A 40,513-nucleotide genomic window follows, 5' to 3' on the forward strand; every position below is an offset into this window, starting at 1 on the left:
GGGTCGCCAGTACCTCCTGTGCATAGGGCAGGTACAGCGCGCCTTCGCCAGTCAGGCGCAGGCTGCGGGTGGTGCGCACGAACAGGCGCAGGTCCAGCTCGCGCTCCAGCCGTGCCACCGCCGCGGCGACCTGGCCGGGCAGCAGATCGGCTTCGCGGGCGGCCTGGGAGAAGCTGCCCAGCGCGGCGGTGCGGACGAACAGCTGCAGGTCGTCGAAGCGGATCATCTTCATTGCCAGAGTGAAAGTGCTGCCCGATTCTGCGCCTTTCTGCGGGGGCGCGCGCGGCGCAACCTGTCGCCTCCTTTTCCACTGGACCGCTGCCATGCGCGCCATTGCCTACACCCACGCCGGCCTGCCGATCGATGATGCCCGGGCCCTGATCGACATCGACCTGGCACTGCCGCAGCCCGGCCCGCGCGACCTGCGGGTGGCGGTACGCGCGGTGGCGGTGAACCCGGTCGACACCAAGGTCCGCCGCAACATGGCCACCGACGGCCCGCGCGTGCTGGGCTGGGATGCGGTCGGCATCGTCGACGCGGTAGGCAGCGAGGTGACCCTGTTCCAGCCCGGCGACGCGGTCTACTACGCCGGCGTCATCGATCGCCCGGGCAGCAACGCCGAGTACCAGCTGGTGGACGAGCGCAGCGTCGGCCGCAAGCCGGCCAGCCTCGATGATGCGGCCGCCGCCGCGTTGCCACTGACCGCGATCACGGCGTGGGAGCTGCTGTTCGATCGCCTGCGCATCCCGGAGGGCGGTGGCGAGGGCCAGACCCTGCTGGTGATCGGTGCTGCCGGTGGCGTTGGTTCGATCCTGGTGCAGCTGGCGCGGAAGCTGACGAAACTGACGGTGATCGGCACCGCCTCGCGTCCGGATACCCAGGACTGGGTCTACGCGATGGGCGCGCATCACGTGATCGACCACAGCCTGCCGCTGGCCGAGGGCCTGGCGCGGCTGGGCATCAGCGAGGTGCAGCACGTGGCCAGCCTGACCCACTCCGACCAGCACTACGCGCAGATCGTGGAACTGCTGGCGCCGCAGGGCCAGCTGGGGCTGATCGATGATCCCGGCCAGGTGGACGTGATGGCGCTCAAGCGCAAGGCGTTGTCCCTGCACTGGGAGTCGATGTTCACCCGGCCGCTGTACCGCACCGCCGACATGCAGCGCCAGCACGACCTGTTGAACCGGGTGGCCGAGCTGATCGATGCCGGTGTGCTGCAGACCACTCTGGGCGAGCACTTCGGACGCATCGACGCGGCCAACCTGCGGCGTGCCCATGCGCTGCTGGAGAGCCATCGCGCCAAGGGCAAGATCGTGCTGGAAGGCTGGTAAGGCCCGATCTTTGCTGTAGAGCCGAGCCTGCGCTCGGCTCTACAGCGCTTCATCCACGCATGGCGTGGATCTACTGTGTCGACACAGAGCGAGCATGGGGGCTTCCGCGGCAGACCGACCCAGCCTGGCGCAGCGGGGCTAAACTGATCGCATGAATATCGAAGTCCTCATGATCCTGGCAGTGGTCCTGCTGCTGGCGACCCTGGTCGCACTGTTGCTGCTGTGGCGTCGCACCCCTGGTAACGCAGCGTCCGACGATCTGCAGCGGCAGCTGGACAGCGAACGCGAACAGCATCGCCTTGCCCTGGTCGATGCCGGCCAGCTGCGCGGCCGCCTCGATGCGCTGGGCGCGGAACTGGAAAACGAACGTGGCCGCAGCCAGCAGCACGCACAGGCGGTCACCACGCTGACCGCCCGGGTGGAGCGCGAAGCGGCGCTGTCGGCCAGTCGCGAAGCACAGCTGGCCGAACGTGAAGCGGCCCTCGCGCAGGCGCGCGCTGCCGTTGCCGATACCAGCAGCGAACTGCAGCAGGCGCAGCAGCGCTACCAGCAGCTGCACGGTGAACACGCCCGCGCGGTGGCCAATCTGCAGCACTCCGAACGGGCCAGTGCCGAGCTGCGCGGCTATCTCGATACGGCCAAGGAAAAGCTGTCCGGCGCCTTCGCCGAACTGGCCGGCAAGGTGTTCGACGAACGGGGACAGCAGTTCGAGAAGAATGTGCGGCAGGCGACGGTGCAGTCGCGCGCGGATATCGAGGGACTGCTCAAGCCGTTCGCCGACAAGCTGGGCGATTTCCGCACCCGGGTCGACACCCTGTATGGCGAGGAAGCGCGGCAGCGCGCCAGCCTGCTGGGTGCGGTGGGCGAACTGAAGACGCTCAACCAGGACATGGCCGCGCAGGCATCGGCGCTGACCAATGCGCTGAAGGGCAATGCCAAGGTCCGCGGCGACTGGGGCGAGCTGATGCTCGACAACGTACTGCGCGGATCGGGGCTGGAAGAGGGCGTGCACTACCAGCGGCAGAAGCATGCCGTGGATGACGAAGGTGCGCGCCTGCGACCGGACGTGGTGGTGCAGTTCCCCGACGAACGCAGCGTGGTGATCGACAGCAAGGTGAACCTGATCGCCTGGCAGGAAGCCATGAATGCCACTACCCCGGAGCAGTCCGAAGACGCGTTGCGCCGGCACGCGGTTGCGCTGCGTCAGCACGTGAAGGACCTGGGCGAGAAGAACTATCCGAAGGCGTTGGGCAGCGAGACGCTGGACATCACCATCGCCTTCGTTCCCATCGAAGGTGCGTTGTCGGCCGCACTGGGCGCCGACGGCAGCCTGCAGGCGTTCGCCTTCGACAACCGCGTGGTGTTCGCCTCGCCCAACACCCTGATGGCGCTGCTGCGCGTGGCCGAGCGCCTGTGGACGCGCGACAAGGTGCAGAAGCAGGCGCTGAAGATCAGCGAAGCCGGTGGCCTGGTGCTGGACGCGCTGACCGGGTTCCTGCAGGACTTCACCGCCATGGGCAAGAAGCTGGACGATGCCGGCAAGGCCTACGCCGATGCGCGCAATCGCCTGATCGATTCGCCGCAGTCGGCCATCAGCCGCGCCCGTCGGCTTGCCGAACTGGGCAGCAAGGCCAAGCGCGCGCTGCCGCCGGAGCTGACCCCGGACCCGATGCAGCAGCTGGGCGCGCCAGAGGACGAGGAGGACGGCAATGCGGGCTGACACGTCCAGTGCACCTGCGCCTGGCTATGCTGGGCACCCTGGGTCCGTGGCGGGTATCGACATGCGCTTTCGCTCCTGTGCCGTTCTTGTCCTCGCTGCGTTGCTGGCTGCGTGCAGCAGCACGCCCCCGGTTGCCGACGCCACTACGGCCGCTCCCACGCCGGAAGCCACCGAGGCCTACCGCGAAGCACGTGACGTCGACTGCCAGGCCGCCGGCGGCACCCTGCAGCGGCTCGGCCGCCTGCAGCGCGAGCAGTGCGTGATTCCCTATGCCGACGCCGGCAAGGCCTGCAGCCGCAAGAGTGACTGCACCGGTCAGTGCCTGGCTGGACCCGAGGTGGCCGCCGGCAGTGCCGCCACCGGTACCTGCCAGCGCGATGTGCGCCAGAACTTCGGGTGCCGCCAGCGCATCGACGATGGCAAGGCGCAGGGCACGATCTGCGTGGATTGATCGTAGTGCCGGCCGCTGGCCGGCAACCGCATGAACCCCCGGGAACGATCGCAGCATTGCCGGCCAGCGGCCGGCACTACCGGCATCGCGCGGCGCTATGCTGGTGGGCCATTCCCCGACGTAGCCGGAGCCCCCGCGTGAGCACCCCGATCCAGGACATTTCCCTCACCACCATCGACGGCCAGCCGTCCTCGCTTGCCGACTACCAGGGCAAGGTGCTGCTGCTGGTGAACGTCGCTTCCAAGTGCGGCCTGACCCCGCAGTACGAAGGCCTGCAGGCGCTGTATGCGGAAAAGCACGGGCAGGGCCTGGAAGTGCTGGGCTTCCCCGCCAACAACTTCCTTGGCCAGGAGCCGGGCAGCGAGGCCGAGATCCAGCAGTTCTGCCAGCTCACCTACGACGTCAGTTTCCCGATGTTCTCCAAGATCAGCGTGGCCGGCGAGGACACCCACCCGCTGTACCAGCAGCTGACCGCTGCGCAGCCGCAGTCGATCGGTGAAGGCCCGCTGCGCGAGCGCCTGGCCAGCAAGGAGATTCCGATCCATCCGGCACCGGCGGTGCTGTGGAACTTCGAGAAGTTCCTGGTCGGCCGCGATGGCAAGGTCGTCGCCCGCTTTGCGCCGGATGTGGCCGCCGATGATGCGCGCCTGCGCGAGGCCATCGAGGCGGCACTGGCGGCCTGATCGGCCGGGGTCGGATCCCTTTCCACGGGAAAGGGCTCCGACCCCACCCGCAGCGCCAAAGAAAAACCCCGCCGAGGCGGGGTTTTTCATGCGCTGCAGACCGGACTCAGTGCGTCCACTGCGGCATCGGCATCGCGTCGACCGGGATCGGCGAATTGGCATCGTCGTGGCCGCGGTCGCGCTTGCTGCGCAGATCGTTCTCGATCTGGTAGTTGCGGCGCTGCATCCAGGCATCGCGGACCAGGGCGTATTCGTCCACTGCGGTGTCGCGCAGATCGTCGATCGCCAGCAGCTGTGCGCGGGTATCGACCAGCTGCAGGCCCTGCAGGCCGATGCGGATCTTGTCTTCCTCGATGCGGCGCATCGGCGACAACGGGATGTCACCGGCCAGGCCGAACACATCGCGCACGGTACGCGGGCCGAAGAACGGCAGTTCCACGTAGCGCGAACGACGCCAGCCCCAGGCACCCAGGGTCTGGCCGAAGTCTTCATTGCGACGCGGCACCATCGCCTTGCTGGCCGGATCGAACAGGCCACCGATGCCCAGCGTGCTGTTCATGAGGAAGCGGCCGAGGCTGTCCCACGCGTCGGCACCACGGCCCTGCAGCAGCTGGTTGGTGATGGTCACCGGCGCACGCAGGTTGCTGAAGAAGTTGCTGACGCCGGTACGCGCGAAGCGCGGCACCACATGGGTATAGGCGGTGGCCAGGGGGCGGGCCACGCCGCGGTCGACCGCGTTGTTGAACTTGTGGACCTTGCGGTTGAACGGTTCCCACGGATCGTAGGCCGCCGCACTGCCGGTGTTGCCGGTGCCGCCATACAGGGCGTCGAAATCATCGTCGCCAGCGGCGGCGGTGGACGCTGCGGTCTTCGGCGCGCCGGCCTCCGCGCCCTGCGGTGCAGCCGTCGGCGACGACGCGGCGGGCGCCGCAGGATTGGCCACGGGGGCGACCGGAGCAGCGTCGACCACGCCGGTATCGGCTGTTGCGGCCGCCGCTTCGGCAGCAGGGCTGGGCGCAACCACGGTGCTGGCGACCGGTGCATCGCTGCGCGCGGGCTTGCCGGCACAGGCGGTGAGGGCGGTGGCCAAGACGATCAGGGGGAAAGTGCGTACGACGTTCATGTCAGCTCGCAGCAGAAGTAGCGTTGAAATCCAGGTCGGGCGACAGCCGGTAGGCTGCGCTCAGCTCGTTGTAGCCGGCCGGCGCGCCGGAAATGGCCAGCGCATGGCCGGCCTTGCGCGCACGGGCCGCCAGTTCGGCCAGCAGGGCCAGGCCGGCGCTGTCCACGCGCTCGACCTCGCTCAGCTCCAGCCGCGCCAGCTTGGCCGGCAGGGCCTGCAGCTGCGGCCACAGCGCGATCACTGCGGCACGGTCGAGCACCCCGCGCAGGCGCAGGGTGTCGCCTTCCAGCAGCGCCAGCGCGTTACTTGCCATTGCCCGCGGGCCCGGCCTGCATGCTGCCGCTGTGCAGCTCGCTGGCCACCTGCTTGATGCCCTTCTGGCGCAGCGGGGTGTCGAACTGGTTGCGGAAGGTCTGCACGTAGGAGATGCCTTCGATGTTGACGTCGAAGATCTTCCACTGGCCGTTCACGTTGCGCATCCAGTATTCGACCGGGGTCGGTTCGCTGCCGGCGCGCACCAGTTCGGTGCTCACGCGCACGCCGCGGTTGCCCGGCAGCGGGCTCTCACCCTTCAGGCGGAAGCTCGGCTTGCCCTGGATGTTGAGCAGGGTCGAACCGTAGCGCTGCATCAGGCTGTCGGCCATGGCATCGGCGAACAGCTTGATGTCGGCATCCGAGGCGCCGCGGGCGTGCGGGCCCAGCACCAGGCGCGCGGCGTAGTCGCGATCGAAGGTGCGGTTCAATTCGCTGTCGATGTAGCTGCGCAGGCTGGCCGGGTTGCTGCTGAACTCGCTCCGGCGCTGCTGCAGGGTGGTGAGGATGCGCGTGCTGGCATCGATCACCACCTTGCCGGCCTGGCCCTGCGTCGCGGCTGCGGCGGGGGCGGCGGCCTGGGCCTGGGCGAGGAACGGCGTGGCCAGCAGCAGCGTCGAGGCGAGCAGGGCCGGGATCAGTTTCATCTTCATGGTTGCGGTTCCGTTGCAGGCGCCTGCGCGCCATCGTTGGGCTTCTGGCCTGCGCCACCACCGGCGCCGCCACTGAACATGTACTTGCCGACCAGCTGGATCAGGTCAACCGCCGGCTGGGTGAAGACGATCTCGTCACCGGCCTTGAGCACGTCCGGGTCACCGCCCGGCTGCAGACCGATATAGCTCTCGCCGAGCAAACCACTGGTGAAGATGCCGGCCGAGGTGTCCGCCGGCAGGTCCTTGACCTTGCTGTCCATGCGCAGGGTCACGATGGACTCGAACTTCACCGGATCCAGGTCGATCGAGGCGACCTGGCCGACGGTGACGCCGCCGATCTTCACCGGCGCCTGCTTGCGCAGCTGGCCGACCTGGGAGAAGCGCGCTTTCAGCTCGTAGCCCTGGCTGCCCCAGCTCCAGCGCTGGTTGGTCGAGGCCACGGCCAGCACCATCAGCGAGGCCAGGGCCAGCAGCAGGAATGCGCCGACAGAGAATTCGAGTCTGGGACCGCGGATGGCCATGTGGATTACCTGATCGAGTCGTGGTGGCCGCGCGCGCCTGCGCACCGCCGGTGGAGGGGTTAGGTGAACAACATTGCCGACAGCACGAAGTTGAACATCAGCACCAGCAGCGAGGCGTTGACCACCGCACGGGTGGTCGCCACCGAGGTGCCCTCGATGGTCGGCTCGGCGTGGAAACCAACGTAGGCGGCGACCAGCGCGGCGGTGCCGCCGAAGATCGCCGACTTCAGCATCGCCACGCCGAAGTCATCCCAGAAATCGACGCTGTTGCGCAGCGCCGACCAGAACACGCCATTGTCCAGGCCCAGCACGTGCACCGCTTCGAAGTAGCTGGCACTGATCGCCAGCGAACAGAAGATGCCGGTCAGCAGCGGCACGGTCAGCACCGCCGCCCAGAAGCGCGGCGCCACGGCCTTGGCCACCGGGTCGATCGCCATCAGCTCCAGCGCCTTGATCTGGTCGGTGGCGCGCATCAGGCCCAGTTCGGCGGCGATCGAACTGCCGGCGCGGCCGATGAACAGCAGCGCGGTCAGCACCGGCGCCAGCTCGCGGTACAGCGACAGGCCGAGCAGGGTCGACAGCGCGTCGGCCGCACCGAAGGTGGTCAGCGTGCGGTAGCCCTGCAGGGTCAGTACCAGGCCGACGAAGGCACCACCGACAGCGATGATCGGCAGCGAGCGCGCGCCGATCTTGTAGATCTCGCGGGTCAGCTCGGCCAGGAAGTCACGGGTCGGCAGCGAACCACGCAGCACGGTCAGCGAGAACAGGCCGGCGCGGCCCAGCGAGCGGGTGGCTTGGACGAACGGCATCAGGCCACCCTCGCGCGCGGCGCGGCATCGAACGGAATGGGGCCATCGGGCTGGCCGTGCAGGAACTGCCGCAGCAGCGGGTCCTGACTGGACTGCAGCGCCTCGGGCGTGCCCTGGAACACGATGCCGCCATTGGCAATGGCAATCACCTGGTCGCAGATCGGCAGGGTCTCGTGCACGTGGTGGCTGACGATGATGCTGGTCAGGCCCAGGCTGTGGTTGAGGCGCTGGATCAGGCTCATGATCACCCCCGAGGCGATCGGGTCCAGCCCGGTCAGCGGCTCGTCGTAGATCATCAGCGGCGGGTCCAGCGCCAGCGCGCGGGCCAGCGCGACGCGGCGCGCCATGCCGCCGGACAGTTCGCGCGGCCAGGCATCGGCCGCGGCCAGCAGGCCCACCGCATGCAGCTTCATCTCCACCAGCCGGCGCAGCACGGCGGTCGGCAGGCGGGTATGCGTACGCAGCGGCAGCGCGACGTTTTCGGCCACAGTGAGGTCGGTCAGCAGGCCATTGCCCTGCAGCAGCACACCCACGCTCTTGCGCATTTCCAGCAGCGCGCCGCTGTCATGCGGAATCGGCTTGCCGAACAGGGTGACTTCGCCGGCGACCGGACGCAGTTCGCCGGTCAGTGCCGCCAGCAGGGTCGACTTGCCGCTGCCGGACGGACCCAGTACCGCGGTGATGCTGCCCTTGGGCACCTGCAGCGACACGTCGCGCAGGATCGTGCGCCCGCTCCGGTCGATGCGGACGTTGGATAACTGCACCAGACTGGAGGTGGAAGCCGACATGGGCACCATTAACGTTTTTTAGACATCGAAGGATCGGGCCCGTCGGCTGAACATAAGCAGACTGGACGGTCCAGTATTGTGGCACGGCAAGACTCTTGCCTGGCCGGGACAATCGGCCGGCAGCCCGGAACAATCCGTACCGGCGATGGGCTGACCATTGAATACTGCCTGCCGTGCTGCACACTGTGCATGATGAGTGACCCGGGCAGCGATTTCCGCCTCTACCATTCCAACTCCCTGGACGTGCTGGCCGCGCTGCTGGCGCGCAACGTGCGTGCGCCGGTTCCGGGCCAGCCGTTGCTCGCGCCGGAGGTGGTGCTGATCCCGCAGGTGGCGATGCGGCGTTGGCTGCAAGCGACACTCGCTGCCGAATATGGCGTGGCCGCCAACCTTGAGTTCCTGACCCCGGGCGAGTTCGTTGCCCGGGCGCTCAACGCCAATGTGCCGGGTGAACGCGACGACCTGGACGCGGCAGGCCTGCACTGGAAGCTGTATCAGGCACTGCGCGACCCGGCGCTGCTGGCACAGCCACCGATGCGTGCGCTGCAGTCCTATCTTGCCGGCCGCGATGCGCTGAAGCCGTGGGCACTGGCCGGTGAACTGGCATCTGTGTTCGAGAAGTACCAGGCCTGGCGCCGCGACTGGCTGCTGCGCTGGGAGGCCGGCGCCGACCCGGCCGACCCGCAGGCGATCCTGTGGCGCACCATCGCCGGTGGCCATGACTACCGCGCCCGCCGCATCCAGGCCTACCTGGATCGCTTCGAGGGCGCTGGCCAGCCGTTGCCACAGGGCCTGCCGCCGCGCATCTCGGCGTTCGCGACGCTCAACATCTCACCCGACGTGCTGCGGGTGATGGCCACCCAGGCGCGGGTGGGCGAGCTGCACTTCTATATGCCGACCCCCGTGCAGTCGTACTGGGGCGACCTGCAGACCCTGGCCGAGCGCCTGCGCAGCGGTGCACCGGATCCCTTCGGTGAAGCCGCGGGCGAGAATCGGTTGCTGGAAGCCTGGGGCGCCGCGGGGCGCGATTTCATGGCGGTGCTGGGCAGCTACGAGGTGGTGCATCCGGCCGGCGAGATCGCGGCCTATTCCGATCCGGAGGACGACACCCGGCCGACCCTGGCCGAAGGGGGGCTGTCCGACAGCCTGCTGCATCGCCTGCAGCGCGATCTGTTCCACCGCCGCGCACTGCCCTCGGGCGAGCTGCGCGACGGGCTGCGCAGCGACGACCCCAGCCTGCAGGTGCATGCCTGCCATACCCGGCTGCGCGAGCTGCAGGTGCTGCACGATCAGCTGCGCAGCCTGCTGCAGGACCCGCGCTTTGACCCGCCGTTGCAGGCACGCGAGATTGCGGTGCTGGCGCCGGACATCGATCCCTATGTGCCGTACCTGGAAGCGGTGTTTGGCGGCCGCGGGGGCGAGGACGAGCACATTCCCTATGCGCTGGCCGACAGCAGTCCACTGGCGGGCGAGCCGTTGGCCGATGTGTTCGTACACCTGCTGGGCCTGCCGGTCTCGCGTTTCGGCCTGAACGAAGTGCTGGACCTGCTGGCCAGCGCGCCACTGGCCGAGGCGGCCGGTCTGGAAGCGGTGGACTTCGACCGCCTGCATGGCTGGTTGCAGCAGGCCGGTGCACGCTGGGGCCTGGATGCGAAGCACCGCAACCAGCACCAGGCACCGGCCGACGACGCCTACACCTGGCAGTTCGCGCTGGATCGCCTGGTGCTCGGTCACGCGACCGGCAGCGAGGCCGACCTGGCCGGTGTTGCACCGTGGATCGAGCTGGAGGGCGGCGCATTGGAAGTGCTCGACCGGCTGCTGCGCCTGTTGCGCGTGTTGGCGATCTACCAGCGTCGCCTCGGCGAGCTGCTGACGCCGGCGCAGTGGCGGCAGCGCCTGCTGTCGCTGCTGGACGCGCTGCTGCCGACCGCGCCCAGCTCGCCCAACAGCCAGCGCGCGCTGGAGCGCCTGCGCAAGCTGCTCAACCAGTTCGCCGACGATGCCGCCAAGGCCGGTTTCGCGGACGGGGTGCCGCCGGAGGTGGTGCGTTCGCACTTCGCTGGTGCGCTGGGCGAGGCCGATACGCGCGCGCCGCTGCTGACCGGTGGCATCAGCTTCGGCCGCATGGTGCCGATGCGCCTGCTGCCGTTCCGGGTGATCTGCGTGCTCGGTCTCAATGATGGCGACTTCCCGCGCCGTGACCCGGCGGCCGGTCTCAACCAGCTCACTGCCGAGCTGGACACGCCGCGCCGCCGACCGGGCGACCGCTCCACCCGCGAAGACGACCGTTTCCTGTTCCTGCAGCTGTTCGCCGCCGCGCAGGAAGTGTTCTACCTCAGCTACCTCGGTGCCGATCCGCGCGATGGCAGCGTGCGCGAGCCGTCGGTGCTGGTCAGTGAATTGATCGATGCCGCGGCCGCGTATCACCTCGATCCGCCTGCGGCGGTCCGCGACTTCACCGTGCGCCACGCACTGCAGCCGTTCTCGCCGGCTGCGTTCGGTGATGGCGATCCACGCCGCTTCAGCTATCGCCGCCAGTGGCATCCGGCTGCCGGTCGCCTTACCGGCGAGCGTGGGGGCCTGCAGCCGTGGTTCGATGCAGCGTTGCCGCCGCCGCTCGACGATGCGGTGGAAGACGAAGTCGCACTCGACACCCTGCGCCGCTTCCTGTGCGACCCGGCCGGGCAGTTCCTGGTGCAGTCGCTGGGCCTGCGCCTGGCCGACGACGTCGAGGAGGTCGATGACCTGGAACCGCTGGTGCTGTCCTCGCGCGGCCCGGAGAAGCGCAGCGTGCAGGCGGCGGTGGTGCGCGCCACGCTCAGTGGCGATACCGAGCCGTTGTACCCGCGCCTGCGCGCACGCGGCCTGCTGCCCTCCGGCCCATTGGGCGAGCGCCAGTTCGAGGTGGAGCAGTTGAAGACGCGCCCGTATGCCAGCGCCTTGCTGGGCTGGATGCAGGGCGAACCGCTGGGAAGCCGCCGCTATGAAGTGGAGATCGATGGCGTGCGCCTGCATGGCCGGGTGGCCGATCGACACCCCGACGGGCTGGTGCGCCTGCGCGCCGGTACCCTCAATGGCAATGCGGTGATCCGCCAGGGCCTGGACTGGCTGCTGGCCAACGCTGCCGGCGATGCGTTGCCCCTTGTGCAGTTCCACGATGGCGGCGACGCCGGTCCTGGCCCGCATGTGCTGCCGGCGTTGAGCGTTCCGGCTGCACGCGCCGCGCTGCGCGCACTGCTGCAGCTGCGCCAACGCGGACTGCGTGAACCGCTGCGCTTTGCCCCGTACACCGGCTGGGTGCTGTACAACGCGCCGGCCGAAAAACAGCGCAGCGAAGGCTGGAAGCAGTGGCACGGCAGTGACCGCAGCTGGGGTGAATCCAGCAGCGATGCCTGGCAGCTGCTGCTGCGTGGCGCCGACCCGTTCGCCACCGACGCCAGCTATGCCGACCTGCTGCGCAACAGCCAGGTGGTCTTCAGCGCGGTGCGCGAAGGTCGCACGCTTGGCGCCGATACACGCCAGGAGGGCGGCGCATGAGCACCGCCATCATTGATGAGGACTCCCAGCGCATGGCGGGCGATCCCTATCTGGCCCTGCCGCTGGATGGCATCCGCCTGATCGAGGCCAGCGCCGGTACCGGCAAGACCTTCACCCTGGCCACGCTGTTCACCCGCCTGGTGGTGGAGCAGGGCCTGCGCATCGGCCAGATCCTGGCGGTGACCTTCACCGATGCCGCCACCCAGGAACTGCGCAAGCGCATCCGCGAGCGCCTGGCGCTGGCCGCGCGCCTGGTCGATCTGGAACCGGCCGAGGGCGAAGCACCGGACGCGAGATTGACCCGCGACGTGCTGCAGCGCCATCTGCTGGGTGGCACCGAGAGCGCAGCCGCGCTGAAGCGACGCCTGCAGGTGGCCGCCGATGAGATCGACCTGGCGTCGATCTTCACCATCCACGGCTTCTGTACCCGCGTGCTGCGCGAGCATGCGCTGGAGAGCGGCCATACCTTCGACCCGCCGGAACTGCTGCCCAGCGATCGTGAGCTGCTGGAGGAGCTGGCCGCAGATCTGTGGCGGGTGCACGCCAACGACGCGGCCACGCTGGAACCGCTGACCTGGCTGTGGTCCAACCCGGATGCGCTGGCCGCCGATCTGCGCGCGCTGCTGGCCGCGCCGCCTCTGCACCCGTTGCCACGGCCGGTGGCGCTGGCCGATCCACACCCGGCATTGCAGGCCACCGCCGCCGAACTGCAGCTGGCGCTGCGCGAGCATGGCGAGCAGTTCTTCATCGACCTCTGCGATGCCGTCGACAACAAGTGGATCAACGGGGTGTCCTACAAGCTGGGCTGGTTGCACACGCTGGGCCGGCAGCTGCTGGCCTGGGCCGGGCGCGCCGACCCGCGCGAGCTGCTGGCCAGCGAACGCCTGCCGGCACTGCTGCCGGAGGTGTTGGCCGACAAGACCAACAAGAAATTCCCCGACCGCACGCCGTCGTCGCCAGTGCAGGCGCCGTTGGCGCGCTATGTCGCGCTGCTGGCCGAACGCGATGCCTGGTTGCGTGCCACCGCGCTGAATTTCCTGCACGCGCTTCGCGCCGAAGCCACGCAGCGCCTGCAGGCGCTGAAGCGCACGCGCCGGGTGCAGACCTACGACGATCTGATCGATGGCGTGGCACTGGCCCTGGAAGGCCCGCAGCGTCTGGCGCTGGTCAGGCAGCTGCGCGCGCAGTACCGCATCGCGCTGGTCGATGAGTTCCAGGACACCGACGATCGCCAGTGGGGCATCTTCCACACCGTGTTCGGCGATTCGCCAGAGGTACGCGAACTCGGCCTGGCGCCGGCGCTGTTCCTGATCGGCGACCCCAAGCAGGCGATCTACGGATTCCGCGGCGGCGACATCCACACCTACCTGAAGGCCAAGCAGGTGGCGCAGCAGGCGCCGGTGCTGGACCAGAACTTCCGCTCGCGGCCGGCTGTGCTGCGTGCGCTGCAGGCGCTGTACGACAACGGTGGCGAAGACGCCTTCCTCGAACGCGACATCCAGTTCGAGCCGGTGCGTCCCGGTGGCGTGCGCACCGATGAGGACTACCTGCGCGACGGCCACGCCGCCACGGCACTTACCCTGCGCGTGCTGCGTAGTGGCGGTGACAAGGCGATGAGCGCCGATGCCTCGCGTGAGGCGGCGACCCAGGCCTGCGTGGCCGCGATCCACCAGATTCTGGTCGAGGCGCGTGCGGGCAATGCCGTGTTGCGTGGGCAGCCGGTGCGGCCGGGTGACATCGCGGTGCTGGTGCGCTCGCATCGCGAAGCGACGCTGGTGCAACGGGCGCTGGCCGCGGTCGGTATTCCTGCGGTGGCGGCCGGCAAGCAGAGCCTGTTTTCCACCCCTGAAGCGCGCGATCTTCGTGCGCTGCTGCTGGCACTGCTGCAACCGGCCGACGAAGGCCGCCTGCGTGCAGCGCTGGCCACGGTACTGCTGGGCCAGCGGGCCAGCGCGATCGCGGCGATGGAACGCGAGGGCGACCTGCAACGCGATTTCCAGGCACAGCTGCTGCACTGGCGCGAGCGCTGGCAGCGCGGTGGGCCTTTCGCGGTGATCGCCGATGTCTGTGCCGCACAGGGTGAACGCCTGCTGGCGCTGATCGACGGCGAGCGCCGCCTGACCAACTACCTGCAGCTGGGCGAACTGCTGCAGGAAGCCTCGGCGCAGGCGCTGGGCATGCATGGCCTGCTGGACTGGCTGCAGGGGCAGATGGCCAGCGCCGACCAGGATGACGAGCAGCAGCTGCTGCGCCTGGAATCGGATGCGCGCCGCGTGCAGATCATCACCCTGCACAAGAGCAAGGGCCTGGAGTATCCGCTGGTGTTCCTGCCCTTCGTCGGCATCGACGGCGGCGCACCGAACACGTCGTCGCACTGCACGGTGCATGTGGATGGCCAGCGCCAGCTGCACTGGAAGCTGGACAAGGACGAAGCCTGGGAAGCGGCCAGTGCCCAGCGCGAGCGCGAGCAGCGCGCCGAGGATGCACGCCTGCTGTATGTCGGCCTGACCCGCGCCGAACACGCGCTGTGGATCGCCGTGGGTGATCTGGCCGGGCTTGGCAGGACGCGTCTGGCACCGCTGCTGGGTGACCTGCAGGCGCTGCGCGCCCAAGCCGACGTGCACATCGATGACAGCGAGACACCGGCTGCGCTGCCGCAGCTGGCGGCCGAAGTGGAGGGTGACCTTCCGGCGGTGCGTGCCCTGACCCGGCGCGTACCACACGACTGGTGGGTGTACAGCTTCACCCAGCTGGCGCATGCCGACGCGGGTGCTGGCAGTGATATCGAAGCCGCCGCCACCGAGCTGCCGGCGCCCGCCGCCGACGAACCGGCCGGCCCGGAACTGCCGCTGGAACCGGCGCTGCCGGAACCCGCTGCGGCGGCCGAGGACAGCGTGGCGGTCGACCCGCGCTTCATGGGCAGTCGCTTCGGCAACGTGCTGCACGAAGCGATGGAGAACGTCGACTTCGCTGCTTGGGCTGACTGGCAGCCGGGTCTGGAAGCCCCAGAGGGCCAGGCCGGGGTGCTGCGCAAGGCGCTGCACGACGAAGGCTATGCCGATGTCGACCTGGACGATGGCGTGGCGGTGCTGGTGCCGCTGGTAGGCCACACGCTCACCGTGCCGCTGCCCGAGGGCGGTGCGCTGCACAGCCTGGGCGAAGGCGAGCGCCGCGCGGAAATCGACTTCCATTTCGCCATCGAACCGACCACGGTACAGGCGCTGTTGCATGTGCTGCATGCACATGGGGTTTCCAGTACGCGTCGCGGCTTCGGCCAGCGCCGCCGCCTGGAAGGGCTGATGACCGGCATGATCGACCTGACCTACGTGCGCGACGGGCGCTGGTACGTGCTCGACTACAAATCCAACCGCCTGCCCGGCTACAGCCCGGACCTGCTGGCCATTGCCATGCGCCACAGTGAGTACGACCTGCAGGCGCTGATCTATACGGTGGCCCTGCATCGCTGGCTGCGTTTCCGCCTGGGCGCGGCCTACGACTACGAGCGCGATATGGGCGGCATCCGCTACCTGTTCTGTCGCGGCCTGGATGCCGCCGGCAACGGTGTGCATGTGGACCGCTTCCCGTTGGCGCTGGTGGATGCGCTGGATGCATTGTTCGCCGGTGGCGAGCAGGCCCAGGCCGAACTGGCCGCACGTGCGCGTGGAGCCAGTGCATGAGCCTGCTGAAGGAGCTGCACCAGAAGGGCCAGCTGCGCACCCTCGATCATGCGCTGGCAACCAGCCTGCAGCGGCTGCGCGACGACACGCCCGACAGTGTGGCGCTGGCGGCCGCCCTGGCTTCTTTGGCGGTGTCGCAGGGCCACGCTGCGTTCGATCCGGCACAACCGCAGCGGTTGCTGGAAGGCGTGCCCGAGTGGCCTGCCGCGCAGGATTGGCTGGCGCAGCTGCGCGCATCGCCGTGGGTGGCGACGCCGGAGCAGGCCGATGCCATCGCCGAGGATGCACCGCTGGTGCTGGAAAACGGGCTGCTCTACCTGCGCCGCTATCGCGAGTACGAGCGCCAGCTGGCGGCCGGCCTGCAGCGCATTGGTCGGCATCCGCTGCCGGCACCGGACATGGCCGCGCTGGCACCGCTGTTCGCGCAGCTGTTCCCGCAGGCATCGGGCAGCGAGGACCACCAGGCACGCGCCGCCGGCGTGACCCTGCGCCATCCGCTGGCGCTGGTCACTGGCGGCCCCGGCACCGGCAAGACCACCACCATCGCGCGCCTGTTGCTGCTGCTGGCGGCACAGGCCCGGCACGCCGGCCAGCCGCTGCCCGAGGTGGCGTTGGCCGCGCCCACCGGGCGCGCCGCCGAGCGCATGGCCGAGAGTCTGCGCGTGGCTGTGCAACGCCTGCAGGAACAAGGACTGGACCCGGCGCTGTGCGCGGCGCTGCCCAGTACCGGCACCACCCTGCATCGCCTGCTCGGGGTGATTCCCGATTCACCGCGCTTCCGTCACCACGCTGACAATCCGCTGCCGGTGGACGTGGTGGTGGTCGACGAAGCCTCGATGATCGATCTGCCGATGATGGCCAAGCTGGTCGACGCGATCGCCAGCGGTACCCGGCTGATCCTGCTCGGCGATCCCGATCAGTTGCCCTCGGTCGAGGCCGGCGACGTGCTCAGTGCGATCCTGCGTGCCAGCGGCGACGGCATCGGCACCGGCGCCGATGACGCGCAGGCACTGCATGGCCTGCTGGCGCCGGTTACCTTGCAGCCACAGGCCACACCACGCGCCTTCGCCGGGCGCCGCGTGCAGCTGCAGCGCGGCTACCGGCAGAGCGATGCGCTGGACCTGGCACCGCTGGCACATGCCGTGCGCGAGGGCGGCAGCAGCACCGCGCTGCAGCTGCTGCGCAGTGGTGAACTGGCCGGCGTGCATTTCCACGAAGGCGAAGCCGATCCGCTGCGTGGCCAGCGCGAGCACCTGCTGGGCCACTGGCGTGCACTGGCCGACGCGGCCGATCCAGTGCTTGCCCTGCAGCAGGCCGGGCGCCTGCGCGTGCTGACCGCGTTGCGCGAAGGCCCGCAGGGCGCACGCGGGCTCAACAGCCGCATCGAACAGCTGCTGGCCGGCAACACCCCGGGCTACTTCCAGGGCCGCCTGCTGCTGGTCACCGAGAACAGCTACCGGCACCGCCTGTTCAACGGCGATATCGGCATCTGCCTGCGCGATGGCAGCGGCGCGATGGTGGCCTGGTTCCCCGGCGACAGCGTTGATCAGCCGCGCGCCTTCCACCCGGCGGCACTGCCCGCGCACGAAAGCGCCTTCGCGATGACCGTGCACAAGGCACAGGGCTCGGAGTTCGATGAAGTGTGGTTGCAGCTGCCACGCCAGGACAGCCGCGTGCTGTCACGCGAACTGGTCTACACCGGCCTGACCCGCGCCCGCCAGGTGCTGCATGTGGCGGGCAGCGCGGACGTGCTGCAGGCCGCGCTGAAGCGCCATGCCAGCCGATTGGGTGGTCTGGCCTGGCGGCTGGGTGCGGAAGCGGAGGCCGAAGCACCGGCGCGCATCGAACAGCCTACCGTGCAGGGCACCTTGTTCTGAACCAGGGTCGGATCCCGTTCCCACCGGGAATGGGCTCTGACCCCTTCACCTGATCGTCAGGCAGAAGCAGTCGAGCATGGCTCGACTCTACAAAAGCGTACTTCGATCATTCCGACGTTCATCCACGCATGGCGTGGATCTACCGTGTCGACCAAGGTCGACACCCACCAGAGCAGAACGCCGTGACAGATCGCGGAAAACTGTCGAAGGCGGGGTGGGTCCGGTTGAGGGGGTGTGAGCGGCATGGATGCCGCGACCAAGCCCCCATGGATGGGTTGTGGTGGTCAAGCTTTTCTGGACACTCTCAAGGGGTGTTCAGGCTGCCTGCTCTTCGTGGAGGGCAGGCGGCACCAGGCCGTTGGCGGTGTGCAGCCGACGGTGGTTGTACCAGTCTACGAACCGTTCGATATCGGCCACCGCCTCCTGCCGCGCCGGGTACTTGGAGTAGAGCCATTCTGCCTTGAGGGTGGCAAAGGTCCGCTCCACCACGGCGTTGTCCCAGCAGTTGCCCTTACGGCTCATGCTTTGGATGATCCCGTTGTCGCGCAGGATCTCGGCCATAGCATGGCTGGTGTCTTGCCGGCCCTGATCGGAGTGAAACAACAGCCCCGTCTTGGGACGGCGCTGCTTCAACGCCCCCTGACGCGCCCTGACGGCCAGCCACGCGCCCGCTTCGTGGGAATGCGCCCAACCCACCACCCGGCGAGCAAACAGGTCCACGACAATGGCCAAATAGAGCCAGCCCTGCTGGGTCGGGATGTAGGTGATATCGCCTGCCCAAACCCGATTGGGCGCTGTCGGGTTGAACTGTCGGTCCAATACATTGGGAACCGTCAAAGCCTGTGGCCCAAGGCTGTGATCCTTGTGCCGCCGGTGCTGTCGAGCCCTCACTCCAGCCCTGCGCATCAGTGTCCGAGCACGGTAGCGTCCGACTTCCAGGCCCTTGTTGGCCAATTCCTTGACCATCCTGCGGGACCCCTAACTGCCGCGACTGGATTCATGACTGCGACGCACCAGTTCAACCTGGTCCAGAAACTGCTGATCGATCTGAGGTTCCCGGCGCAGCCAAGCGTAGTAGCTGCTGCGGGGATAGCCCATCAACTCGCACAGCAGCCGGATTGGAGCAGCCTTCCCCAATTCGTCGATCACTTGTTCCGGTGATCGCTGTCCCGAATGAAGAAGGCGATGGATTTTTTTAGGAGATCCCGCTCCTCCTTGAGCCGGCGGTTCTGGGCTTCCAGTTCGGCGATTCCGACCTGGGGGTCTGGCGGAGGAGCCTGGGCCTGAGGCTCATGTTTGCGGCGCCACTGCGCAATCCAGCGCCTCAATGCCGTGGGACCGACATCCATCAGTTGGCAAACGTCCCTGACGGTCTGCCCCTCCACAACGACAAGGCGAACGGCCTCGTCTCTCATGCCCTGCGTGATCTGATTTGCCATGGGTTGCCTCGATTCTCGAAATTGATCCCTATCGAGTGTCCAGGTTGATTAGACCACCACAGGTTTACGGCGTCCCCCTCAACCGGACCTACCCCGCCATCCCACGGAATGCCAGCCTTTGACGTTGCCGTTGAAGTTGATTCGGCAGGTGCAGGGCGCAGCCCTGCCGCCATACCTATTCCGCGATCAACACCAGCCCATCGGGGAACACGATCGCCGCTTCATCGGCACTCACATCGAAGAAGCCCACGCCGTGCTTCTCGGCCAGGTCCTGCACCCGCCCGTGCGCGCGCTCGGCCACCGAATAGGCGAACGCGCCGTAGATCACCTGACTACCGATGCTGTACTCGGTCACCTCGGCACGTTCGTCATCGTCGTTGCTCAATGGGCCGTTCAACGGCGGGAACTCCTGTGCCATCTCCGCGAACCACGACTGCAGCGCCGGGCTGCTGACTGCCGGGTCGTCGTACTCGTGGCGCTCGTTCCACTGCGTCTGCTTCTCGAACCAGGCGATGAAGGCCGCCGCCTCGCGCGGGGCCGCACTGGCCTCGAACACCATCATGTCGTAACTCATTGGAGCTTCCTGTGCTGAGCGGGGATCAGAGCCTTCGCCGGGGGCGAAGGATCTGACCCCTGCGCGGTGTCTGTGGACGCACAGGGTATCGCGCTACGGCTGCGTCGCCGTACTCATCGCCAGCCCCGGCGCCAATGCCTTGGCCTCCGGGAACAGCGCGAAGCGCAGGCCGATCAGGCCCATCAGCGCTTCGTCGCGCGCCTTGCACGCGGCCACGCTGCCGACTCGGCCCAGCGAGGTATCCAGCCGCTCGCGCAGCGCTTCGGCGGCCACAATCGGTTTGCGCGCGGCAATCTGCCGCCGGTAGTGCGCGGCGATCTCCTCCAGGATGTGCTCGACCGCTTCGCGGCTGCGCTCGGGCAGTTCCAGCCGGGCGCGGCGCAGCTGCAGGATGTTCAGGCCGATGCGCGCTTCGTTGAGCATGTCCACCGAGGCGATGTCGCTGCCCTCCGGCGTCGCCGCCAAGCGCGGGGCAAGCAGGCCCAGCAGGTCGAGCATGCGCGCGGCGAAGCGCTGGCGGTCCTGCTGGCCACGGCCTTCGGCGGCTTCGGCCAGCGTGGTCCAGCCTTGCCGCACCAGCCGGCGCGCGGTCCACTCGGCACCCACCGAACGGAACAGGCGGGTCATCACCACCGCAAAGCCAATGCCGATGAACATCGCGATCGACGAGTTGAGAAAGGTCTGGATGTTGGCGCTGTAGGTGTTCTGCAGGCTCAGCAGCGCGGCCAGGTTCACCGTCACCGGCAGCGCGAACAGCGCGCTCTTGGGGTGGTGCAGCATCAAGCCAAGCGGCAGGAAAACCACTGCCAGCACCAGTGCCAGCAGCCCGAAGTCGTGCACCGCGGGGAACACACCGAACAGGTACACACCGGCCACCACCGAGGCGACCATCGCCCACACCAGGAACGACACCATGCTCGGTGCCGGGTCGTCCTGCGCGGCGAAGAACGCGGCGGTTACCGCGGCCATCATCGCGCCGTTGCCACCACCTTCCCAACCCAGCGCGATCCACAGCACGCAATAGCTCATCAGCGCCACGCCGGCACTGAGCGCGGAAAACAGCGCCATGCCGTAGTCGACGTGCTTGTCAGCGGCCACGCGCTCGGTGCGGATGCGGTAGTGCGCGCGGTCCAGCGGCGCGGTGCCGTGGTCGATCGCGTGCTGCAGCGTGCGGCAGTCCTGCCACAGGTCCACCAGTTCCTCCAGGCGCAGCAGCAGGCTGGCCAGCTGCAGGTGCTGCAGGTCGCGGTCCACCTGCGGCTTCAGTGCGCTGATGCGCGCGCGCAGGCGGGCGTACTCGCTGGCGTTGGTCGGGCCATCCAGCCAGTCGTGGATGTCGTCGACCAGCGCCGGCAGCCCTTCCGGCAGGGCCTGGCCATCGCTGCGCAGCGCGCTCAGGCGGTCGGCAATCGACGACAGCACCGGCAACAGCAGCAGCATGCGCTCGCGCAGGCGCTCCATCGACACCGCCGAACCGGCATGCCGTGGATCATCGCGGCGCAGGAATTCGATCAGCGCCTCGAACTGCACCAGGTCGGCGGCGAGCCGGTTGCGCGGCGCATGCGCGCGGCCACGTTCAAGGATCTGCCGGCACCACTGTGCGGCGTCCTCCATCCAGTTGCCGATGCGGGCGCGCAGCATCGGGCGTACCGAGGCCGGGAACAGCAGCGAAGCAAACAGCACTGCCACCACCGTGCCGAGGATGATCTCCTCGCTGCGTGCCACCACCGTGTCGAAGATGGTTTCCGGCGAGGTCACTGCCGGGAAGCCGATGAAGGCGGTGGTGTAGCCGGCCAGCAGGAACGCGTAGCCGCGCGGCCCTCGGTTGAGCAGGGCCATGAACAGGCAGCCGGCCAGCCAGATCGACATCGCCGCGCTCAGCACCAGCGGCGTTTCCACCAGCGCCGGCAGCACCAGCAGGGTGGCCAGGCCGGCCACCAGGGTGCCGACGATGCGGTACACGCCTTTGGCGCGGGTGGGGCCCAGCAGCGGCTGGCTGACGATGTACACCGTGCCCATCGCCCAGTACGGGCGCGACAGGTTGCCGGCCATGGCGATGTACAGCGCGGCCACCGCGGCCAGGTAGGTCTTGATCGAGAACAGCCAGGCCTGGCGGTCGGTCAGCGCGTTCATGGCTTACTTCGCTGCGGTCGAGGCGTTGGGCGCGGCGGCGCTGGCCTGCCAGCCACCACCCAGCACCAGGAACAGGTGGATCTGGTCGCGCGAGACCTGCGCTTCGGCGGCGGCCAGGGTGGCGTCGCTGGTAGCCAGGCTGCGGTCGGCATCCAGGCTGGACAGGTACGGCGTGCGGCCTCCCTGGTACAGCCGGCGGTTCTGCTCGGCGGCCAGTGCGGCCTGCTCCTGCGCAGTGCGCAGCGACTGCAGCCGGCGCAGGTCCTGCGCGTAGCGATCCAGTGCGGTCTGGGTCTCGCGCAGCGCCTGCAGCACGGTGTGGTCGAACTCGGCCAGCGCCGCATCGGCACCCGCCTCGGCGGCGTGGATGCGTGCGTGGGTGCCGGACGACGGCAACGTCCACGAGATCAGTGGGCCGATCGACCACTGCTGGGTCATCGGCGTGCCGAAGTCCTCCAGCAGGCCGGCGGCACCGAGCGAGGCCCCCAGGCGGATGTCCGGGTACAGCTCGGCGGTGGCCACGCCAATCCGTGCCGTGGCGGAGGCCAGCTTGCGCTCGGCCTGGCGCACGTCCGGGCGGCGCTGCAGCAGTGCGCGGCCATCACCGACCGGCAGCGGCTGCGCCAGGCTGGGCGCGTGTGCACAGTCGATCACGCCGGCCGGCAGCTGGCCCGGGGTCTGCCCGAGCAGCGCGGCCAGGGAATAGGCGGCCGCCGAACGCTGCGCGCGCAGCGGCGGCAATGCAGCTTCCAGCAGCGCCACCTGGGCATTGGCGCGGGCCAGCTCCGGCGGCGTGCCGCGACCGGCATCGATCAGGCGCTGGGTGACCGAACGGCTGCGCTGCTGCAGCTGCAGCGAATGCTCGGCCACGTGCAGTTCGTGGTTGGCGTGGCAGATTTCCAGGTAGCTGTCGGCCACCTGCGCGACCACGCTGACCTGGGCCAGGTCGCGCGCCGCAGCGACCGACTGCTCGTCGGCACGCGCCGCTTCGGCGCCGCGCTTGAGCTTGCCGAACAGGTCGAACTGGTAGCTGACCGCGAACTTGCCATCGGCCAGGTTGATCACCGGCAGCTCGTGTTCCTGCAGGAACGATTCGGCCGACAGCTGCGCGCGGCTGACCCCGGCCTCGGCCTCGTACTCGAAGCCGCCGGCGTCCAGCGCCTGTTCGTACACCGCTGCGGCACGGCGAAGGTGCGCATCAGCGGCCTTCAGTTCAACGTTGTCGCGCAGCGCCTGGGTGATCAGGCCATCCAGCACCGGGTCGTTGTACAGCGACCACCAGCGGTCGGGCAGCGCCTGGTTGGCGGCCACCTGCGGGTTCTGGGTATCGATGAAGGCCGCATTGGCCTCCGGGCGCTTGAACGCCGAGCCTTCCGGCAGCGCGTAATCCGGGCCAACGGTCCTGCATGCGGCCAGGCTGGCCAGCGCGACGATCAGGCCGAGACGGGGCAGGGCGGCGTTCACAGGCCCGCCTGTGTCGGCGCGGTGCCGGCCTTGTCGTTGTGCGGGTGGCGGCCGGTGTCCACGGTCACCGTGGCGGTGCGGCCGGCGATCAGTTCCACGCCCCTGGGTACTTCGTCGATGGCGATGCGCACCGGGATGCGCTGCGCCAGCCGCACCCAGTCGAAGGCCGGGGTCACGTTCGGCAGCAGGGTGCTGCCGTTGCTGCGGTAGCGGTCCTCGATGCCGGCGGCGATGCTCTCGACATGGCCGCGCAGCGGGGTCGATTCACCCATCAGGCGGATGTCCACGCGTTGCCCCGGCGCCACGCCGCGCAGTCGGGTTTCCTCGAAATAGCCATCGATGCGGAACGAGCCGGTATCCAGCAGCGCCAGCACCGGCTTGCCGGCCACCACGTAGTCGCCCACGCGCATGGTGCGGTCGTTGACCCGGCCATCGGCCGGTGCGCGCACCTCGGTGCGGCCCAGGTTGAGCTCGGCCAGGTCGACCGCGGCCTGTGCGGTGGCCAGCGCGGCCTGTGCGGCCTGCAGCTTGGCGCGGCGCACTTCGGCGTCCTCGGCGGCGACCAGGTCCTGCAGGCTGTGGTCACGGCCGATCTCGCGGCGCAGCTGTGCCACCGAGGCCTGGCGCTCGGCCAGGCTGGCCTTGGCCTGCTCCAGTGCGATGCGGTAACGGGCGCGGTCGACCACGAACAGCAGGTCGCCCTTCTTCACCGCCTGGTTGTCGGCCACGCTCACCGTTTCCACCAGCCCGGACACGTCCGGCGCCACCTGCACCACGTCGGCGCCGACATGGGCATCGCGGGTCCACGGCTCGTCCATGTAATAGACCCACAGCTGGCGCAGCACCAGCAGGGCGACGATCACGGCTGCGCTGGTGAGCAGCACCGGCAGGGTCTTCTTCACGATCTTGTTCACGATTGCATCCAACGCAGGAGGTGGAACAGCAGGCCAAGCACGATCCCGTACAGGGCCAGGTTGAACAGCGCCGGGTGCCATACATGGCGATAGGCGCCGGCACGCTGCAGCAGCGCGTGCAGGCCGCTGTTGACCAGATAGGCCAACAACATCAACCCGAGCAGGGTCGGGACGAACACTCCGTGGAGACTGAATTCACCGGGCATCGGTAGGGGCGAGGTGGGGGAGGGGGAGGAACAACGAAACAACAGCAACGGGCAAAAGCCGCTGGCGTGTGCACGGCAGCGGCGGTATTCGGGGGCAGCGCTCTTACGTGATGCGGTCGGCGGCCTCGGCCAGCAGGCGCCATGCCTTCAGCACGGCGTGCAGTTCATCCATGGAAAGCTCGCCGAACACGTCCTGGCGCAGGCCGATCAACTGGTCTTCCAGCTCGCTGACCAGCGCGTGTCCCGCATCGGTCAGCCACAGCAGGTTGGCGCGGCGGTCGCTGGCGTCGCTCTCGCGGCGGACCAGGTCGCTGGCGCACAGCTTGTCCAGCAGGCGCACCAGGGAAGGACCCTCCATGCCCAGCTGCTGGGCCAGCGCCACCTGGCGGATGCCACCGCCGGAGCGGCCGATCATCAGCAGGGGCATGGTGCAGGCGGTGGAGATGCCGTAGCTGCCGAGCCGGCTGTCGGCCAGGCGCTGCCACTGCCGCCCTGCGTACAGCAGGCCGGAGCTGAGCTGCATCTGCAGCACGGTGCGCTCGTCGAGGGGTCGGTCCATAAGAGATAGATAGGATACTACTAATTTCATTCCTATCAATGGGTTTTTATGAATGGGCGGGTGTAGTGAGGAAAGCGTTGCGCCTGCCTGGTGTCGGGTGGGGCAGCGGGGGCCGGACGGTGCAGGACACGCCGTGAACCCATCCTTGGGGGCTCAGCCGCGGCTTGCTCGTGTGCGCGTCCTGCGCACACGGCAAGACCGGCGTTGGGCGTCCTGCCCAACCCGCCCGAGGCATGCCTCGGGCCCATGCCGCGGACGGTCCTGCCCCGCCCGGCCACGGCTGCCCGCCCATCACCCCGCGGGCGCGGTGGGTTGGCTCTTTAAAGGCAGAAGCAGATGCAGTGCGGACCAAGGTTCGCACCCACCAAAGCAGAAGACACCACAGCAGCGGCGCGCTGCTTCCGAAGCCATGAACCCCTGCTTTTGACCCCGCTTTCGGGCGGTCCGGCCGCGCCCGCAGGAAACTGTCAGGGATGGGGAAGGGCGGCAGGGCAGGACCGTGAGGCGCATGGATGCGCCGACCGAGCCCCCATGGATGGGTTTACGGCGTGTCCTGCCCTGCCGCCCTTCCCCATCCAGACCCGTAACAGGCAGGCGCCGCCAGACCCCCGATGAACCCGACCAACAGGACGACCCACCCCCCGGTCGGGTACGATGCTCGCCCCCCGTTCGGGACGCTGTACGCAATGAGCAAGAACAATGAAAAGGCCGCCCCGCAGGGCGACGTGACCCAGGACCAGGCCGAGGATGCCGTGCGCACCCTGCTGCGCTGGGCCGGTGAGGACCCGTCCCGTGAAGGCCTGCTGGATACCCCCCGCCGTGTCGCCGAAGCCTATGGCGACTGGTTCAGCGGCTACCGCGACGACCCGCGCGCCTACATGGAGCGGACCTTCGAGGAAGTGGCCGGCTATGACGAACTGATCGTCCTGCGTGACATCGAGTACGAAAGCCACTGCGAACACCACATGGCGCCGATCATCGGCCGCGTGCACGTCGGCTACCTGCCGGCCGGCAAGGTGGTGGGCATCAGCAAGCTGGCCCGCGTCGTCGAAGCCTACGCCCGCCGTTTCCAGGTGCAGGAGAAGATGACCGCGCAGATCGCCCAGTGCATCCAGGATGTGCTGCAGCCGATCGGTGTCGGCGTGGTCGTCGAAGGCGCCCACGAATGCATGACCACCCGCGGCATCCACAAGCGCGGCGTCAGCATGGTCACCTCCAAGATGCTGGGCAGCTTCCGCGACGACGCGCGTACCCGCGCCGAGTTCCTGCGCTTCATCGAAGTGGGCGGCAAGCGCTGAGCCGCTTGCCTGCACCCCGCCGGCCGCGTGTGGCCGGCATGCCCACGGCTGCCCGCGCGGCAGCCGTGCGTGGCGGCTCGTCCCTGTCAGCCCAACAGACCTCTTTCGCTGCATGAAGCATCGCGAACGCATCTCCCGTTACCGCCATCTGCGCGAACAGCCCCAGTGGAAGCTGCTCGCCGCCGACCACGCTCCGGAAATCATCGGCCTGCTGCAGGGGCTGCTGATGGACGGCGAGCGCACGCTGTCCTCGTCGGTGCTCAACGAGCGCCTGCAACGCGCGCTGGACCAGCTCAACGGCGATGAACTGTCGCGCGACCTGCCGCGTACCGCGCAGGCCTACATCGCGCACTGGCTGGCCCAGGGCTGGCTGGAACGCCGCCTGCCCGAAGGTGCCGACCAGGAGCAGTACGAACTGTCGACCGCGGCGCTGCAGGCGATCCGCTTCGCCGATGGCCTCGAGCAGGCCCGCGTGGCCGCCACTGAAAGCCGCCTGGCGCTGGTCATCGAACAGCTCTCGCAGCTGGCCGCGCAGACCGAATCCGATCCGGACGCGCGCCTGTCGGCGCTGCGCGACGAGCGCGACCGCATCGACGCCGAGATCGCCCGCGTTGGTGCCGGCCGCGTGATCGCACTGGACGGCAAGCGCGCGCTGGAACGTGCGCGCCAGATCATCGGCCTGGCCGACGAGCTGACCGAGGACTTCCGCCGCGTGCGCGACGACTTCGAGCAGCTCAACCGCGATTTCCGCGAACGCATCATCGACGACGAGGGCGAGCGCGGCGATGTGCTGTCGCAGCTGTTCGAAGGCGTGGATGTGATCGGCGAGAGCGATGCCGGCCGCAGCTTCCAGGCGTTCTGGCGACTGCTCAACGACGCCGAACAGAGCGCCCAGCTCGATGCTGCGCTGGAAGCGGTGCTGGCGCGTGGCTTCGCCCGCCGCCTGGACCGCAACGAGCGCAATTTCCTGCGCGGCTTCACCAGCACCATGCTCGAGCGCGGTGGCCAGGTGCACGACGTGCTGCAGAACTTCGCGCGCAGCCTGCGCGGCTTCGTGCAGAGCCGTGGCTACCTGGAACAGCGCCGCCTCAACCAGCTGCTGAAGCAGGCGCAGTCCGAAGCGCTGGCGCTGCGCGACGAGTTCCCTGCGCAGCGTGGCATCGGCCGCGACCTGCAGCTGACCACCAGCCGCCTGCGTTCGTGGTCGCAGTGGAAGCTGCATGATCCACGCAGTGCCCAGGTCGATGGCAACGTCGAGTACAACGACGCGGCCGCGATCAGCCTGGAGAGCGTGGGCGACCTGGTTGCTTCGTCCGAAATCGACTTCCGCACCCTGCGTCGCGACCTGCACGACCTGCTCGATGCACAGCCGCGGCTCAGCATCGCCCAGGCCCTGTCGCAGCGCGAGGCGCCGCAGGGTCTTGGCAGCGTCATCGGCTACCTGTCGCTGGGCACGCGCTTCGGCAACGTGGTTGCCGGCGAGCAGGAGCTTGCCGAATGGCGTGGTGGCGACGGCCAGGTCCGTCGCGCCCGCATCCCGCTGGTTTGGTTCACCCAGGAGAGACGCCATGAGCTGGCATGAAGACCCCATCGAAGCACCGCTGGCCGACGTGGCGGAAGACGCCTACGAGGCCGAGCCGGTGGCGACCGTGGCGCAGCCCCGCCGTGGCAACGACGTGTACTACCTCGGCGATACCGGGCGGCTGCCGCTGGATGCGCGCCGCGCGCTGTGCCAGCTGCTGATCGGCCCCAGCATCGACCAGCTGCGCCACGCCAAGCTGTGGCCGGCGCTGATCCGCAGCGAGGCGGCCATCCGTTCGTCGCTGGCGGACCTGTTCCTGGAACTGGTGCTCGACCGCGACAGCGGCGTGGCCTTCACCCGCCAGGCTGACACCGAAGACGTCGATGCGCCGGTGTTGCTGCGCACCTCGCCGCTGACCTTCATCGATTCGGTGCTGTTGCTGTTCCTGCGCCAGCAGCTGGCCGAGGCTGACGCGCGCGGCAACCGCGCCGTGGTGGCCGATGCCGAGATGGCCGAAGCGCTGGCCATCTACGAAAAGAACCTGTCCACCGACCGCGCCGGCTTCAACCGCCGCGTCGCTTCGGCGGTGCAGAAGATGAAGGACAACCACATCCTGACCCGCCTCAGCGGCCAGGAAGACCGCCACGAAGTCTCGCCGGCGCTGAAGCTGCTGTTCTCCGCCGAAGACGTGTCCCAGCTTTCGGCGGTCTACCGCCAGCTGCGCGAAACCCCGGCCGCCGAGGCCTGAGAGACCCGACCATCGCATGGCTATCTCCAAGCACACTCCCGCCCTGTTCAACGAAGGCCTGCCGGACCCGCGCCTGCAGCAGTTCCGCATGCGCCGCCTGCAGGTGCACAACTGGGGCACCTTCAACGGCCTGACCGAAGTACCGATCGCCGAGCGCGGCTTCCTGTTCGTCGGCCGTTCCGGCTCGGGCAAGTCGACCCTGCTCGATGCCATGTCTGCGCTGCTGACGCCGCCGGCCATCGTCGACTTCAATGCCGCCGCGCGTGAAGCCGAGCGCAGTGGCCGCGACCGCAACCTGGTGTCCTATGTGCGTGGCGCGTGGGCCGACCAGCAGGACAGCGGCACCGGCGAAATCGCCACCCAGTACCTGCGCAAGGGCGCGACCTGGACCGCACTGGTGCTGGAGTACCGCGCCGGCGATGGCCGCGTGGTCAGCCTGGTGCGCCTGTTGTGGATCTCCGGCAACGGCACCTCGGCCGGCGACGTGCGCAAGCACTACATGATCGCCGAGCGCCCGTTCGACATCGCCAAGGACCTCGGCGGCTTCGACCTGGACCTGCGCAAGCTCAAGCAGAAGCTGTCCGACCTGCACCACTTCGACACCTTCTCCGGCTACGCCGAGCGCTTCCGCGACCTGCTCGGCATCGACAACGAAATGGCATTGCGCCTGCTGCACAAGACGCAGTCGGCGAAGAACCTGGGCGACCTCAACGTCTTCCTGCGCGACTTCATGCTCGACACGCCGAAGACCTTCGACGCCGCCGAGCGCCTGGTCAGCGACTTCGCCGAGCTCGATGGCGCGCACCAGGCCGTGGTCACCGCGCGCCGCCAGGTGGAAACCCTGCTGCCGGCACGCGCCTACTACAACGACCTGAAGGAAATGCACCGCCAGCGCGGCGATGACGAAGCGCTGAAGCTCGGCGTCGACAGCTTCCGCGAAAGCCGCCGCCAGGCGCTGATCGAAGCGCGCCTGCGCGAGATGGACGTGCGTGACCGTGGCCTGCTCGGCGAAGAGGCCCAGCGCCGCGCCGCGCTCGACAACCACACCGAGCGCCTGGCCGAACTGGAACTGCAGCGCCGCCAGCAGGGCGGTGAGCGCATCGAGGAACTGGAGCGCGAGCAGGGCCGCGCCGAAGCCGAGCGCGACCGCCGCAAGGCCAAGCGTGACCAGGCCCAGGAAGCGGCGCAGCAGCTGCAGGCCGAACTGCCCGACGATGCCCATGGCTTCGCCGAGCTGGTCGAGCGTGCGCAGAATGAACTGCAGGACCGCCAGCGCGCCTCGGCGGCACTGGACGATGCGATCAGCGACCGCCTCGGCGGCAAGCGCGACGACGAGCGCCGCTTCGGTGAAGTGCGCAGCGAACTCGAAGCGATGCAGCGCACCCCCTCAAACATCCCGGCGCCGATGCAGAAGCTGCGCGCGCGCCTGGCCGAGGAAACCGGCATCGCCGAAGCGGCGCTGCCGTTCGTCGGCGAGCTGATCCAGGTCCGCTCGGAAGAGCAGGGCTGGCAGGGCGCCATCGAGCGCGTGCTGGGCGGCTTCGCGCTGTCGCTGCTGGTCGATGACAAGCACTACAACGACGTCGCCGAGTGGGTGAACCGTACCCATCTGGGCATGCGCTTCACCTACTACCGCGTGCGCCGCAACGATGATGCGTTCGCGCGCGAGCCGTCGGCGAAGTCGCTGCTGCACAAGCTGGAGCTGCGCGAGCACGTGTTCGAAAGCTGGCTGCGCCGCGAGCTCGGCAAGCGCTTCGACTACGAGTGCGTGGATGCCAAGCAGCTGCGCAACGTCGACCGCGGCATCACCCGCGAAGGCCAGGTCAAGCATCCGGGCGACCGCTTCGAGAAGGACGACCGCAGTGCGGTGGGCGACCGCCGTCGCTGGATCCTGGGCTTCAACAACCACGACAAGGTGGGCGCCTTCGAGCGCGAAGCACAGGAACTGGCCAAGCGCATCGCCAGCTGCGAGACCGACATCGCACGCCTGCGCGGCCAGCGCGACCGCGACAATGAGCGCCGCCTGGCCTGCCACGAGCTGGTCAGCATCAGCTGGAACGAGATCGACATCGCCGCCCCGCAGCAGCGCCTGAGCGATATCGAAGCGACCCTGCGCGACCTGCGCGAAGGCAACGCCGACCTCGCCAAGCTGGCCAAGCAGATCGACGCCGTGCGCGCCGACATCGAACAATCCCGCCGCACCTATGAAGACGTCCGCGTCGAGCGTGGCCAGCTGGTCAAGGAACGTGATCGCCTCGACCGCGCCCGCCAGCAGAGCCGTGCGCTGGTGCTGCCGAGCCTGGCCCAGGAGCAGGAAGCCGGGCTGGCCGAGCGCCTGCAGGAGCAGGGCCCGCTCAGCCTGGAAACGCTGGAAGCGCACATGCGCCAGGTCAGCAACGCGCTGAACGAGCAGCTGTCGTCCTCGCAGCAGGACCTCAACCGCATCGAGAACCAGCTGATCGGCTGCTTCCGTCGCTTCATCCAGCAATGGCCGGAGGAATCGGGCGACTTCACCGTCTCGGTGGCCTCGGCCGAGGACTTCCTCGCCCGCCTCGAGCGCCTGGAACGCGATGGCCTGCCGCAGCACGAAGAGCGCTTCTTCGACCTGCTGCAGAACCAGAGCAAGAACAACCTGCTGGCCCTGCAGCGCCACAGCGCCGAGGCCCGCAAGTCGATCGGCCAGCGCCTGGACGAAGTGAACGCCAGCCTGGAACAGGTGCCGTTCAACCGTGGCACGCTGCTGACCATCGAACTGAGCGACCGCCGCCTGCCGGAAGTCGGCGAGTTCCACCTGCAGCTGCGCGAGGTGCTGTCGCAGCAGCAGACCGAGCAGCGCGAGCTGGCCGAATCGCAGTTCACCGTGCTGCGCCAGCTGGTCAACCGCCTCGGTTCGCAGGAAGGTGAGGACAAGCGCTGGCGCGAGCTGGTGCTGGACGTGCGCATGCACGTGGAGTTCATCGGCGTCGAGCTGGATGCGGAAACGCGCCAGCAGGTCGAGATCTACCGTAGCGGTGCCGGCAAGTCCGGTGGCCAGCGCCAGAAACTGGCCACCACCTGCCTGGCTGCGGCACTGCGCTACCAGCTCGGCGGCGCCGACAGCCAGCTGCCCAGCTACGCCGCGGTCGTGCTCGACGAAGCCTTCGACAAGGCCGACAACGAGTTCACCGCACTGGCGATGAACATCTTCGACAACTTCGGCTTCCAGATGGTGGTCGCCACCCCGCTGAAGTCGGTGATGACGCTGGAACCGTTCATCGGTGGCGCCTGCTTCGTCGAAATCAGCGGCCGCCACGACTCCGGCGTGCTGTTGATCGAGTACGACGAAGAAGGCAAGCGCCTGAAGCTGCCCGAACGCAGCCGCCAGCAGGCCAACGAACCGGAAGAAGCGGAGGCCTGACCGCCTCGGTCCAGCGACCTGTAGAGCCGAGCCATGCTCGGCTGCTCTTCGCGATCGGAAACCGTGTGCCAACCAAGGTTGGCACCTGCCGGGTCATGACGCTCGTTCACGCCCCGCGCAACGTATCCCACGCCATCCGCGCGATCAGCACCACCACCAGCCCCACGAACAGCTTGCGGATGAACGGCGTACCGCCCTTCAGTGCCAACCGCGTGCCCACCACCGAACCGATGATGTTGGCCGCCGCCATCGGCAGCGCGAACAGCCACAGGATGTTGCCGGTCGGCACGAAGAACGAGATCGCTGCAACATTCGTCGCCAGGTTCACCACCTTCGACGCGGCCGACGCACGCAGGAAATCCAGGCCGAAGAAGCGCACGAACAGGAAGATCAGGAAGCTGCCGGTGCCCGGCCCGAAGAAGCCATCGTAGAAGCCGATTGCCGCACCGATCGCCAGCGCGATCGCCAGTTCGCGGCGGCCGATCTCCTGCGGCCGGTGCAGCGCGCCGAAGTCCTTCTTCCACAACGTGTAGGCCAGCATCGCGATCAGCAGCACCAGCACCAGTGGGCGCACCGCGTCCTTGGGCAGCAGGCTCACTGCGGTGGCGCCGGCGAAGGAGAAGATGAAGGCGGTGCCGGCCGCGAACAGCACCGGCTTCCACGGGAAGCGCACGTTGCGCGCATAGCGCCAGGCAGCCGCACCGGTGCCGAACATCGAACTGAACTTGTTGGTACCAAACAGCATCGCCGGCGTCTGCTGCGGCAGCACCGTGAACAGGCCGGGCAGCTGCACCAGGCCGCCGCCACCCACGGCAGCATCCACAAGACCGGCGATGAAGGCGATCACCACCAGCCACCACAACTCAGGGGGAACCAGTTCCAGCACGGCGATCAATCAAGGTGGGGGCGCGACAGCATACGCCTGTCCTGCTTCAGCTGGCCCGTGCCGCGCGTGGATCAATGCGCACAACCCGGCGACAATGCCGGCATGAGCCGAAAACCCGCCGATCCCTGTCCCTGTGGCCTGCCTGCCGACTATGCCGCCTGCTGCGGCCGTTTCCACGCAGGTGAAGCCGCACCCGATGCCGAGCATCTGATGCGTTCGCGCTACAGCGCGTATGTGCGTGGCCTGGCCGACTACCTGCGCCAGACCTGGCACCCGGACACGCGCCCGGCCGAGCTGTCACTGGATGAAGCACCCGGCCAGCGCACGCATTGGCTGGGCCTGACCGTGCACGAGCACACCGTCACCGGTGCCGACAGCGCCGACGTCCGCTTCACCGCGCGCTACCGCATCGGCGGCGGCAGCGCAGTGAAGATGACCGAGCACAGCCGCTTCCAACGCATCGACGGTCGCTGGTACTACCTCGACGCGGTCTGAGCCCTACGCGCTGCGCGCAGCCAGCACGCGCTGGCCGCCGTGCGCACGCACCTGGTTGCGGCCCCCGTCCTTGGCCACATACAGGGCCTGGTCGGCGGCCTTGACCACCGCCATCGGCCGCGGATCCACGCGGCTGTCGGCCAGCCCGATGCTCACCGTCACCTGCACCACCTGGCCGCTGCCACCGCGTCCGCGCTGCTGGCGGCCGGCTTCGTCGTCACGGCTGCGGGTACTGCGGTCGCGCAGCTGCATGCGGGTGTCCTCGATGCTCTGCCGCAATGCTTCCACGGCATCGACACAGGCCGCCGCCGGGCGGTCCAGGAACACCACCGCGAACTCCTCGCCGCCATAGCGGAACGCACGGCCACCGTCGCCCACCCGCGCCAGCCGCGAGGCCACCAGGCGCAGCACATCGTCGCCGGTGTCGTGGCCATGGGTGTCGTTGAATGACTTGAAGTGGTCCACGTCCACCATCGCGATGCTGTAGGTGCCGCGCGCCCGCTGCAGGGTCTCGTTGAATGCACGTCGCCCCGGCAGGCCGGTCAACTCATCGCGGAAGGCCATGTGGAAGGACTCCTGCAGCATCGCGCCCAGCATCAGCAGCAGGGCGGCACTGCTCAGCGCTGGCAGCAGCACCGGCTGCAGGAAGATCCGCGGCAGCATCCACCACAGGCACAGCAGGGCCAGCAGCATCGCCGTGTGCAGTGGCCGCGGATGCTGCCACGCCTGCCAGCCCAATGCTGCGGTCGCCAGCAGGAACAGCAGCGCCGGCAGCTGCGCCAACGCGTTCCAGTCGGCGGGAATCCAGGCCCAGTGACGGTTCGACAGCAGATCGTGCATGCCCTGCGGCTGCTGTGCCGCCAGCAGCAGGAAGATCACCAGCGCTGCGCCGCACACCACGCTGCGCAGCAGCAGGTCCTGGCGTCGGCGTCCGCGTTCCGGCCACAGCGCCAGTCCCGCGAACAGCAGCGGCACCCACGCCGAGATCGCGTGGAAGCGCAGCGGGGTCAGGGCGTCGACATGGCCGCTGCGCAGGTAGCCACCGACGTCCCGGTGCAGCAGGGCGAACACCACTGCCACCACCAGCAGCAGGCACAGCGTGCGCATCTGGTGGTAAAGCAGCGCCAGGCCCGCGCCGAGGCAGGCCAGCAGCCAGGGCAGGATGCGCTGGCCCGGGCTGGCCACATCCTCGGTGCCCAGCGCCATCCACAGCACCAGGACGACCAGCACGGCGGGCAGCACGAACAGGTAATGCGCAGGCTGGCGGAGCGGATGCAGGGGCACGCAGTAAGTCCAGTGCGGTGACGATGCGGCCGCAACATTGCCGTTAGCGGCGTCCCCACGCGCTTCTTGAATGCGCGCGCCCGCTGTCATGTGAACGTAGTGGTGCGGTGCCATGACGTCGCACTCACCGTCCTGCGCCGATGCTGCCCGCATGGACAGCGCACCCGCCGCCGTCGCTGCCCCGCAGCGCGATCTCGCCCGCCGCTTTGCACAGGTGCGGGCGCGCAGCCTGCAGCTGGCTGCGCCGCTCAGTGCCGAGGACGCCATGCTGCAGAGCATGGCCGACGCCAGTCCCAGCAAATGGCACCTGGCGCATACCACCTGGTTCTTCGAACGCTTCGTGCTGGCCGGCTTCGCCACCACGCAGGCGCGTGACCCGGCCTGGGACTACCTGTTCAACAGTTACTACAAGAGCATCGGCCCGGCGCATGCGCGGCCGCAGCGCGGGCTGCTGTCGCGGCCCTCGTTGCAGCAGGTGCGCGATTACCGGCAACAGGTCGACCTGCAGGTGCAGTCACGGCTGGCGGCGGGTGACCTTGATGAGCAGGCGATGCATCACCTGCAGCTGGGATTGCAGCATGAACAACAGCACCAGGAACTGTTGCTGACCGACATCAAGCATGCGTTCTGGTGCAATCCACTGCAGCCACCGTATCGCGAAGACCTGCGACCCGTCGCCAGCACCGCGACGCCGCAGGGCTGGATCGAATCGCCCGAACGCATCGTTACTGTCGGTGCCGCGGCATGGCCACGGCACGCCGCCTTCGCCTATGACAACGAATCGCCGCCGCACCGTGTGCTGCTGCCCGCGCATGCGCTGGCCGAACGCCCCGTCAGCAATGCCGAGTACCGCACCTTCATCGAGGCGGGGGGGTACCGCGAACCGCGCTGGTGGCTCAGCGAAGGCTGGGCGCTGCGTGAAGCCGAAGGCTGGCAGCACCCCCTGTACTGGGATGATGCCCTGCAGCGCGAGTACACCCTGGGGGGGTGGCGCGAGCTGGATCCGCATGCGCCGGTCTGCCACCTCAGCTACTACGAGGCCGATGCCTGCGCCCGCTGGGCCGGTGCGCGCCTGCCCAGCGAGTTCGAGTGGGAAGCGGCCGCCGCATCGCAGCCCCTGCGCGGCCACTTTGCCGATGATGATCACCTGCACCCGCAGGCCGGGCAGGGCAGTGGACTGCGGCAGCTGTTCGGTGATGTCTGGGAATGGACCGCCAGCGCCTATGGCGCCTACCCGGGCTTCCGCCCCTTTGACGGCAACCTCGGCGAATACAACGGCAAGTTCATGTGTGGCCAGTGGGTGCTGCGCGGCGGCAGCTGTGCCACGCCCCGCGACCACGTGCGCGCCAGCTACCGCAATTTCTTCATGCCGCCGGCGCGCTGGCAGTTCTCCGGGCTGCGCCTGGCCAGGGACCTCACATGAGCACGGTGCATGACGCGCTGCAGGCGCTGACCGACCTGACCCCCAGCCGCCAGCAGATCCTGGCCGATGCGGTGGCCGGCCTGTCACGCGCATCGCGGCAGCTGCCCTCCAAGTACTTCTACGATGCCCGCGGCTCGCGTCTGTTCGAACAGATCACCCAGACCCGCGAGTACTACCCCACGCGCACCGAGCTGGCGCTGCTGGCCCGGGTGCTGCCCGATATCGCGCGCGTGGTCGGCCCGCGCCTGCACGTGGTGGAGCTGGGCAGCGGCAGTGGCCGCAAGACCGCGCTGCTGCTGGCCGCACTGCAGGATCCGGTGGCCTATACCCCGATCGAGATCTCGCGGGCGGCACTGCTGTCCAGCATCGACCATCTGGCACCCGCGCTGCCCGAGGTCGAGATGCTGCCGGTCTGCGCCGACTTCACCCGCGCCGTCGCCGTGCCGACGCCCGAGCGCGCGCCTGCCCGTCGCCTGCTGTTCTTCCCGGGTTCCACATTGGGCAATTTCGCCGACGAGGATGCCGTCGCACTGCTGCGGGCGATGCGCCAGACCATGGGCCGCGACGGCCTGGCCCTGGTCGGCATCGACCTGCACAAGGACCCGTCGCTGATCGAGGCGGCCTACAACGATGCGCAGGGTGTCACCGCAGCATTCACCCTCAACCTGCTGGCCCGCCTCAATCGCGAGATCGGCAGCGATTTCGATCTCGACGGATTCCGCCACCGCGCCCGTTACAGCACCGCGCGGCTGCGCATCGAAACCGACCTGGTCAGCCAGTGGGCGCAGGACGTCCACCTGGATGGCCACACCTTCCACTTTGCTGCCGGTGAGCCCATCCGCGTCGAGTACAGCCACAAGTACACCGATGACAGCTTCGAAGCGCTGTTGCAGCAGGCGGGCCTGCAGGTTGCGCAGCGCTGGGATGCCGAAAGCCCCGCCTATGGCCTGCGCCTGCTGCGCGCTGCCTAGGGTGGGCGGCCAGCCGGTGCCCCTTCAGGTTCGGCCGCACCGCTGCCCCTAAGATGGCCGTGCAACGGCAACACGGAGGACGCCATGCCCATTCTGACCACGCTCGGCCTGGCGGCCGCCCTCGCGTCGACGCCGACGCTGCCTGCAGCCCCCGCCGCCACTATCGATCCGGCATTCAGCCGCTGCCTGGCGGGCCTGCAGGCTACCGCCGCGACCCAGGGCATCAGCGCTGATCGATTCAACGGGATCACCGCCGGACTCACGCCGGACCCGAGCGTGCTCGGGCTGCTGGACGCACAACCGGAATTCACCACGCCGATCTGGGATTACCTGGCCGCGCTGGTCGACCGCCAGCGCGTCGATGATGGCCGCACCCTGCTGCAGCAACATCGCGATCTGCTCGATCGCGTCTCCGCACAGTACGGCGTCGATCCGGCCACCATCGTCGCGGTCTGGGGGGTGGAAAGCGACTATGGCCGCGTCTTCGGCAAACGCCCACTGCTGCAGTCGCTGGCCACGCTGTCCTGTGCCGGCCGCCGCCAGGCCTTCTTCCGCGGCGAACTGCTGGCGCTGATCAAGCTGATCGACCGCGGTGACCTGCAGGCCCAGGGGCTCACCGGTTCCTGGGCCGGCGCCTTCGGGCATACGCAGTTCATGCCCAGCACCTACGCACGTATCGCGGTCGATGGAGATGGCGATGGTCGTCGTGATCTGGTCGGCAGCATTCCCGACGCGCTGGCGTCCACCGCCAATTACCTCAAGCGGGCCGGTTGGCGCAGTGGCGAACCGTGGGGCATGGAAGTACGGGTTCCCGCCGGCTTCAACGCCAGCCAGGCGGGCCGCACCCAGCGACGGGCCCTCGCCGATTGGCGCGCGCAGGGCGTGACTGCGCTGGACGGCAGCGTGCTGGCCCCGGCCAACCTGCCGGCCGACGCGCGCGCGGCCCTGCTGCTGCCGGCCGGCATCAAGGGCCCGGCGCTGCTGGTGTTCCGCAACTACGATGCGATCTACAGCTACAACGCCGCCGAAAGCTATGCGCTGGCGATTGCCACGCTGGCCGACCAGCTGCGTGGCGGCACCGGCCTGGCCACCGCCTGGCCGACCGATGATCCCGGCATCGGCCGCGATGAACGCCGCCAGCTGCAGACCCTGCTGCTGGCCCGGGGCCACGACATCGGCAGCGCCGACGGCATGATCGGCACCGCCACCCGCCGCGCGATCCAGGCCGAGCAGCAGCGCCTGGGCTGGGCCAATGCAGATGGCCGCGCCGGCCAGCGCATCCTGCGCGCGTTGCAGCAGGAGGCAGCAGCAGGGGCGCCTGCCTCCCGCTAGACCTTGCCGATCGCAGGCTGGCCGCGACATCATCGCCGCGGTCTTCAAGGAGCGTCATCGCATGCAGTCGAACCCGGACGTCAGCACCGGCCTGTACCACGGGCTCGAGGCCTGGCAGGTACGCACCCCCAGCGCCACCGCGGTCATCAGCGTGTTCGGTGGACAGCTGCTGTCGTTCATTCCAGAGGGGCAGCCGGACCTGCTGTGGCTGTCGCCGAAACGTGCCGGGCTGCCCACGCCGATCCGGGGTGGCGTCCCAGTGTGCTGGCCGTGGTTCGGTCGCCAGGGCCAGCGTGATGACGTGCCGGCACACGGCCTGGTACGCACCGCGCGCTGGGAACTGCTGCAGGCCCGCCAGGGCGATGACGGTGAGCTGGAGCTGCAGCTGGCGCCCCTGTTGATTGCCGAATGTGGCCTGCGCCTGCAGATGCAGCTGCGCATCGGTCGCCAGTTGCACCAGCAGCTGACCACCGAGAACACCGGCACGTCCCCGGTGACCTTCACCCAGGCCCTGCACAGCTACTTCCGGGTAGGCGATGCCCATCGTGTCGAGGTCGATGGCCTCGATGGCCTGCACTATCTGGACAAGTACGAGGACGACGCGCAGCTGCACCAGCAGCAGGGGCCCTGGTCGCTGCGTGACCCGCGCGATCCGGGGCGAAGCGACCGCATCTATACCGGTGCCGGCGGCCACTACGTGCTGCGCGATCCCGTCCTGCAGCGGCGGATCGAGATCCGCAGCGAAGGCAGTCAGACCCTGGTGGCGTGGAATCCGGGCGCGGCGGCGGCGGCGAAGATGGCCGATGTCGGCGACGGTTGGCACGACTACGTGTGCCTGGAAGTGGCCAATGCTGGGCCAGAGCAGATTACCCTTGGACCCGGCGCGCGCCACCAGCTGGTGCAGGTGCTGGTTAGTGAACCGCTGCAGGCCGTAGCGGGATGTTCAGAGTAACGATGGGATCGACAGGAATGGATGGCATGCAGGACGCACAGTGGTGGTACGCCAACAGCAAGCAGAGCGAAGGGCCGGTGGACCTGGCCGGGCTGCGCCGCCTGCAGCAGGACGGCACCGTAACCGCCCGTACGCTGATGTGGCGGGAAGGAATGGCATCGTGGCGGCCGTTGGCCGAGCTGGATCCTTCGGTGACGCCGATGGATCCGACCCCGCCGCCGGTTGAACCGGTGCAGGCCGTCAGCGGCGGTGACGCACCGACCGCTGATCCGTCCGACCCCTATCGTGCGCCGGCTGCTTCGCCGGTGGCAGCGGCCGCGCCGCAGCTGGAAGGCGACATCGCCTTGTACGCCGCCGTGGTCGGCGGCAACTTCCCGATCTATCGACAGCGCTGGCGGCTCGACCAGGGTGTTGCCGACGGCAACGGCACCTGGCACTGGCCGGCGTTCCTGATCGGCGTGATCTGGATGGTGTACCGCCGGATGTACCGGCTGGCGGCGATCTGGGCCGGCATGCTGGTGTTCTTCAGCATCGCCGAGGCGTTGCTGGGCGTTCCGGAAGGCGTGTCGATGGTCATCACCTTTGTCATCAACATCACCGCCGCGGTGTATGCCAATCGCTGGTACCTGGCGCATTGCCAGCGCGAGATCGCCCGTGCTCGTGCGCTGGCCGGAGACGACGAGCCACGCCTGCGCAGCGAGCTGGCCAGGCGGGGTGACACCAATGCACTGGCAGCGGCGGTGGTGGCCATCGCCGTCGTTGTGGTGATGCTGGTGGGGCAGGCGATGGCAGGCTGAGGCCGGAGCGGCTTCAGATTCACCGGTGGCTGCCGCTACCGCGGGATCATCCCGGGCAAGGAATCGCCGACATGAATCATCTGGATACCCCGCCGGTTTCCCCGGCGGACGACAATCCCTATCTCGCGCCCGCCGCAGAGGTGGGAGACGCGCCTGCTTCGTCCGACGCGGACTACCTGAACCTCCTCGTGGGCCCCAACGCGGCGCTCTACCGCCAGCGCTGGCACCTGGACAGCCCGGTGCCGAAGCCGCCGCGGCCGTGGCACTGGCCCGCCTTCCTGGTGCCGACCTACTGGCTGCTGCACCGGAAGATGTACCTGGCGGCCATCCTGTTCGAACTGGTCCTGTTCGGCATCGCGCTGCTGACCGCCCGCGCCAGCCCGCTGCTCACGGTGGCGTTGCTGGCGGTGCCACGGCTCGGCATCGCCGTGACCGCCAACAGCCTGTACCTGCGCCATTGCACGCGGCTGCTGGCCAGGGTGAAGGCTGCCCACGCCGGGCAGCACAACCGCATCCGCACAGAACTGCAGCGTCGTGGCGGCACCAGCGTGTGGGCGGTGGTGATCGGCATGGCGGCCGGCGCGGTGATCAACACCGTCGCCCGCCTGCCGACCTGATCATGCCGGCCTGATATGGT

35 protein-coding genes and 1 pseudogene (1 of these 36 only partly in view) are annotated in these 40,513 nt (G+C 68.6%); 18 read left to right on the top strand and 18 right to left on the bottom strand.

The features are described from left to right. A protein-coding gene (locus BKE09_RS11205) for a LysR family transcriptional regulator (protein WP_075675786.1) crosses the window boundary here: on the bottom strand, positions 1-232 show its 5' end (the start). Its footprint begins 740 nt before the window's first position; the window shows 232 of its 972 coding nt (coding positions 1-232); it begins with the start codon at positions 230-232; its stop codon lies off the left edge, out of view. 91 nt (positions 233-323) lie between these two features. On the opposite strand from BKE09_RS11205, the gene BKE09_RS11210 reads away from it, so the two are divergent. The 4 genes from BKE09_RS11210 (at position 324) to BKE09_RS11225 (ending at position 4,185) form a co-directional block, all read left to right on the top strand. Then, positions 324-1,331: a zinc-binding alcohol dehydrogenase family protein gene (locus BKE09_RS11210; protein ID WP_075675787.1), complete on the top strand. Its 1,008-nt coding sequence runs from the start codon at positions 324-326 to the stop codon at positions 1,329-1,331. A gap of 151 nt (positions 1,332-1,482) precedes the next feature. Further along, on the top strand, positions 1,483-3,051 hold the full coding sequence (rmuC, locus tag BKE09_RS11215; protein WP_075675788.1) for a DNA recombination protein RmuC: 1,569 nt from the start codon (positions 1,483-1,485) through the stop codon (positions 3,049-3,051). A 61-nt stretch (positions 3,052-3,112) separates the two neighbouring features. Next, positions 3,113-3,502, top strand: coding sequence for a hypothetical protein (locus tag BKE09_RS11220; RefSeq protein ID WP_075675789.1), 390 nt, complete (start codon positions 3,113-3,115; stop codon positions 3,500-3,502). Positions 3,503-3,639: 137 nt separating this feature from the next. Continuing rightward, complete coding sequence (locus BKE09_RS11225; protein WP_075675790.1) at positions 3,640-4,185, top strand: glutathione peroxidase; 546 nt, start codon at positions 3,640-3,642, stop codon at positions 4,183-4,185. 106 nt (positions 4,186-4,291) lie between these two features. On the opposite strand, the gene BKE09_RS11230 is transcribed toward BKE09_RS11225, so the two are convergent. From BKE09_RS11230 to BKE09_RS11255, 6 genes and pseudogenes are all read right to left on the bottom strand, one after another. Next, a complete protein-coding gene (locus tag BKE09_RS11230) occupies positions 4,292-5,308 on the bottom strand; it encodes a VacJ family lipoprotein (RefSeq protein ID WP_075675791.1) in 1,017 nt (338 codons plus the stop codon). Between the two features lies 1 nt (position 5,309). After that, positions 5,310-5,621 carry an STAS domain-containing protein gene (locus BKE09_RS11235; protein WP_075675792.1) on the bottom strand — a complete coding sequence of 104 codons (312 nt, stop codon included), beginning with the start codon at positions 5,619-5,621 and terminating at the stop codon, positions 5,310-5,312. After that, a complete protein-coding gene (locus BKE09_RS11240; RefSeq protein WP_014039021.1) occupies positions 5,611-6,273 on the bottom strand; it encodes an ABC transporter substrate-binding protein in 663 nt (220 codons plus the stop codon). The genes BKE09_RS11235 and BKE09_RS11240 overlap by 11 nt, the downstream gene beginning before the upstream one ends. Positions 6,274-6,329: 56 nt before the next feature. Then, a pseudogene (gene mlaD, locus BKE09_RS11245) lies at positions 6,330-6,794 on the bottom strand (outer membrane lipid asymmetry maintenance protein MlaD); the annotation flags it as partial. Between the two features lie 59 nt (positions 6,795-6,853). Continuing rightward, positions 6,854-7,603, bottom strand: coding sequence for an MlaE family lipid ABC transporter permease subunit (locus tag BKE09_RS11250; RefSeq protein WP_005414955.1), 750 nt, complete (start codon positions 7,601-7,603; stop codon positions 6,854-6,856). Next, positions 7,603-8,391, bottom strand: coding sequence for an ATP-binding cassette domain-containing protein (locus BKE09_RS11255; RefSeq protein ID WP_014039019.1), 789 nt, complete (start codon positions 8,389-8,391; stop codon positions 7,603-7,605). Before BKE09_RS11255 ends, BKE09_RS11250 begins: the two co-directional genes overlap by 1 nt. Before the next feature lie 189 nt (positions 8,392-8,580). Here BKE09_RS11255 and recC point away from each other — a divergent pair, with 189 nt between their 5' ends. Genes recC through recD form a run of 3 tightly spaced genes read left to right on the top strand, consistent with a single transcriptional unit; the run spans position 8,581 to position 17,482 of the window. Further along, positions 8,581-11,928, top strand: coding sequence for an exodeoxyribonuclease V subunit gamma (recC, locus tag BKE09_RS11260; RefSeq protein WP_075675793.1), 3,348 nt, complete (start codon positions 8,581-8,583; stop codon positions 11,926-11,928). Then, a complete protein-coding gene (recB, locus tag BKE09_RS11265) occupies positions 11,925-15,605 on the top strand; it encodes an exodeoxyribonuclease V subunit beta (RefSeq protein WP_075675794.1) in 3,681 nt (1,226 codons plus the stop codon). The genes recC and recB overlap by 4 nt, the downstream gene beginning before the upstream one ends. Beyond that, entirely contained in the window at positions 15,602-17,482 is a 1,881-nt protein-coding gene (gene recD, locus BKE09_RS11270) for an exodeoxyribonuclease V subunit alpha (protein WP_075675795.1), read from the top strand. The genes recB and recD overlap by 4 nt, the downstream gene beginning before the upstream one ends. A 315-nt stretch (positions 17,483-17,797) precedes the next feature. On the opposite strand, the gene BKE09_RS11275 is transcribed toward recD, so the two are convergent. The 9 genes from BKE09_RS11275 to BKE09_RS11310 all read right to left on the bottom strand — a co-directional run bounded on the left by BKE09_RS11275 (position 17,798) and on the right by BKE09_RS11310 (position 24,771). Then, the gene (locus BKE09_RS11275) at positions 17,798-18,448 is read right to left on the bottom strand and encodes an IS3 family transposase (protein WP_083663083.1); all 651 of its coding nucleotides are present in this window, start codon (positions 18,446-18,448) and stop codon (positions 17,798-17,800) included. A gap of 12 nt (positions 18,449-18,460) precedes the next feature. Then, complete coding sequence (locus tag BKE09_RS23495; RefSeq protein ID WP_170871741.1) at positions 18,461-18,631, bottom strand: hypothetical protein; 171 nt, start codon at positions 18,629-18,631, stop codon at positions 18,461-18,463. Beyond that, positions 18,628-18,921, bottom strand: coding sequence for a transposase (locus BKE09_RS11280; RefSeq protein ID WP_075675796.1), 294 nt, complete (start codon positions 18,919-18,921; stop codon positions 18,628-18,630). The genes BKE09_RS23495 and BKE09_RS11280 overlap by 4 nt, the downstream gene beginning before the upstream one ends. A gap of 175 nt (positions 18,922-19,096) precedes the next feature. After that, positions 19,097-19,495, bottom strand: coding sequence for a hypothetical protein (locus tag BKE09_RS11285; RefSeq protein WP_075675797.1), 399 nt, complete (start codon positions 19,493-19,495; stop codon positions 19,097-19,099). A gap of 93 nt (positions 19,496-19,588) precedes the next feature. After that, on the bottom strand, positions 19,589-21,628 hold the full coding sequence (locus BKE09_RS11290) for an FUSC family protein (protein ID WP_075675798.1): 2,040 nt from the start codon (positions 21,626-21,628) through the stop codon (positions 19,589-19,591). Positions 21,629-21,631: 3 nt separating this feature from the next. Further along, a complete protein-coding gene (locus BKE09_RS11295; RefSeq protein ID WP_075675799.1) occupies positions 21,632-23,092 on the bottom strand; it encodes an efflux transporter outer membrane subunit in 1,461 nt (486 codons plus the stop codon). Then, a complete protein-coding gene (locus BKE09_RS11300) occupies positions 23,089-24,006 on the bottom strand; it encodes an HlyD family secretion protein (protein WP_075675800.1) in 918 nt (305 codons plus the stop codon). The genes BKE09_RS11295 and BKE09_RS11300 overlap by 4 nt, the downstream gene beginning before the upstream one ends. Further along, a complete protein-coding gene (locus tag BKE09_RS11305; protein ID WP_010487502.1) occupies positions 24,003-24,212 on the bottom strand; it encodes a DUF1656 domain-containing protein in 210 nt (69 codons plus the stop codon). The genes BKE09_RS11300 and BKE09_RS11305 overlap by 4 nt, the downstream gene beginning before the upstream one ends. 103 nt (positions 24,213-24,315) lie before the next feature. Then, positions 24,316-24,771, bottom strand: a complete 456-nt coding sequence (locus tag BKE09_RS11310; RefSeq protein WP_012481667.1) for a MarR family transcriptional regulator — start codon at positions 24,769-24,771, stop codon at positions 24,316-24,318. A 686-nt stretch (positions 24,772-25,457) separates the two neighbouring features. Here BKE09_RS11310 and folE point away from each other — a divergent pair. From folE to BKE09_RS11330, 4 genes are all read left to right on the top strand, one after another. Further along, the gene (gene folE, locus BKE09_RS11315; protein ID WP_004141296.1) at positions 25,458-26,069 is read left to right on the top strand and encodes a GTP cyclohydrolase I FolE; all 612 of its coding nucleotides are present in this window, start codon (positions 25,458-25,460) and stop codon (positions 26,067-26,069) included. 112 nt (positions 26,070-26,181) lie between these two features. Next, positions 26,182-27,651 carry a DUF3375 domain-containing protein gene (locus BKE09_RS11320; protein ID WP_075675801.1) on the top strand — a complete coding sequence of 490 codons (1,470 nt, stop codon included), beginning with the start codon at positions 26,182-26,184 and terminating at the stop codon, positions 27,649-27,651. After that, positions 27,638-28,339, top strand: a complete 702-nt coding sequence (locus BKE09_RS11325; RefSeq protein ID WP_075675802.1) for a DUF4194 domain-containing protein — start codon at positions 27,638-27,640, stop codon at positions 28,337-28,339. Before BKE09_RS11320 ends, BKE09_RS11325 begins: the two co-directional genes overlap by 14 nt. Positions 28,340-28,355: 16 nt before the next feature. Continuing rightward, positions 28,356-31,736: an SbcC/MukB-like Walker B domain-containing protein gene (locus BKE09_RS11330; protein WP_049446864.1), complete on the top strand. Its 3,381-nt coding sequence runs from the start codon at positions 28,356-28,358 to the stop codon at positions 31,734-31,736. Between the two features lie 106 nt (positions 31,737-31,842). On the opposite strand, the gene BKE09_RS11335 is transcribed toward BKE09_RS11330, so the two are convergent. Continuing rightward, the gene (locus BKE09_RS11335; RefSeq protein WP_012512533.1) at positions 31,843-32,622 is read right to left on the bottom strand and encodes a sulfite exporter TauE/SafE family protein; all 780 of its coding nucleotides are present in this window, start codon (positions 32,620-32,622) and stop codon (positions 31,843-31,845) included. Between the two features lie 102 nt (positions 32,623-32,724). On the opposite strand from BKE09_RS11335, the gene BKE09_RS11340 reads away from it, so the two are divergent. Then, on the top strand, positions 32,725-33,117 hold the full coding sequence (locus BKE09_RS11340) for a YchJ family protein (RefSeq protein WP_075675803.1): 393 nt from the start codon (positions 32,725-32,727) through the stop codon (positions 33,115-33,117). A 3-nt stretch (positions 33,118-33,120) separates the two neighbouring features. On the opposite strand, the gene BKE09_RS11345 is transcribed toward BKE09_RS11340, so the two are convergent. Next, complete coding sequence (locus tag BKE09_RS11345) at positions 33,121-34,401, bottom strand: GGDEF domain-containing protein (protein ID WP_075675804.1); 1,281 nt, start codon at positions 34,399-34,401, stop codon at positions 33,121-33,123. 151 nt (positions 34,402-34,552) lie between these two features. Between BKE09_RS11345 and egtB the strand changes: the two genes are divergently transcribed. The 6 genes from egtB to BKE09_RS11375 all read left to right on the top strand — a co-directional run bounded on the left by egtB (position 34,553) and on the right by BKE09_RS11375 (position 40,493). Then, positions 34,553-35,824 carry an ergothioneine biosynthesis protein EgtB gene (gene egtB, locus BKE09_RS11350; RefSeq protein ID WP_075675805.1) on the top strand — a complete coding sequence of 424 codons (1,272 nt, stop codon included), beginning with the start codon at positions 34,553-34,555 and terminating at the stop codon, positions 35,822-35,824. Then, the gene (gene egtD / locus BKE09_RS11355; RefSeq protein ID WP_075675806.1) at positions 35,821-36,795 is read left to right on the top strand and encodes an L-histidine N(alpha)-methyltransferase; all 975 of its coding nucleotides are present in this window, start codon (positions 35,821-35,823) and stop codon (positions 36,793-36,795) included. Before egtB ends, egtD begins: the two co-directional genes overlap by 4 nt. 84 nt (positions 36,796-36,879) lie before the next feature. Beyond that, complete coding sequence (locus BKE09_RS11360) at positions 36,880-38,127, top strand: lytic murein transglycosylase (protein WP_075675807.1); 1,248 nt, start codon at positions 36,880-36,882, stop codon at positions 38,125-38,127. Between the two features lie 61 nt (positions 38,128-38,188). Further along, positions 38,189-39,079: a D-hexose-6-phosphate mutarotase gene (locus tag BKE09_RS11365; RefSeq protein ID WP_075675808.1), complete on the top strand. Its 891-nt coding sequence runs from the start codon at positions 38,189-38,191 to the stop codon at positions 39,077-39,079. A gap of 26 nt (positions 39,080-39,105) precedes the next feature. Beyond that, positions 39,106-39,876, top strand: coding sequence for a GYF domain-containing protein (locus BKE09_RS11370; RefSeq protein ID WP_075675809.1), 771 nt, complete (start codon positions 39,106-39,108; stop codon positions 39,874-39,876). 71 nt (positions 39,877-39,947) lie between these two features. Continuing rightward, positions 39,948-40,493, top strand: coding sequence for a DUF2628 domain-containing protein (locus BKE09_RS11375; RefSeq protein ID WP_075675810.1), 546 nt, complete (start codon positions 39,948-39,950; stop codon positions 40,491-40,493). Positions 40,494-40,513: the final 20 nt, after the last annotated feature.

Source organism: Stenotrophomonas sp. TD3 (assembly GCF_001939825.1).
Lineage (GTDB): Bacteria > Pseudomonadota > Gammaproteobacteria > Xanthomonadales > Xanthomonadaceae > Stenotrophomonas.

Excerpts from the sequence above, each read along its gene's own strand:
- BKE09_RS11310 (WP_012481667.1), bottom strand. The coding sequence starts at position 24,771 with ATGGACCGACCCCTCGACGAGCGCACCGTGCTGCAGATGCAGCTCAGC.
- BKE09_RS11275 (WP_083663083.1), bottom strand. The coding sequence starts at position 18,448 with ATGGTCAAGGAATTGGCCAACAAGGGCCTGGAAGTCGGACGCTACCGT.
- BKE09_RS11365 (WP_075675808.1), top strand. The coding sequence starts at position 38,189 with ATGCAGTCGAACCCGGACGTCAGCACCGGCCTGTACCACGGGCTCGAG.
- BKE09_RS11340 (WP_075675803.1), top strand. The coding sequence starts at position 32,725 with ATGAGCCGAAAACCCGCCGATCCCTGTCCCTGTGGCCTGCCTGCCGAC.
- BKE09_RS11255 (WP_014039019.1), bottom strand. The coding sequence starts at position 8,391 with ATGTCGGCTTCCACCTCCAGTCTGGTGCAGTTATCCAACGTCCGCATC.
- recD (WP_075675795.1), top strand. The coding sequence starts at position 15,602 with ATGAGCCTGCTGAAGGAGCTGCACCAGAAGGGCCAGCTGCGCACCCTC.
- recB (WP_075675794.1), top strand. The coding sequence starts at position 11,925 with ATGAGCACCGCCATCATTGATGAGGACTCCCAGCGCATGGCGGGCGAT.
- BKE09_RS11320 (WP_075675801.1), top strand. The coding sequence starts at position 26,182 with ATGAAGCATCGCGAACGCATCTCCCGTTACCGCCATCTGCGCGAACAG.
- BKE09_RS11230 (WP_075675791.1), bottom strand. The coding sequence starts at position 5,308 with ATGAACGTCGTACGCACTTTCCCCCTGATCGTCTTGGCCACCGCCCTC.
- egtB (WP_075675805.1), top strand. The coding sequence starts at position 34,553 with ATGGACAGCGCACCCGCCGCCGTCGCTGCCCCGCAGCGCGATCTCGCC.
- BKE09_RS11240 (WP_014039021.1), bottom strand. The coding sequence starts at position 6,273 with ATGAAGATGAAACTGATCCCGGCCCTGCTCGCCTCGACGCTGCTGCTG.
- BKE09_RS11325 (WP_075675802.1), top strand. The coding sequence starts at position 27,638 with ATGAGCTGGCATGAAGACCCCATCGAAGCACCGCTGGCCGACGTGGCG.
- BKE09_RS11330 (WP_049446864.1), top strand. The coding sequence starts at position 28,356 with ATGGCTATCTCCAAGCACACTCCCGCCCTGTTCAACGAAGGCCTGCCG.
- egtD (WP_075675806.1), top strand. The coding sequence starts at position 35,821 with ATGAGCACGGTGCATGACGCGCTGCAGGCGCTGACCGACCTGACCCCC.
- BKE09_RS11250 (WP_005414955.1), bottom strand. The coding sequence starts at position 7,603 with ATGCCGTTCGTCCAAGCCACCCGCTCGCTGGGCCGCGCCGGCCTGTTC.
- rmuC (WP_075675788.1), top strand. The coding sequence starts at position 1,483 with ATGAATATCGAAGTCCTCATGATCCTGGCAGTGGTCCTGCTGCTGGCG.
- BKE09_RS11375 (WP_075675810.1), top strand. The coding sequence starts at position 39,948 with ATGAATCATCTGGATACCCCGCCGGTTTCCCCGGCGGACGACAATCCC.
- BKE09_RS11235 (WP_075675792.1), bottom strand. The coding sequence starts at position 5,621 with ATGGCAAGTAACGCGCTGGCGCTGCTGGAAGGCGACACCCTGCGCCTG.
- BKE09_RS11220 (WP_075675789.1), top strand. The coding sequence starts at position 3,113 with ATGCGCTTTCGCTCCTGTGCCGTTCTTGTCCTCGCTGCGTTGCTGGCT.
- BKE09_RS11280 (WP_075675796.1), bottom strand. The coding sequence starts at position 18,921 with ATGGCAAATCAGATCACGCAGGGCATGAGAGACGAGGCCGTTCGCCTT.
- folE (WP_004141296.1), top strand. The coding sequence starts at position 25,458 with ATGAGCAAGAACAATGAAAAGGCCGCCCCGCAGGGCGACGTGACCCAG.
- BKE09_RS11305 (WP_010487502.1), bottom strand. The coding sequence starts at position 24,212 with ATGCCCGGTGAATTCAGTCTCCACGGAGTGTTCGTCCCGACCCTGCTC.
- BKE09_RS11285 (WP_075675797.1), bottom strand. The coding sequence starts at position 19,495 with ATGAGTTACGACATGATGGTGTTCGAGGCCAGTGCGGCCCCGCGCGAG.
- BKE09_RS11210 (WP_075675787.1), top strand. The coding sequence starts at position 324 with ATGCGCGCCATTGCCTACACCCACGCCGGCCTGCCGATCGATGATGCC.
- BKE09_RS11290 (WP_075675798.1), bottom strand. The coding sequence starts at position 21,628 with ATGAACGCGCTGACCGACCGCCAGGCCTGGCTGTTCTCGATCAAGACC.
- BKE09_RS11360 (WP_075675807.1), top strand. The coding sequence starts at position 36,880 with ATGCCCATTCTGACCACGCTCGGCCTGGCGGCCGCCCTCGCGTCGACG.
- recC (WP_075675793.1), top strand. The coding sequence starts at position 8,581 with ATGATGAGTGACCCGGGCAGCGATTTCCGCCTCTACCATTCCAACTCC.
- BKE09_RS11370 (WP_075675809.1), top strand. The coding sequence starts at position 39,106 with ATGCAGGACGCACAGTGGTGGTACGCCAACAGCAAGCAGAGCGAAGGG.